The sequence below is a fragment of the Nocardia puris genome (assembly GCF_003315035.1).
Taxonomy (GTDB): domain Bacteria; phylum Actinomycetota; class Actinomycetes; order Mycobacteriales; family Mycobacteriaceae; genus Nocardia; species Nocardia puris.
The window spans coordinates 958,901-1,016,571 of the sequence record NZ_QNRE01000001.1; the positions used below are offsets into that span (position 1 = coordinate 958,901).

Here is a 57,671-nt window from a genome sequence, read left to right on the forward strand (position 1 = left end):
GTCCTCCACGGTGACCACGATGGTCATCCGGGAGATGTCCTTGACCTCGGTGCCGCCGACCGCGAGCGATTCGATATTGAATCCGCGGCGGGAGAACAGGCTGGCGACGCGCGCGAGCACGCCGGGCTTGTCCTCGACCAGGACGCTGAGGGTGTGGGTGCTGCTCATTCTGCTTCGGTCCCCTCGGTCTTGCCGTGCGTCATCGCCTCGTGGATGACGGCGGGCTCGGCGGCCTGCTCGTCCTCGTCGAACAGCGGGCGGATGCCGCGCGCGGCCATGATCTCGTCGTTGCTGGTGCCCGCGGCGACCATCGGCCACACCTGGGCGTCCTTGCCGACGATGAAATCGATCACCACCGGGCGGTCGTTGATCGACTGCGCCTCGCGGATGGCGGCCTCGACCTCCTCCTCCTTCTCCACGCGGATGCCGTGGCAGCCCAGCGCCTCGGCCAGCTTGACGAAGTCGGGGATGCGCAGCGTGTGCGTGCCCAGGTCGGTGTTGGAGTAGCGCTCCTCGTAGAACAGGGTCTGCCACTGGCGGACCATGCCGAGGTTGCCGTTATTGATCAGCGCGACCTTGATCGGCACGCCCTCGACGGCGCAGGTGGCCAGCTCCTGGTTGGTCATCTGGAAGCAGCCGTCACCGTCGACCGCCCACACTTCCTTGTCGGGCGCGCCCATTTTGGCGCCCATGGCGGCCGGGACGGCGTAGCCCATGGTGCCGAGACCGCCGGAGTTCAGCCAGGTGCGCGGCTTCTCGTACTTGATGAACTGGGCGGCCCACATCTGGTGCTGGCCCACGCCCGCGCAGTAGATGGCGTCGGGACCGGCCAGGCGGCCCAGCGCGTCGATGACGTACTCGGGCGAGAGCGACCCGTCCGACGGCGCGGTCCAGCCCAGCGGGTACTGGTCGCGCACACCGGACAGGTAGGTCCACCACTCGGTGAGGTTCAGCAGCGGCCCGTCGCCCACCGCGGGGTCGGACTTCAGCGTCTCGATGAGTTCGGCGATGACCTCGCGGCAGTCGCCGACGATCGGCACGTCGGCGTGGCGGTTCTTGCCGATCTCGGCCGGGTCGATATCGGCGTGGATCACCAAGGCGTCGGGCGCGAACGAGTCCAGCTGGCCGGTGACGCGGTCGTCGAAGCGCGCGCCGAGGGTGATCAGCAGGTCGGAGCGCTGCAGCGCGGCCACCGCGCCGACGGTGCCGTGCATGCCGGGCATGCCCATGTTCAGGGTATGGCTGTCGGGGAACGCGCCGCGCGCCATCAGGGTGGTGACCACCGGGATGCCGGTCAGCTCGGCCAGTTCCAGCAGCTCGGCCGACGCCTCGGCCTTGATCACGCCACCGCCGACATAGAGCACGGGGGCCTTGGACTCCAGGATCATCCTGGCGGCCTCGCGCACCTGCTTGCCGTGCGGCTTGGTGACCGGGCGATAGCCGGGCAGGCGCATCTCCGGCGGCCAGGAGAACGTGGTCTGCGCTTGCAGCACGTCCTTGGGGATGTCGACGAGCACCGCGCCGGGGCGGCCGGAGGCGGCCAGGTAGAACGCCTCGGCGAGGATGCGCGGGATGTCGTGACCGTCGGTGATCAGGAAGTTGTGCTTGGTGATCGGCATGGTGATGCCGGAGATGTCGGCTTCCTGGAACGCGTCGGTGCCGATCAGGCCGCGACCGACCTGGCCGGTGATGGCGACGATCGGAACCGAGTCCATCTGCGCGTCGGCGATCGGGGTCACCAGGTTGGTCGCGCCGGGGCCGGAGGTGGCCATACACACACCGACCTTGCCGGTGGCCTGCGCGTATCCGGTGGCCGCGTGACCCGCGCCCTGCTCGTGACGCACCAGCACGTGGCGCACCTTGGTGGAGTCGAAGAGCGGGTCGTAGACCGGGAGGATCGCGCCGCCCGGAATGCCGAACACGGTGTCGACGCCGAGCTCCTCGAGCGACCGCACGACGGACTGCGCGCCGGTGACCCGCTCGGGCGGGACCTGGCGGCGGTTCGCCGTGGTCGTCGGGGCAGCAGGCGTCGCCTGCTGGTTCGCCGAAGGCGCTGACCTGCGGGCCGAGGGCCCGGGCCGTGCGGTTGGTGCGCTCACCGTCTTCGTTCCTTACTTTTGTCGTTCTCGACTCCGGACAACACTGCTGTGCCTGACACGACCGGTCGGGCGACCCGCCGCGCCGGGCACTGCCCGAACACAAAAAAGCCCTCGATCAGCACAAGGCTGTTCGAGGGTGGCGCGTCGCAACGCGAGCTGACGTATTCGACTCAGGTAGTCAGGCTCAACGCTGGACGCGCCGGCCGATTACGAGCAACTCGTTTCGATTCACGCGCACGACGTTAAGCGGGCGTGAACCGAAGAGTCAAACAGTTGACCCGGTATGTCCCATTATGTGGGACGCCAGTGGTTGCTTGTGTCCGATTACCAGGATGCGAGGATGGTGGTGTGTCATCACCGCATCAGTCCGTGCCACCTACTGAATCGTCCCACACCGCCGCGGCGGGATCGGATACGGGTCGCGGCGACGTGAAGGTCATCCGAGTCACCCGGCTCAACTACCTGGGCGTGGTCGTGCTCGCCCTCGGCGTGTTCATCTTCATCGTCGGCTGGCCCGCCCTGCTCGGCTGGACGGCGATCCTGCCGCTGTTCGCGATCTACTGGATCGAGCGCACCCGCACCGTCGTGTCCGACCGGGGGCTGGATCTGCGCACGGTGACGAGCTCGCGGCACCTGGACTGGGACCGGATCCGCGGCGTGAGCATCCCGCCGCGCGGCTGGGTGCGCGCGCACCTCACCGACGACACCGAGGTGAAGCTGCCCGCGGTCAGCTACGACCAGCTGCGCAAGTTCATCGAGGCGTCGAAGGGACGCATCCCGGACCTGTTCGCGGCGGCCGCCGAGGCCGCGCGCGCCGAACGCGAGGCGCAGAAGCGGGCCGAGTCGGCGGGCGGGTCCGCGGACAGCGATTCGTCGGACAACAGCGGCGCGACCGGTGGCGGCTCGGGCGACAGCGGCTCCGCGAGCGGCGGCTCGGACTAGACACTCGGCGACGACCTTCCGCGGGCACCACGAACGGATCACACCTTCGGTGTTCACGGAATAATCTCCCGACCAAGCGGGTTGCGCCCAGGTACGCGCGGCTGACCTGCCACCAAGTGGGTTCGCCGGCAACCAGCGCAAGGCCAACCCCCAACCAACCGGGTAGCCCAACACGCAACAAGCTCCCCAGCCAAGCGGGACACCCACAGTTCGCGAAGCGGGACCCGGAGCGAACGCGGAAGGACCGCCGATGCGCAGCCCGGAGCGAATGCGGAGGGACCACTCCTCGGCGACATCTCCGGCTACGCGTACTCGATAGCCCGCACGGGCGCTCCGGACGCGCCGAGTCGGGGAGTAACGTAGACAGGCCGCCGAAATCGTTCGGCGCCGTCGCACCACAGCCCCCGCGACCACCCGAGGACCCCCCAAATGCCACCCCTTCGCTCACGCACCACCACCGCCGGACGCAATGCCGCAGGCGCTCGCGCGCTGTGGCGCGCCACCGGCCTCACCGATTCCGATTTCGGCAAGCCGATCGTCGCGATCGCGAACTCCTACACCCAGTTCGTGCCCGGCCACGTGCACCTGAAGGACGTCGGCGAGATCGTGGCCGAAGCGGTCCGGGCCGCGGGCGGCGTGCCCCGCGAGTTCCACACCATCGCCGTGGACGACGGCATCGCCATGGGTCACGGCGGCATGCTCTACTCGCTGCCCTCGCGCGAGATCATCGCCGACTCCGTCGAGTACATGGCCAACGCGCACACCGCCGACGCGCTGGTGTGCATCTCCAACTGCGACAAGATCACCCCCGGCATGCTGAACGCCGCCATGCGGCTCAACATCCCGGCCGTGTTCGTCTCCGGCGGCCCCATGGAAGCGGGCAAGGCGGTGGTGGTCGGCGGTGTCGCGCAGGCGCCCACCGACCTGATCACCGCGATCTCGGCCAGCGCCAATAACGCGGTGTCCGAGGAGGGCCTGAGCGAGGTCGAGCGCAGCGCCTGCCCCACCTGCGGTTCCTGTTCGGGCATGTTCACCGCGAACTCGATGAACTGCCTCACCGAGGCGCTGGGTCTGGCGCTGCCGGGTAACGGCTCCACGCTGGCCACGCACGCCGCGCGCCGTGCCCTGTTCGAGCGGGCGGGCCGGGTGATCGTCGACATCGCCAACCGCTGGTACCGCGACGACGACGCCTCGGTGCTGCCGCGAAACGTGGCCAACGCCAAGGCCTTCCGCAACGCGATGGCCCTGGACGTGGCGATGGGCGGTTCCACCAACACGGTGCTGCACACCCTGGCCGCCGCGCAGGAGGGTGAGATCGACTTCGATCTGCAGACCATCGACGAGATCAGCCGCCGGGTGCCGTGCCTGTCGAAGGTGTCGCCGAACTCGGACTACCACATGGAGGACGTGCACCGCGCCGGCGGCATCCCCGCCATCCTGGGCGAGCTGCGCCGCGCCGGACTGCTCGACCCCGACGTGACCACCGTGCACACCGCGAGCTTCGACGAATGGCTCGACACCTGGGACATCCGATCCGGCAAGGCGTCCGACGAGGCGATCGAGCTGTTCCACGCCGCGCCGGGCGGCGTGCGCACCACGCAGCCGTTCTCCACCGAGAACCGCTGGTCCTCGCTGGACACCGACGCGGCGGGCGGCTGCATCCGCGACAAGGAGCACGCCTACACCGTCGAGGGCGGACTGGTGGTGCTGCGCGGCAATATCGCGCCCGACGGCGCGATCCTGAAGACCGCGGGCATCGACGAGGATCTGTTCTCGTTCCAGGGCCCGGCGGTGGTCGTGGAGTCGCAGGAGGAGGCCGTGTCGGTCATCCTCGGCAAAAAGATCAAGCCCGGCGACGTGGTCGTCGTGCGCTACGAGGGTCCCTCCGGCGGGCCGGGTATGCAGGAGATGTTGCACCCCACCGCGTTCCTGAAGGGCGCGGGCCTGGGCAAGCAGTGCGCGCTCATCACCGACGGCCGCTTCTCCGGCGGCACGTCGGGCCTGTCCATCGGCCACATCTCCCCCGAGGCCGCCAGCGGCGGTGTGATCGGCCTGGTCGAGAACGGTGATCAGATCCGCATCGACGTCGCCACCCGCACGCTCGAGGTGCTGGTCGACGACGCCACGCTGGCCGAGCGCCGCGCCAAGATGGAGGCCCGCGAACGGCCCTGGCAGCCGCTGCACCGCGACCGCCCGGTCACCACGGCCCTGCGCGCCTACGCGGCGCTGGCCACTTCGGCCGACAAGGGCGCTGTCCGCCGCGTCCCCTGATCCGCGAAAACCGAACGGCCCCCGATGTTTCGGGGGCCGTTCGGCATTCTCGGGACGTATCTGCCGTGCGAGCGAGGATCGCCGCTCACATCGCGCCAGTACTGCGGCCCCACGTCGTCAGCGGGGATACGCCCCGGCACAACCCGAGACCGTCTCGCGACGGCTGCCTCGCGCGGTTGTGCCGGGCGCGCTGGTCAGTCGAAGGGCCCGATCCCCGTCAAGGGGTTGCCGCCGTGCAGGTACCAGTAGGTGAGCGCGGCGGCGGCGATCGCCAGCAGCAGGACGGCGAACGACCCCCAGGCGGGGCGGGTGGCCCAGCCGCGGTTGCGGTCCAGGGAGAGCCGGCCGGGGCCGGTGAGGATGAGGACGGCGGCCGCGCCGGCCAGGATGCTGTCGAGTTCCACGCCGGTCGGGGTGCCGCTGTTGTACTGGAAGCCGGGGATCATGCCCTGCTTCCAGGCCCACGCGTTCAGGATCACCGCGAGCACCGAGCCCGCGGCGAGCGGGGTGGCCAGGCCGAGGATCAGCAGGATGCCGCCGCCCACCTCGCCGACGGTGACCAGCACGGTGGACACCGTCGGGTGGTCCCAGCCGCCTTCGGCCATCATGTCGCGGGTGCCGTCCAGGCCGGGGCCGTGGAACCAGCCGGTCAGCTTCTGCAAACCGTGGTAGAGGAAGGTCGCGCCGACCACCACCCGCAGCAGGAGCAGGCCCAGATCCAGTGTGCCGCGCCGGTTCTCGGCCTCGCGCCGCCGCGCCGCCTTGCTCGGCTCGCCCGGCGCGTTGGCGGCGGGCGGGATGCTGGCGTAGGAGTAGGTCGGCGAATCGTCGGCGGGGAAGTCGGCGGCCCCCGGATTCTTGCCCGTGCCCGGCACGTCGGGGTCCAGGCCGAGTTCGTCGTCGGTGCGCGGTAGTTCGCCCGGCGCCGGTTTGGTCAGGTCCGGTTGCGGGAACTGTTCGGTCGGCGAATCGAACGGGCTGGTGACGCCGCGGCCGGTGGTGGTCGCCGAGGGCTGCTCACCCGTCGCGGTGTCGTTCGGCTTGTCGGTCACAGGCGCGCCTCACTGGTTTCCGGCTCCCCCGCGCCGATGGATCGCTCACGCTCGGTCATGGGTGTACACCCTATGTCGCGGCGGGCGTGCGCGGGAGTCCGGCGGTGACGGCGTGTCAACACGCACCCGGGAGCGGCGCGCCTGCGGGTATTTCCGTAACGTCAGGGGCATGAGATTGGTTGTCGTGGGACGTCTCGTCATGAGCGTGGCACTCGGGGTCGCCGCGCTGTCCGGGTGCGCCCGGTTCGATGACTCCGCGTCGAGCCCGTTCACGCCCGAGCCCACGTTCAACCCGGCCAACCCGAGGCCGCCGGAGGACAGCGGACCGTCCACCACCCGCCCCAGCGGTCCGTGCATCGATCAGGACCCGGCCGTGGTCGCCACCTGCCTCGACACCACCGGCGGCCTGGTCGGCATCGGGGAGGGCGCGCTGGTCGCCGAGCGGCGCACCGGGCGCATCCTGAAGGTCGTCGACCCCGACACCCCGCCGGTCGAGGTGGCGCGGGTCGAGGTGGACGGCTCCGGCGACGGCGGCCTCACCGATATCGCGCTCTCACCGAGCTACCGCGAGGACGGCCTGCTCTTCGCCTACATCACCACCGCCTCGGACAACCGGGTGGTGCGCATCGCGGAGGAGGGCGAGCCGAAGCCCATCCTGACGGGAATCCCGAAGGGCGCCACCGGCAATCGTGGCGCGATCGAATGGGCCAACCCCGGCCAGCTGCTGGTGCTCACCGGTGACGCGGGCAATCCCGGCCTGGCCACCTCGCCGTCGTCGCTGGCGGGCAAGGTGCTGCGGCTGAACTCCCCCGCGCCCGGTTCGGCATCGCCGGAGATCGCGGTGTCGGGCATCGGCGTGGCGGGCGATCTGTGCCGCGACGGCGACAGCGGCGTGTGGATCACCGACCGCACCCCGGCCGTCGACCGGTTGCAGCGCCTCGGCAACGACGGCACGGTGATCACCGGGTGGACCTGGCCCGACCGCCCCGGCGTCGCGGGCTGCGCGGCGGGTGGCGACACCGTCGCGGTCGCGCTGACCTTCGCCAACGCGCTCGCCATCGCGACCGCCGACCCCGGCACCCGCACCATCACCACCGCCCCGAGCATGCTCGCCCAGGACCGCTACGGCCGCCTCAGCGGCGCCACCATCGGCCCCGACGGCAACGTGTGGGTCGGCACCGTCAACAAGTCCGACGGACAGCCCGGCCCCAACGACGACCGCGTCGTCCGCATCCCGCCGGATTCCGCGGGCGGCACCGGACCGGACTAGAAGAAGCTCGCCCGCGACCGGATTCGGTCGCGGGCGGTTCCGATGCTCAGGAGCAGGCGGCCAGCACGAGTTCACGGACGCGGGCGGCGTCGGCCTGGCCCTTGGTGGCCTTCATGACGTCGCCCACGATCTTGCCCGCGGCCTGCACCTTGCCGGAGCGGATCTTGTCGGCGATATCGGGGTTGGCGGCCAGCGCCTTCTCCACCTCGGCCTGCAACGCGCTGTCGTCGCTGACCATGCCCAGGCCCTTGGCCTCCACGATGGCGGCGGGCTCACCTTCGCCGGCGAGCACGAAATCGACGACCTGCTTGGCGACCTTGCTGTTCACCGCCTTGGCCTCGACCAGCGCCGCCACCTCGGCGACCTGGGCGGGCGTGATCGGCAGGTCCTCGAGGGCGACCTCGCGCTCCTTCGCCTTCTCGGTGAGGTAGTTGACCCACCAGGAGCGCGCCTCGTTGGCGGGGGCGCCGGCTTCGACGGTGGCGATGATGGCGTCCAGCGCGCCCGCGTTCACCACGTCGCGCATGACCTCGTCGGACCAGCCCCAGTCGGCCTGGATGCGGGCGCGGCGCAGCCACGGGTACTCGGGGATGGTGGCGCGCAGCTCCTCGACCCACGCCGCGTCGGGCGCGACCGGCTCGAGATCGGGCTCGGGGAAGTAGCGGTAGTCCTCGGCGGTCTCCTTGCGACGCCCGGGCGAGGTGGAGCCGTCGGCCTCGTGGAAGTGCCTGGTCTCCTGCACGACGGTGCCGCCGCCGGTGAGCACCGCGGCCTGGCGGCGCATCTCGTAGCGCACGGCGGTCTCGACGCTGCGCAGCGAGTTGACGTTCTTGGTCTCGGTGCGGGTGCCGAACTCGCTCGCGCCGACCGGCATCAGCGAGACGTTCGCGTCGCAGCGCAGCGAGCCCTGCTCCATGCGCACATCGGACACCTCGAGCGCCTTGAGCAGATCGCGCAGCGCGGTGACGTAAGCGCGGGCCACCTCGGGGGCGCGCTCGCCCGCGCCGGTGATGGGCTTGGTGACGATCTCGATGAGCGGCACACCCGCGCGGTTGTAGTCCAGCAGCGAGTGGCTGGCGCCGTGGATGCGGCCCGTCGCGCCGCCGACGTGCACCGACTTGCCGGTGTCCTCCTCCATGTGGGCGCGTTCGATGTCCACGCGGAAGGTGCTGCCGTCGTCGAGCACCACGTCGAGGTAGCCGTCGGTGGCGATCGGCTCGTCGTACTGGCTGATCTGGTAGTTCTTCGGCTGGTCCGGGTAGAAGTAGTTCTTGCGCGCGAACCGGCCCCACGGCGTGATCGAACAGTTCAGCGCCAGGCCGATGCGGATGGCCGAGGCCACCGCCTGCTGGTTCACCACCGGCAGCGAGCCGGGCAGTCCGAGGCACACCGGGCACACCTGCGTGTTGGGCTCCGCGCCGAATTCGGTGGGGCAGCCGCAGAACATCTTGGTCGCGGTGGACAGCTCGACGTGGACCTCCATGCCGAGCACCGGCTCGTAGCGGGCGACGACATCGGCATAGTCCATCAGCTCGACCGTGGGTGCACTCATGGCGACAAGTGTATGTACTTCGCCCTCGGCTTCCGCGCCCGGATCTGGTGCGCGGGAACCAGACCTGGCGGGGGATCACCGGCTTCGGGGCCCGCGATCCCCTCGGCCGCGCCCCTCGGCCGCGATGACTCGTCGGCCGACCCGTCGCCGCAGGAACACCTCGGACCCGCAGTCGCCGTCACGCACCAGCGCTACGGTCGAGGCGTGGGGAAGGCCGCACGACGCGACCACCACGCGCGAAGCCCCGGACGGCAGCCGAGGTCGGGCTTGATCGCCCATTCGCTCTACCCGCAATCGCGGATCCCGTTCGGCGATGCGGCACACGCTCAGCAGGCACCGTATGGCGGACGGATCGGGCAGCTCGGACGATGCCCCGAACGCCCGACGGTGACCACCGACGTGCGACGGGGCGGGCGGACCGGCCGTACTCGGATACGGCCGGTCCGCGTCCACTACGAGATGGGGACGTGCTGGGTGAGCCAGTCGGTGATGAACGTGAGCACCTGCGGGTCGATGGTGGTCTCGATCGTGGGGTACTCGCTCGGCGCGCCGGTCTCGGCGGGCTGCATGAGGTGATTCAGGCCGCCGAAGACGTGCACGGTGGCGTCCGGGTTCTGCGCGAGCGCCGCGCGCGCCGGGCCTTCGTTCTGGGACGACAGCACTTGCAGGTCCCGGTCACCGTAGAAGGCGAGCACCGGAATGCGCAGCGCCGACAGCGCCGGGGCCGGGTCGTAGTTGATCAGCGCGGCGAAGTACGGGGTGATCTGAGCACTCGCGTCGTCTTCCGGCAGGCGCAGTTCCTCGGGCAGCGCGGCGTTGCTGCGCTCGACCGCTCGCTTGGCGCCCTCGATATCGCCCGCCCGGATCAGCGCCACCATCTCGGTGGTGTCGGCGATCTGCCGGTCGATCACCTCGGGGGGTGCGCCCTCGGTCCGCATGATCACCCCGGACTGTTCGATGAGCACGTCACCACCGGACACCGCGGGCCCGGCCATGAGGACGACGAACGCGACCCCGCTGTCGGGCCGCGCGGCAACCATCGGTGCGAGGTAGCCGCCCTCGCTGTGGCCGAACAGTCCGATCCGGGTGGGGTGGATCTCGGAGCGAGCGCGCAGGAAGTCGATCCCCGCGGTGACGTCGTTCGCCAAATCGTCGTAGGTCGCCTGGTTCAGATCGCCGCCGGTGTCGCCGACGCCGCGGTCGTCGGTGCGCAGCACGGCGTACCCCGCGCGGGTGAGCGTGTCGGCGACGAGCAGGAAAGGCTTGTGCGCGTACAGCGTTTCGTTGCGATCCTGCGGTCCGCTGCCCGTGATCAGCACGACGGCCGGGAACGGGCCGTCGCCTTCCGGTGTGGTGAGGGTGCCGCCGACGGTGATGTCACCGCTGGTGAACGTCACGTCCTCGGACTCGTACGGGAACGGCGGCTTCGGCTCCTGCGGGCGGGCCGGCGGTGCCAGCGCGCCGCGCTCGAGCGTCAGCGGGAACGACTGGCCCGACTGGGTGAAATCGCCGGTGATCTTGCCGGTTTCGGAGTCGTACCTGCCCTTGAAGACCGGATCGCCCGGGATGTCGGGAATGGCGAATTCGACCGCCTCGCGATCGGAGCGCACATCCTTCAGGGGCAGATCCTCGGCGCCCTGGTCGGGGATGTCGATGGTCGCGGTGCCGTCGTCGCCGAAGGTGACGCCGACGTTCACCGCCTGGCCGGGGATCTCGATCGCGCCGTGCCAGTCGCCCTTGGTGGGGTCGGGCGGGTCCGCGTCGGATCCACACCCTGCCACCATCGCGGTGACGACGAACAGGGCCAACGCAATCAACCGACCTTTTCGCATGGCACGAACCTACTCAAACACACCTGGTTCGGCGTCCACCGAGAGGCTACGGCCCATACCTCTGGCGGATGATCTTCACCTGAGCTGTCCCGGTGATCCCGTCGATGACGACGCGGACTCGCCGGCCTCCGCGTTCGGCGTCGAGCAGTGGTCAGGCTCCGCGCGCGTAGGCGATGGCCGCAGCCACCTCCGACAGGTCGGCGTCCTCCCCCATCACCTCGCGGAACTCCTCCAGCGAGTCCGCCACGGTGGCCCGGCGGGCCGAGCCGATCAGTTCCTTGCGCGCGAACTCGCCCAGCGGCAGGCCCGCCGCGCGCGCCCGCGCGCCGAACACCGCCAGCGCGTCGGACGGCAGGTCGTAGAGGGTGACCAGCGCCGACGCGTCGGCGTCGATCTCCGGGGTGAGGTCACGCCCCGCCGACCGCAGGAAGTCCACGATCGTGTCCTCCGGCGTGCGCCCCGACGCCCGCGCGACCAGTTCGGCGCGCACGTACGCGGTGATCGGCAGCCCGGCGGCCCGCGCGCGGCGGCGCAGCACGGTGGCGGTGGCGGCGGGCAGATCCTCGATGGCAAGACCCATGGCGGCCAGCGTAGTTCGCCGGCCGCGCCCCGGCCACCGCGTCAGCCGAAGAACGCCTCGGCCTCGCGGTAGCGCTCCGGCGGCACCCGCTTGAGCTGCTTGGTGGCCTCCGACAGCGGCACCAGGCCGACCTGGGTGCCGTGCAGCGCCACCATCTGGCCGAAGTGCCCGGCGTGCACGGCCTCGGCGGCGTGCAGGCCGAAGCGGGTGGCCAGCACCCGGTCGTACGGGGTGGGGCTGCCGCCGCGCTGCACGTGGCCGAGCACGGTGGTGCGCACTTCCTTGCCGATGCGGCGTTCGATCTCCGCGCCCAGCTGCTGGGCGACGCCGGTGAACCGCTCGTGCCCGAACTCGTCGATCCCGCCCTCGCGCAGCGCGAACCCGGAGTCCGGCGCGGGGTGCGAACCCTCGGCCACCACGCAGATGAAGTGCTTGTCGCCGCGCTGGAATCGCTTCTTGATCATCGAGCACACCTCGGCCACGTCGAACGGGACCTCCGGCACCAGCGTGAGGTGCGCGCCCGCGGCCATGCCCGAGTTGATCGCGATCCAGCCCGCGTGCCTGCCCATCACCTCCACCAGCATCACGCGCTGGTGCGATTCGGCGGTGGTGTGCAGGCGGTCGATGGCCTCGGTCGCGATGGAGAGCGCGGTGTCGTGGCCGAAAGTGACGTCCGTGCAGTCGATGTCGTTGTCGATGGTCTTGGGCACGCCGACCACGGGCACGCCCTCGTCGGACAGCCAGCTGGCGGCGGTGAGGGTGCCCTCGCCGCCGATCGGGATGAGCGCTTCGATGCCGTTGTCGTCCAGGGTCTGTTTGATCTTGCCGAGGCCGTCGCGTAGCACGTCGGGGTTGGTGCGGGCGGTGCCCAGCATGGTGCCGCCCTTGGTGAGCAGCCGGTCGGTGCGGTCGTCGTTGTGGATGTGGATCTTGCGGTCCTCCAAGAGGCCGCGCCACCCGTCCTGGAAACCGACGATCGCGTCGCCGTAGCGTCCGTTCGCGGTGCGAACGACGGCACGGATGACCGCGTTCAGCCCTGGACAGTCCCCGCCTCCGGTCAAGACTCCGATGCGCATGGCCGCTATCTTGCCCCTCCCCGGCGCGCGCGGCATCCCCGCCCCCGTGAACCCTGGGTAACGGCGGGACTCAGGGCGGGCAGGAGCCTCCGGTGAGCTCGCCGAGGTGCTGGGACAGCAGCGTCGCCATCCGGTTGAGCGCGTTCATCCCGTCGGCGAACGCGCCCGAATCGGGTTGCGCGGCAAAGGCCACCGCGAGGCGGCCGGTGGGGATGTCGATCACGCCGAACTGGCGCACCAGGTACGCGCCCGAGGCGTCGGGCCCCCAACCGCCCTTGAACTCCGCGGCGCTGAGCTGGCCGAGGCCCCACCGGTGGTTGGGGATGATCTGGCCCATGAGGTTCAGCGCGGTGTCCGACTGCGGCAGGCAGGGCAACCGCGAGGCGAACCGGACCTGTTCGGACAGCGACCATTCCGCCTGCCCGAACGCCGAATGCTCGGCGCGGCTGCGGGTCGCGGGCACCACGGTGGTTTGATCGCCGCCCTCGCGCAGCACGGCCTCGACCGCCTGCGCGGCCTGCTGCCCGGTGCCGAGGCCCTGCCACAGCGCATCGGCGGCGGCGTTGTCGGACGACGTGATCGCCGCCGACATCGACCAGGTGGACGCGCCCGCGTTATCGCGCTGGGCGGCGATCACCAGCGGCACCTTCATGGTCGACCAGGCGGGGCCGGTGGTCCAGTCGCCGAAGGTGACCATGCGCTCGCCGCCGACCGGCATCACGGCCATCCCGAAGGTGCCGCTCAATTGCGCGGTCAATTCCTGGAATCCGTGGGCCAGCGTGCCGGGAACCGTGATCTGGAGGCGTTGCTGCCCCGTGTCCGACGCGGCGCGGGTGGTGGTGGTCGTCTCCTGTGCCGCCGCCCCCTCGGACTCCGTGCCACAGGATGTCAGCAACAGCACGGCGAGCGCACTCGCCCCCAGCGCCTTCGCCAGACGCCCCGGTTCATCACTAGCCATATCGCGAATCAGAATCCCTGCGTACTCACCGGACTACAAGTCAGCACGCCCCCCAAGAGTCCGCGCGCATCCATGCAGGCATAGTAGCGGCCGCCGCCGATCACGGCCGCCCGCAGACCTACACCACCGTAACTTCGCAGCTCCCGGCCTATTTCGCGCCGGCAGCGCGGTCGCGGCCTAGCTCGGCGAGGCCTTGCCGAAGCGCCAGTAGCCGGTGAAAGTGATGTCCGCCTTGGGGACGCCGCGGTCGTTGGCGAGGAAGCGGCGCACGCCGGAAGCGAGCTTCTGTTCCCCGGCGACGAAGGCGTAGACGCCGGAGGACGGCACCTCGGCGGCGCGCACGGTGTCCAGCGCCAGCTTGCCGACCTCGTCGTGCGGGTCCGCGCGCGGCAGCCAGTGCACCCGCACACCCTCGGGCGCCTCCAGCTCCTGGACGTCGTCGGGATGCGGGATCTCGATATAGGCGCCGCCGCGCAGGTCGCGGGGCGCGTCGCGCAGGATGCCCGCGATGGCGGGCAACGCGCTCTCGTCGCCGACGATCAGCGACCAGGTCGCGTGCTCGGGAAGTTGGTACATCAGGCCCTCGTCGAACAGGCCGATCGGCGTGCCGGGCTGCACGTTGTTCGCCCAGCGCGAGGCGGGGCTGTCGTCGCCGTGCGCGACGAAATCGATGTCGATCTCGGGGTGCTCGCCGTATTGTCCTTCGCCGGCCGGACGATACGCGCGCACGGTGTAGTTGCGCACCAGCGGGCGCGAATCCTTGCTCATCAGCAGGTACTGGGCGTACCAGAGGTCATTGGCGACGGTGGGCAGGCGCAGGTCGGTCTGACCGTCGCGGCGCAGGAACAGCCGGAACCACTGGTCGAACCCCATGGCGTCGAAATCGTGCAGGTCCGGGCCGCCCACGGTGACCCGGACGAAGTTGGGACTGATCCGCTTGTTCGCCAGGGTCTGCGCGGAACGGATCCGCCGCTCCGCGGGCTTGACGTACTTCACGCGCTTGGCCATGCCGTTAGGTTAGCAAAACCTAACGTGACCGGGTGATCGTCGTCAGTACACGTACACCAGGGCGTTCTCACCGCCCGAGCAGGCCACCAGCTGGCCCTGCGGCGTGCACGTCATGGTGTAGGTGCGGCCGGTGACCGGGCTGGTCGCCACCACCGTGGCGGACTCGGACGCGGCGTACGCGCGGCGGACCTCCTCGGCGAACGGGCAGCTCGTCACCGAGTTGCCGATGGCCGCCCGCGAGAACTGGCCGGCGGGTGCCGAATCCGCGCCGCAGGCCGTCGCGCCCGCCGGGAGCCGGACCGGGGTGGCCGAGGTCGTGGTGGGTGCGGTGGTGGGCGCGTCCGAGGTCGCGGGACCGGCCGCGGGGGGCGTCGTGCGGGGTGCGGCGGTGGTGCCCACCGCGGCGGGTTCGTCGCCGCCGCCGCGCAGCACCTGCCAGCCGACCACGCCGACCACCGCGATGGCGACGATCGCGAGCAGCGAGACCAGGACAGGCATCACGACCGAGCGGCGCTCGTCGGACCGGTCGTGGTCGTAGCCGCGCCGGTTCGGGTCGGGCGCGCCGTAGCCGGATTGCGGGTCGTAGCCGCTCTGTTGGTCGTAGCCGTGCTGGTCATAACCGCTCTGCTGGTCGTAACCGCCCTGAGCGCCGTACCCACCCGCGGCGCCGTAACCGCCCTGCGCGTCGCCACCGCCCGGCCCGTCGTAACCGCCCGGAGCTCCATACCCGCGTGGCGAGTCGTAACCACCCTGCGGACTGTCGTCGTAGTTCACGGCGCTGTACGCCTGCGCGGGAGCGCCGTAATCGGGATACGTGGGCCGGGGCGCGGGTTCGGCCGTGTGCCTCGGCTGAGCCGGCGGCGGGAACGGCGGTTCGGGATAACGCCTGGTCTCCGGAGCGAGTTGCCCGTCCGGATCCACACCGGGGCCGCCGTATCCGCTGTCGGGAGCTCCGAACGCGCCCTGGTTTCCGGAGGCGCCCTCGGAACTCGCGTACGCCGCATCGGGATTCGCATAGGTACCCTGCGCAGCCCCGTAAGCGCCTTCGGGACTTCCGTATCCGCTGTCCGGAGCGCCGTACCCGGCGTCCGGATTCCCATAGCCTTCCGCCGCGCCGTACGCCCGGGTCTCCGGAGCAGGTTGCGCCACCGACGGATACACGCGGGTCTCGGGAGCTTCGTAGGGCTCGGCGGGATCCGCGTACCGCTGTTCCTCCGGGTACAGGTGGGCGTCGGGGAACGGACGCACCTGCGGGATCGGCCCGGTCGCCGAGGGCGGCGGCGGGGTCACCGCGGGCTGTTCCTGCGTGGGCAGCGGGGTGAACTCGATCTCGGTGGGGTGCACGGCGGTGGGGTCCGACGGGCGGATGACGGCCGGGATGGACATCTCCCCCGTCGACTCCGGCGGCACCACGGGATTCGCCCCGGTCCCGTCGGGATCGGCGAAACGCGCGGGCACGCGCACCACGAACGTCGGCGCGGACACGGCCGGATCCGGCTGCGCGCCGGTGGTCTGGCCCGGGACCACGGGTGGTCGCACCGCGGCACCGGGCGCGAGCGGCTGCGCACCCGTCGTGTGTCCGGTCGGATGCGAACCAGCACTCGGCGGGACCGCTCGCGCAGCAGTCGCGTGCCCACCCGAACGCGCGGCGGCGCCCGGCGGGATCGGATGCGCGCCCGTCGCGTGCCCACCCGAACGCGACGCGGTGCCAGGTGGGACCGCTTGCGCGCCCGTCGTGTGTCCACCCCGACCCGCGGCGGCGCCCGGTGGGACCGGATGCGCACCGCGCGCATATCCGCCCGCGCCCGGATTCGGCCGCACCGCACCCGACAACGCCGCCCGCGCCGCGCGCACGAGTTCCATCGCCGTGGCGAACCGCTCGCCCGGATCCTTCGCCATGCCGCGCGCGATCACGTCGTCCAGCGCGGGCGGGATGCCGGGCACCTGCTCGCTCGCACGCGGCGGCGGCTCCGCCAGATGCGATTTGATCAGCACGCTCATGCTGGCCGCCGGGAACGGCGAAGCCCCCGTGAGGCATTCGTGCAGCACGCAGGCCAGCGAGTAGATATCGGCGCGACCCGTCACCGGCCCCACGTCGAACCGCTCCGGCGCCATATAGATGTAGGAACCGACCGCCATCCCGACCTGGGTGACGGCCGAATCGCCCTCGGTGTGCGCGATGCCGAAGTCCACCAGGTAGGCGAAGTCGGCGTCGGTGACGAGGATGTTGGCGGGCTTGACGTCGCGGTGCACCAACCCGCCCGCGTGCGCGGCGTCCAGGGCCGCGGCGATCTGCTCGACGAGGCCGACAGCGCGTTCCGGGTCCAGCGGACCGGTGGCGCGCAACAGGGTGCGCAGGTCCAGACCGCGCACCAGGCGCATGTCGATGAACAGCACGCCGTCGATGACGCCCCAGTCGTGGATCGGGATGACGTGCGGTTCGGCGAGCCGGGCCGCGGCCTGCGATTCCCGCCGGAACCGCACCTGATACACCGGGTCCTTCGCGAGTTCCTCGGAGAGGAGTTTGACCGCCACCACGCGGTCCTTCACGGTGTCGTAGGCCTCGTAGACCTCGCCCATGCCGCCTTTGCCCAGCAGCGCGCGCAGCTCGTACGGCCCGAACCGACTACCGACCCGCCATCCAGGTCCGTCCACCCCGTGCAACCTCCACATCCGGTGGTGACCCGGATCGCCGGGCTACCGTCAAGGAGTGGATTCTCCGGGGGAGACCACTCCGTGGTCAAACGCAAAGACGATCGCCGCCGAGCGATCCCTCAGATCCAGTTTGCCGAAAATGTGGCCGACGTGACTTTTCACGGTGACCTCGGAGATGCCCAGTTCCCTGGCGATTTCCGCGTTGACGCGGCCGCGGCCGATGAGTTCGAGCACCTCGTACTCGCGGGCGGTGAGCTCGGCCAGCCTGCTGTCGGCGCGTGTGGACACCGGCCGCACGCTGCGGTAGGTGGACAGCACCCGGTCGGTGACCGAGGGGTCCAGCCACGCGCCGCCCGAGGCGACGGTGCGCACGGCGCGGATCAGGTCCTCGGCGGGCGAGTCCTTGAGGATGAAGCCCGCCGCGCCCGCGCGCAGCGCTCCGGACAGCAGCTGGTCATCGTCGAACGTGGTGAGCACCAGCACGGGGGGCGCGCCGTCGAGGCCGCGCAGCATGCGGGTGGCGTCGATGCCACCGACGCGCTTCATGCGCAGGTCCATCAGCACGACGTCGGGACGGTCGGCGCGCACGGCGGCCACCACCTCGTCACCGTCGGAGCACTCCGACACCACGAAGCCGTCCCGCCTGCGCAGAATGCGCCGCACTCCCCCGCGCACCAGTTCCTGATCGTCGACGACGAGAACGTGGACCAGCGCCTCGCCGCCGTTCGGCGCTATCGCTGTCACGCACTCTCCAATCCGGGCATCGCGTTGCGTGGCCGAAGAAGGGCGCTCTCGGTGATCGGGCACGCCGGCCACGACTTGGCCGCGTACAGCGGGAACTCGGCGCGCACCTGCCACCCGTCGTCGTGCGGCCCCGCGCTGAACCGCCCGCCCAGCAGCTCGACGCGCTGGCGCATACCGGTCAATCCCATGCCGTGGCCCGGGTGCGCGGGTGGCCCCTCGGGCAGCGTGTTGCCCACGGTGAGGGCCGCCGAGGTCGTGCCGACCGAGAGCCGCACGGTGGCCGAGGCGCCCGGCGCGTGCTTCACGACGTTGGCCAGCGATTCCTGCCCGATGCGGTAGAGCGCGAGACCGACCGCCGCCGACACCGGGCTCACATCCGGGTCGGGCCGGTAGCGCACGTCGAGTCCGGCGCGCACGAAATCGCCGACCAGGTCCTCGATATCGCCGATGCCGGGTTCGGGCGCCGTGGTGGCGGGCCGCTGATCCAGCAGCCCGACGGTGCGGCGGATATCGGCCATGGCCTGGCGGCCGAGCCGTTCGGCGTCGACCAGCGCGTCGACGGCCTCGTCCACATCGCGGTCGGTCTGCAGTGCACGCCGGGCCGCGGTGAGGTGCAGCAGGGTGACGCTCAGCGAATGCGCTATCACGTCGTGCACCTCGCGCGCGATGCGCCTGCGCTCCTCCTCGGCGGCGCGGGCCGCGCGGATCTCCTGGTAGTCGCGCTCCTGGTAGAGGAAACGTCGCTGGTATTGCAGCATCAGCCCGCACATGAGGCCCAGCAGGACGCCGATCGCGTACATGGACACGGCGTCGAGTTGCCCGGCGGGGGCGCCGATCGAGGGCGCGAACACGTCGAACAGCACCAGCTGGCCGATCGCTCCGGCCGCGATGGCGACGCCGACCCGCGCCGAAGCGATGGCCGACACCTCGCCCACCACCAGGACCAGCACGAACGGCGCGATGTCGTTGTCCACCGGTTGCACCAGGAACAACGCGGTCGCCACCATGCCGCACAAACCCAGCGTCGCCGGGTTCGGCACTACGCCGACCAGGCAGAACAGCGGAATCGAGACCAGCAGCAGCATGATCGCCAGGAACGGCAGCGCGGTGGGGAAATACTCGTGGCGCTGGGCGGTGGCCGCGAGGGCGATCGCGAAGATCGCGACGTCGGCGAACAGGATCACCCGCGGCGGATAGTCGAACGGCAACTCCGCGATATTGCGGAGGAAGACGCCGAGCGGGTCGCGGGCGAACTCGCGCAGCCGGTAGCCGACGGTGCCCCGATCGCGGAAGGGCACCGGCCGCGCACCCGCCTCGGAAGGGATGGCCTGCATCACACCCATTGTGTCAGGCTAGCCCCGTCACGCCGGTGGCCGCATCGTCCCGGAAACGGTCCGGCTCTCCTACCCCGGTAGGAGAAGGATTCGCTGCCGCAGCACGAGGACAGGGTGCGCGGCGCTCCGTAGCGTGGACCGCACCCTCGCCGGACCGCCCGATCGGCAGCCGGCGGACACATCACGAAAGGCCGATGTCATGTCCTGGGACGACGTACACGCTAGGACCGCGATCGTGCACACCGTGCTGGACCGGGCGGCGGTCGACCCGGACCGTCCCGATCTGTTCGACGACCTGCCCGGACTCGAGCGCCTGTTCGGCGGACCCGAGGGGCTGCTGCTCGCGCTGGAGTACCGGTGGCACAACCACCTCGCCGCGCGCTCGGAACTCGGCCTCCTGCTCGGCATGTCCGAGGTCGAGGTCTACCTGCAACTCACGGCGGAACAACCCGCCCTGCGCGCCGTGCTCGATCGGTGGGGCGTGCGCAGCGCCACGCCCGCGCTGGCGCGCTGAAAAGACGAACGAAAGAAGAGGGGGACCGGACCATGCCGGAGCCGGCCATGCTGGAACTGTCGGATGTCGTCAAGCAGTACCGGATCGGAGAGCAGACGGTGCGCGCGCTGGACGGAGTCAGCGTGCGGGTCGAGGCGGGTGAATTCACCTCGATCATCGGCCCTTCCGGTTCCGGGAAGAGCACGTTGCTGCACCTGCTGGGCGCGCTGGACTCCCCCGACGCGGGCTCGATCCGCTTCCAGGGCGAGGAGATCGGCGCGCTCACCGACGAGCAGCAGTCCGAATTCCGCCGCCACCGCGTCGGTTTCGTGTTCCAGTTCTTCAACCTGCTGCCCACCCTCTCGGCGTGGGAGAACGTCGCGGTGCCGAAGTTGCTGGACGGCACCGGCTTACGCAAGGCCAAGCCCCGGGCGCTGGAGCTGCTGGAGCGGGTGGGCCTCGGTGACCGCGCCGAGCACCGTCCCGCCGAGCTGTCCGGCGGGCAGATGCAGCGGGTGGCGGTGGCGCGCGCGCTGATCATGGACCCGCCGCTGATCCTGGCCGACGAGCCCACCGGCAACCTGGATTCCAAGACGGGCGCGGCGATTCTGGCGTTGCTCGGCGAGATCGCAGGCGGCGGCAGCTCCGTCGTCATGGTTACCCACGACATGGGCGCGATCGAATACTGCGACCGCGTGATCACGTTGCGGGACGGGCGGATCGGCTCCACCGACGTGGTGCGCCGCGCCGACCTCGACGGTGACGCGGTGCACGCATGATGCGCGCGGCGTGGGATCGCCTGCGGCTGTTCAATATCGGTGAGCTGCTCACCCACCGCGGCCGCACGCTGATGTCGCTGGCGGTGATGGCGGTGTCGGGCGCGCTACTGGTGGCGGTGCTCAGCATCACCGGCTCGGTCACCGGGTCGGTGGACCGGCTCACCGAATCGCTGGGCGGCACGGCCGTCCTGGAGGTCACCGGAATCACCGACGGCGGTTTCGAGCAGTCGCTGCTCGGGCCCATCGCCGCGACACCCGGTGTGGCGACGGCGGTTCCGATGCTGCGGGCCCCGATCGGCGCCGGCGACGAGCGGGCGTTGCTGATCGGCGCGGACGCGAACGTCGGCGCGCTCGGCAGCGATCTTGCCGGTCCGATGGGCGAGCAGTCCGCCGCGCTGATCAGCACACCGCGCGGGGTGCTGGTGGGCGCGGCCATGGGCTACGAGAAAGGTGAAACCTTCCCGCTGGGCAGCGGAACAGTCACGGTCGCCGGGGTTCTCGACGAGGAGGTCTCCCGCAGGCTCAACGGCGGGCACCTCATCGCCGCGCCACTTCCGTTGGCGCAGTTGCTCACCGGGCGCACGGGGATGCTGGATTCGGTGCAGATCGTCGCCGAGGACGGCGCCGACGTGGGCGCGCTGCGCGCCGCGCTCACCGACGCCGTGGACGGGCGAGCCGTGGTCGCCGACCCGGATCTGCGGACGATGCAGGCCAGTCGCGCGATCCAGATCATGCGGTACTCGACGCTGATGTCGTCGTTCGCGGCGCTGATCGTCTCGGCCTTCCTGATCTACAACGCGATGAGCATGGCGGTGGCGCAGCGCAGGCCCGCGCTCTCGCTGCTGCGGGCCATCGGCGGGCGGCGCGGGCCGATCGTGCGCGACCTGCTGGTGGAAGCCGCGCTGCTCGGACTCCTCGGCGGCGGACTCGGCGCTCTACTCGGCATGGCGATGGGATCGACCGCGCTGGACCGGATTCCGGCGGCGATGGTGCAGTCGGTGGAGGCGCGCACCGAGTACATGGTGCCGGTGTACGCGATCCCGGCGGCGATCGTCGCGTGCGTGCTGGCGAGTGTGATCGCGGCCGGGATCGCCGCGCGGCAGGTGTACAAGGTGCAGCCGATCGAGGCGCTGGCACCGGTCGGGGTGGGGCAGGCCGACACCACGCGACCGCTGCTGCGCTGGACGGCGGTGGCGCTCGGCGTGGGGCTGGCGGTCGCCGCCGTGCTGATCGCCCGGGCGGATCTCGGCAGGTTGTCGCTGGCGTCGATCACGACGGCGTTCACCGCCGCGCTCTTGCTGGCGTTCGCGGCGACCGGGCCGATCGTGCGGGGCGCGGCCGCCATCGCGCGGCTGTTCGGGCCGCCCGGCGCGCTCGGGGCCACCACGCTGGAGCGGGCGCCGCGCCGCGTGTGGGCGACCGCGATGACGGTGATGATCGGGGTGTCGGCGACGGTCGCGATGGGCGGGGCGTCGGCCAATCTCGTTGATTCGGCCACGGATTCGTTCTCGGATATGGCACGCACCGATCTCTACGTCAGCCCGGCGCCCATGGAGCAGTTCCCCACCGGGCCGCTGCTGCCCGCCGGGTTGCCGGAAAAGCTGGCCGCCGTGCCGGGAGTCGAGTTCGCCGAACCCGCGCAGATGGCGTTCGCGACGCTCGGTGGCGGTCGGGTGATGTTGCAGGGGTTCCCGGCCTCCGGCGGCGATATCCGGGAGGGCTCGGTGGACCGGGACCTGTTGCCGCGCATGGCATCCGGTGAGGGCGTGGTGGTGTCGCGCGACGTGGCGCGCTCACTCGGCGTGTCGACCGGGTCCGAGCTGACCTTGCAGACGCCGACCGGCCCGCACACCGTGCTTGTGCTGCAAGTGATTCCGTACATGTCGGCGATATCCGGCGTGGTCATGATGGACGTGGAGTTCCTGCGCCAGTGGTATCAGCGCCCGGGCGAGACCGTCATCGCGATCGACATCGAACCGGGCGCCGACCCCGTGGCGGTGCGCGCCGCCGTCCGGGAGGTCGTGCCCGCCGAATTGACGGTCTCCTCCGGTGACGAGGCGCTGACCGCGGTGTCCGGGAGCGTGCGGCAGGGCTCGTCGATGAGCCGGGCGATCCTGTGGATCGTGGTCCTGGTGGCGACGGTCGCGCTGCTGAACACACTGATGCTCTCGGTGCTGGAACGCCGCCGCGAGCTGGGCGTGCTGCGCGCCATGGGCACCAGCCGCCGCTTCCTGCTCCGGTCCGTGCTGGCGGAGGCGGCGGGCATCGGCCTCATCGGCGCCGCGATCGGCCTGGCTGTCGGCGCGGCCGTCCAGTACCTGGCCACGGTCGCCATCGGCCAGGCCATGACCATCGACATCGTCTACGAGGCCAGCCCCATGCTGATCGTCTACGGCCTCGCCGCCCTCTGCCTCGCCCTCCTCGGCTCCATCCCACCCGCCCTCCGCGCGGCCCGCATGCCGATCGTCGCGGCGCTGGCGGTGGAGTGAGGGGGGTCGTCAACGTCTCCACGCCAAGGAGACTCACACGGATGCGTGACCGGGACTCCGTGCGGACCGACCCGTTCACAGCGGGGCTTCGGCCCACCAGCGGTCGAGTTCGGAGGCGGCGGTGGGGCGGGGAGCGAGGGGATGGGTGGAGGCGCCTCGGTGGCTGACGTGGATCAGGTAGGTGGAGCGGTCGGGGTCGGTGGGGAATCCGATGATCAGGTGGGCGGTGGCGAAGTAGGACGGCACGGGGCCCTGCGGGTCCTCGCGGGTCCAGGTGTAAGCCGTGTACGGGACGTCCTGTTTGCGGCCGGGAGTGGCGTCGGTGATGGGTAGCGCGGCCAGTACCGCCCTCGCGGCGGTCGGGGTTTCGTACTCGAAGACGGTGTAGTTCATGCTGAGCGAGTCGTCGACGTCGCGGCGACACTCCCACGCCAGCACCCAGTCGCTGCCGGTGAGCGCGTCCACCTCGACCCGCAGCCGGTCACCGGGCCGCTCCGCGTAACAGGTGGCGCCCTCGTACCCCTCACCGATGTCGCCGGATTCCCGCGGCAAGAGCGACGGGAACGCATCCCGGCTCGCCTCGAACGGGTCCGGCGCGGCGGGAGCGGGCGCACCGGTGGTGGTCGGAACACTCACGGCCGCTTGCTCCTCCGAGTCCGACCCGAGCAGCACCACGGCGGCCACCCCGACCGCCACCACCAGGATGCCCACGGCCGCCAGCGCCAGCACGACCACGACCCAGGACCCCCTGGGCTTTCGTGGGAACCGGTGCGCCACCTGCCGATTCCCGTACGGCGGATAACCCGGCGGGATCGCGGCCCCCGCACCCGGAACCGGTTGCGCGACAGGCGGAGCCGAGCCCCGCCCCGACGCCTCCACATCCGGCGCATGCGCCTCCGGCCCACTGGAGCCGGCCGCCCCGCGCCCCTTCACGAGATTGACCCGTCCGGCCTCACCCTGTGCAGCATCCCCGACGGTGGCGAGGTGAGGTTCGGCGTCACCCTGCCACGCGTCGTGCGCCGCGGCGCCATGCCCACCGACAACCTCGATCCGACGGGTCGCCTGCTCGCTCGCAGCGCCACCCCCACTCGCATCGTCGGCGGTACCATCGCTCGCATCATCGGCGGCCGTCGCCTGCGTGGAACCGTGTCCGCCCCAGCCGGATTCCGCCGAACCCCGCTGCGGCACAGCGGAATCCCGCGATTCGCTCCGCTCCGCCGAGCTCACCCCATCGGCGTCACCGAGCCGCCCGGAATCCTTCCCCGCAACGGCAGCACCTCGCCCGCTCACCTCGACAGCACGCACGCCGTCCCCGTCCCTGACGTCCTGCTGCGATACAGCAGATCCCGGCGACGCGACCCCCTCCGGCAACCCCGCGCCCGGCCGCTGCGAATCTCGCCCCGACACAGGGGCACCCGGCGGCCCCTCCCCTGCGGTATCCCCCACGCCATTCTGGGCCGAGTCCATCCGCCCCGGACCCTGCTGCGGTGCATCGGAACCCGTCGAGGCACCGTGCTCAGGGGGTCCCCCGGCAGCCTCGTCCCCCGCACCGGCCCGCCACGACGGATCGCCGACAGCAGCGGACTCGCCTACCGCGGCGCCGCCGCCCGGGCCCGCACCGACAACCCCGATCCGCCGGGTTACCTGCTCTCCCGGCCCAGCGGGCGACCCCTGCGCACCGGCCGGGAGCACGGACCCACCGGGCGCCCCACGCGCCTCAGCCCGTTGCTGAGCATCAGCGTACGGCGCACCGGGCGGACCAGGCGGTGCAGACGGATCATATTGTGGCGCAACCGCATCAGGCACAGCCGCGCCATAGGGCGGCGCGGGCGGTGGTGCGGGCATTCCCTGCCGCGCGACCGCACCCGCGTGCGGCACCACACCACCCGGCCCAGCATGGGGAACACCAGCGGAAGGCGCCTGAGAACCGGCGGGCGGTGCAACGGCCCCCGGCGGCGCAGCCGAACCGGGTTGCGGCGCACCGGAACTCGGCACCACAGCACCTGGGTGCGGTGCAGGCGCCCCGGCGTGGGGCGCAACCGCATGCGGCACTCCCGCACCTCCAGGCGGCACCACACCCCCACCGGGTGGCACCACACCGGGCACCACACTCGGCGGCACCGCGCCCCCCGGCGGCACCGGCATCCCACCCCCCGGCGGCAACTGCGACGGATGCCTCGGAACCTGCTGCGGCGGAACGGGTTGCGCGTAACCCGGCGGCCCCGGATATACCGGCGGCGCGTACACGACGGGCGGAGGCGGCGGCAGCGGGGGCGGCCCCACCGCCGTCAACGCCTTGCGCGCGGCGGCGGCGAACTCCGTGCACGTCGCGTACCGGTACTCCGGCCGCTTCGCCATGCCTGCGGCGATCACCAGGTCCAGCGCCGGATTCAGCTTCGGCCTGCGCAACCGCACCGAGGGCGGCGCCAGCTGGAGGTGGCCGTGGATGATGTCGGCGGGGTTGTCGGCGTCGAACGGTCCGATGCCGGCGAGCAGCCAGTACAGCGCGCACGCGAGCGAGTACTGGTCGGAGCGGTTGCCCAGCGGCGCGCCGGTCATCTGTTCCGGCGACGCGTAGGCCAGCGTCGCGGTGAACATGCCGGTCTGGGTGAGGTGGGTGGAGTCCTCCCGCAGGCGGGCGATGCCGAAATCGGTGAGGAAGACCCGCTCCCCCTTCCCCGCGCGCGACCGGGCCAGCATGATGTTGGCCGGTTTCACATCGCGGTGCAGCACACCTTTGCCGTGCGCGTAGTCCAGCGCGTCGGCCACGCCCTCGATGATCTGTACCGCCCGCTCGGGCGGCAGTGTCATCGGGTTCACCGCGGCGGCGTCGACACCGTCCACGTACTGCATCGAGATCCACAGCTGCCCGTCCTCGGACCCGCGGTCGTACACGGTGACGATCCCGGGATGGTCGAGCTGGGCCGCGAGGTCGGCTTCCCGCTCGAAGCGCGCGCGCACCTCGGTATCGAGGAACAGGTCCCGGTTGAGCAGTTTCAGCGCCGTGAGCCGCGCCATCCTGGGGTGGCGGGCCAGGTACACCGACCCCATCCCGCCCTGCCCGAGCAGGCGTTCCACGGTGAATCCCGCGAACACCTCACCGCTGCTGAGCAAGGCGACCCCCTTCCACAGGTCTCACAGCCTACCGGCGACCTCCGGTCCCCGGTTTCCCATCCGCCGGATGATCGGCGAAACTGTCCACAGCACATCATCCCCGCTCCCGATTGCCAAGCGAGGACGGTGGTGCGTCCCGGCCGGCGGTTCGCGGCCGGGCAGAGCTCGAAGGGCGCCGCGAGCGCGGCGCGGGGAGGGTCACCGTGGTGAGGTCGTCACGAGCCGCCGCCTGTCGCCGGGTGGTGGCCGGCGCGCTGGTCGCGGCGTCACTGGTCACGGCGGGGTGCGGGCTCACCGAATCGGAGGGCGATCTCGTCCGCACCGCGGGCGGCTGGACCCCGCACGCGGCGGTGCGCCTGCCGAACTCGCTGGCGGCGGATTTCACCCGCTGGCAGTCCTCGGCGCCGGGTCAGGTGGGCCTGGCGGTGATGCCGTTGGGCGGCAACAGGATCACGGTCTTCGGCGACTGGTCCTCGGGGGCGGCGTGGTCGACGATCAAGGTGCCCTTGGCGCTCGCCGCGCTGCGCGCCGATCCGGAGGGCGCGCTCGACACCGCGGAAGCCTCGATCACGGTGTCGGACAACGACGCCGCCGACGCGCTGTGGAACTCGCTGGGCGGCGGTCTCGCGGCCGCGCGCGCCGTCGAAGACGTGCTCGCCGAGGCGGGCAACCCCACGACCGGCGTGGCCGGCCCGCGCACCGAGCTGGACTATCACGCGTTCGGCGCCACCGAATGGTCGCTGACCGATCAGATCCGGTTCGCCTCGCGCCTGCCGTGCCTGCCCGGCGCGGAGCCGGTGGTACGCATGATGGGCGAGATCACCGCCGAACACACCTGGGGCCTGGGCGCTTTCGCGGACGCGCGGTTCAAGGGCGGGTGGGGCCCCGACGACGGCACCGGCGTGTACCTGGTGCGCCAGTTCGGTGTGGTGCCCGCGCCGGGCGGCCGGCTCGCCGTCGCCTTCGCGGCCGAGGCCGACTCGGGCGGCTTCGAGGACGCGGTCGCCCTGCTCGACGACCTCGCCGCCCTGATCCACCGCCACCTGGACGAATTGCCCGGCGGCACTTGCTGACTCAGCCGGGGGTCACCAAGCCGGTCTCGTAGGCGAGCACCACGGCCTGCGCGCGGTCGCGCAGGTTCAGCTTCGAGAAGACCTTGGACACATGGGTTTTGACGGTCTGCTCGGCGACGAACAGCGACTCCGCGATCTCGGTGTTGGACATCCCCTTGGCGATCAGCTCGAGCACCTCGCGCTCGCGCGGCGTGAGCGTGGACAGCTGCGGCGCGGGTTTGGGGCGCGCGGCGGCGCGGCGGCTGGTCACGTCGGCGATGAGCCTGCGCGTGACGGTCGGCGCCAGCAGCGCCTGTCCGTCGGCGACCACCCGCACCGCGCGCACCAGTTCCTCGGCGGGCGCGTCCTTGAGCAGGAAGCCGCTCGCGCCGATGCTCAGCGCCTCGTACACGTAGTCGTCGATATCGAAGGTGGTGAGCATCAGCACCCGCACCGGCGGATCGAAGCCGGCCGAGAGGATGGCGCGCGCCGCGTCGAGCCCGTTCATCTCGGGCATGCGCACGTCCATCAGCACCACGTCGGGCCGCAACCGCTTGGCCTCGGCCACCGCGACCTTGCCGTCGGGCGCGTCGCCGACCACGCTGATGTCGGCCTGCGCGGCGAGCAGTGCGCCGAACCCTTGGCGCACCATCGCCTGGTCGTCGGCGATCAGAACCGTTATAGCCACGCGCCCACCCTAGTTCGCCCGCCGCGCGCACGGCGCCACCCGTTCCGGAACACGGACTCCACCACCTCCCCTCCATGCTCAGTGCTCGGCGAGCTGCGCCGGATCCGGTGCGACGGTCGGCTGGTTCAGCGGGAGCCGGGCGGTCACCTCGAAGCCGCCGTCGGCACGCGGCCCGGCCGTCACCTCGCCGCCGACCGCCAGCGCGCGGGCCGACATGCCCGCGATGCCGTGGCCCCCGTTGCCGACCGGGCGGGCCGGGGTGACGCCGGGATCGTTGCCCACCACGAGGGTCACCTCGGGGCCCACGGTCACCGTGACCCGCACGGGCGCGCCGGGAGCGTGGCGAGAGGCGTTCGACAGCGACTCCTGCGCGATGCGGTAGAGCGCGAGACCGGTCGTCTCTCCGACCCACGCGAGATCACCCGCCACGGTCCAGTCGATGCTCACCCCGGCCCGGCGGGCGCCGTCGAACAGGGCGAGCACGTCGGCGGCCTTGGGCTGCGGGGCGTGTTCGGGGAGCTGGCCGTCGCTGCGCAGCACGCCGAGCATGCCGCGGATCTCGTTGAGCGCCTCGCGCGCGGTCGCGCCGATCGACTCGAACTCCTCCCGCGCGGCCGGACTCACGTCCGTCACCCGGTACGGCGCGGTCTGCGCCTGCACCACCACCAGGGACATGTGGTGGGCCACCACGTCGTGCAGGTCGCGGGCGATGCGCGCCTTCTCCTCGAGGATGGCGCGCCGGGCCCGCTCGAGCTCGGTCACCTCCTCCTGGCGCACCAGTTCGCGGCGGGAGAGCACCAGCCAGCGCACCATCAGCCCGAACAGCACCACGGCGGCCAACCCGATCGGCCAGCCCCACGCAGCGTTCGCCGACCCGGGCATGGTGGTGCCGAACAGCAGTGAGCTCGCGATCCACGCCACCGCGACGATCTGCATCGGCGCGCGCAGCGCCACCGCGAACAGCAGCACCAGCAGCGTCAGCAGGTGCACCACCTGGAACGGCATCTCGTTGCCCGGCTGGTGCGGGATGGCCAGCGCGATGAGCAGCGCCGATCCGGCCGCGATCGCCCAGCCCAGCTGCGGGTTGAAACGCACCAGCAGGATCGGGAACGCCGCGAACGCCGCGACGAACGGCTGCACGGCCGGCGACACCTCGTGCGTGAGGTGCAGGGTGGGCCAGGCGACCGCGTAGAACACCAGCGCCACGAACACCGTGCCCGCGTCGAACCAGTGCCGCGCGCTCATCCGCTTGGTCAGAGCTCGGCTCTTCTCCTTCATACCCACGACACTAGGAACCCCCGGCCCGCGCGGCGTCATACCCACGGGGGAACTCGCGTCCAGTACCTGAGGGTGAGGAGGGCGCCGCGATCCGCCGCAGGTAGTGCCCGGGAAACGCTCCGCGGCGGGACGCGCGAGAGGGTGCCGGATTTCTAGCGTCGAAGATCATGAGCGAACGCAGTGAGCGAATCGTGTGCCAGCGCGCCGTGCGCATGCCGGAGCCGAGCGCCAGCGAGGTGCTGGCATGAGCACCACGACCACTACCGGCCGCCGGGGCGCCTCCACGCGGGGACGCCGGGCGGCGGCGTTGACGGCCGCGGCCTGCGCGGCCGCCGTCGTCCTCACGCCCACCGCCGGCGCCGCCGAGCCCGCGCTGCCCGTCACGGAGAACCGGGCGGCCGCGTTCGCCGTCGGCCACCTGACCGACGCCGAATCCGTCTCGGCCGCGGGGATTCCGGACGATTTCGCCGAGCTCTTCGGCTACCTCCCCGAGGCCGTGGACGGCCTGCTGGCCAATCCCGGCGGCGACTGCTCGTCCCCCGTCCCGCTGCCCGCCGAGTTCGACACCGCCTGCAAGGCCCACGATCTCGGCTACGACCTGCTCCGCTACGCCGACCTGCGCGGCGAACCGCTCGGCCCCTGGGCGCGCCAGGCGCTGGACGCCACCCTCGACCGCCGGATGCGCGAAGCCTGCGACACCCGCGCCGAACCGGTCAGCCGCGCACGCTGCCACGCCATGGCCGGAATCGCCGACACCGTGGTCGATCTCAACTCCCGCCGCCAGGACTACGGCGCACCGGTCACCGAATCGCTGCGCGACGCGAGCGGATGGGTGCTGGGCAGCGCCGGGGTCGGCCTGCTCGGCCTCGGCTCGCTGTTCGTGCTGGTCCTCGGCCGCACCCGCCGGAAGGTGAACACCGCTGATCCCGTGGAGGTTTCGTCATGACAACGACGCTCACCCGGCCCCACTCCGGAGCGGCCGAACCGGAACGCGAACCGGCCCCGAGGATCTCGCTCCCCGAACGCCTGCTGTCCAAGCTGACCTATCCACGAGTCGGCACCACCCTGGGAGCCGGTGCCGGCGTGCTGATTTCGCTGGCACCCGGACTGCTGCCCCGCACCCCCTCCGCGCAGGGCGTGCTGGCCGGTCTGCTGGTGGCGCTCGCGCTCGGTGTCGTCGGGGTGGTGCGCGTAGCGCTCGGCAGGCGCGGCGTCGCACTCGGACAGCGCGTGCGGCACTGGCGCAAACCGCTCGCCCTCGCCGCGGCGGTCGTGGTGCTCACGGCCGCGTGGCGGGCGGGCATGTGGCAGAACGAACTACGTGCCGCCATGGGAGCCGCCCCGATCGCGGCGAACTACTGGCTGATCGGCGCGCTCGTCGCGTCCGTCGTCGCCGGACTGCTGGTCGGGCTCTCGGCGGCCGTGCGCGCGGGAGCACGCCGACTGGGCCTGCTGCGGTCGGTGGTGGCGGCACTGCTGGTGGCGGCCATGTCGGCCTTCGTGCTCGCGCCCGCGCTCGCCGGGTGGCGGCAGCAGTCCTACGCGGCGTCCAACGCCCTGTTCGACGACGGTGTGGCGCAACCCGTTTCGTTCACGAAGTCGGGGAGCGCCGAGTCGGAGGTGAGCTGGGATTCCCTCGGTGTACAAGGGCGGCGTTTCGTGACGGGCGGGCCGGAGGGACCCGTGCGGGTCTACGTCGGGATGGATTCCGCGCCCGATCTGGATTCCCGTGTCGCGCTGGTGGTCCGGGAATTGGAGCGCTCCGGCGGGCTGACCCGGTCTAACATCGTGGTCGCGATTCCCACTGGTTCCGGCTGGATCGACGCGAACGCCGTCACCGGGTTCGCCGAACGCTTCGCCGGTGACGTGGCCGTCGTCGGCATGCAGTACTCCTACGCGCCGAGCTGGGTGGGTTTCGCGTTCGGCCGCGACGAGGCGGTCGAGGCCGCGCGGGCCCTGTTCACGGCGGTGGAACGCCGCGTCGCGAGCATGGACGCCCCGCCGAAGCTGTTCGTCTACGGGCAGAGCCTCGGTGCGTCGGGCGGGGGCGCGGTGTTCGCCGACGCCGCCGACCAGGACCGCCGCACCTGCGCCGCGCTGTGGGCGGGCCCGCCCGCCAACGACGCGCCGCGCGCCGGCGCCACGATCCTGTCCAACAGCTCCGACCCGGTGGTGCACTGGTCGCCCGCGCTGCTGTGGCGGGCGCCCGACCTCACCGGCGTGCGGCGCGACGCCCCGCTGCCGCCGTGGCTCCCCGGGGTGAGCTTCGTGCAGACCACCGCCGACCTGCTCGCCGCGCTGGACGCGCCGCCCGGCCACGGCCACCGCTACGGCACCGACCAGGGCACCGCGCTCGGCGACTGCTGACCGGATTGACGCCACACTAGAACTTGTTCTAACTTGCTGGCATGGGCTTTGTCATCGACTCGGCCGTGTACATCGACGCACCGGCCGAGCTGGTGTGGCAGGTGATCACGGACCTCCCCCGCTACGGCGAGTGGAACCCCTTCGTCCCCGAGTGCACCAGCACGCTGGAACCCGGCGAGCCCATCGACATGCTGGTGCGCCTCGGCCCCCGCCCGCGCCGCCAGCGCGAGTGGATCCGCACCCACACCCCGGGCCGCGAACTCAGCTACTCGATGAAGCCGGTCCCGCTCGGCGCGCTGAATTCCCTGCGCTCCCACACCGTTACCGCCGTCAGTCCCGAACGCACCAGGTACGAATCGCATTTCGAGCTCAACGGCTGGTTCCACCCGGTCGTCGCGGGGCTGCTGGGCAAGCACCTGCGCAAAGGGTTCGAGGGTATGACCGAGGGCATCCAGCGCCGCGCGGAATCCCTTCGCACCGCCTGACTTTCCCGACGAGCCGGGCCGGGATCACTCCCGGCCCGGCTTTCGCGCGTCTCAGGCGATGGGGCCGCGGGCGGCTTCGTAGGCCGCGCCGACTCGGTACAGGCGGTCGTCGGCCAGGGCCGGGGCCATGATCTGCAAGCCGACGGGCAGGCCGTCGTCCTCGCTGAGCCCCGACGGCACCGACATGGCCGGATGGCCGGCCAGGTTGGTGGGCAGGGTGCACAGGTCGGACAGGTACATGGCCAGCGGGTCGTCGACCTTCTCGCCCAGCTTCCACGGGGTGAACGGGCTGGTCGGCGAGACCAGCACGTCGACCTTCTCGTAGGCGGCGTCGAAGTCGCGGGCGATGAGGGTGCGGACCTTGAGCGCCTGGCCGTAGTAGGCGTCGTAGTAGCCGGCCGAGAGCGCGTAGGTGCCGATCATGATGCGGCGCTTGACTTCCGGGCCGAACCCGGCCGCGCGGGTGAGCGCCATGACCTGCTCGGCGCTGTGGCCGCCGTCGTCGCCGACGCGCAGGCCGTAGCGCATGGCGTCGAAGCGCGCCAGGTTCGACGACACCTCCGAGGGCATCACCAGGTAGTAGGAGGGCAGGCCGTACTCGAAGTGCGGGCACGACACCTCGACCACCTCCGCGCCCAGTTCCTTCAGCACCGCGACGGCCGCGTCGAAGGAGGCCAGCACGCCGGACTGATAGCTGTCGGAGTGCAGTTCCTTCACCACGCCGACCTTCACGCCGCGCAGATCGCCCGACGCGCCCTCGCGGGCGGCGGCGACCACCGGCGGCACCGGCACGTCGCGGGAGGTGGAGTCCTTCGGGTCGTAGCCCGCGATCACCTCGTGCAGCAGCGCGGTGTCGAGCACGGTGCGCCCGCACGGGCCGCCCTGATCCAGCGACGACGCGCACGCCACCAGACCGAACCGCGACACCGTGCCGTAGGTCGGCTTGGTGCCGACGGTGGCCGTGACGGCGGCGGGCTGGCGGATGGAACCGCCGGTGTCGGTGCCGATCGCCAGCGGCGCCTGGTTCGAGGCCAGCGCCGCCGCCGAACCGCCGCCGGACCCGCCCGGGATGCGGGTGGTGTCCCACGGGTTGCGGGTAGGGCCGTAGGCGGAGTTCTCGGTGGAGGAGCCCATCGCGAACTCGTCCATATTGGTCTTGCCGAGGATCGGGATGCCCGCCTCGCGCAGCTTGGTGGTGAGCGTGGCGTCGTAGGGCGAGATCCAGCCCTCGAGGATCTTCGACGCGCAGGTGGTGGGCATGTCCGTGGTGGTGAACACGTCCTTGAGCGCCAACGGAACTCCGGCCAGCGGCGAGGCGACGGTGCCGTCGGCGAGCTGCTTGTCGACCGCGCGCGCGGCGGTGAGCGCGGCGTCGGAGGCGACGTGCAGGAAGGCGTTGTACTCGCCGTCCACCTCGGCGATGCGGTCCAGGTGCGCGCGGGTCACCTCCTCGGAGGAGACCTCGCGGGCGTGGATCTTCGCGGCGAGCTCCGCGGCCGTGGCCTTCGTCAACTCACTCATTCGCCCTCCCCCAGGATCTGCGGAACCATGAACCGCTGTTCTTCCACCGCGGGCGCGGCGGCCAGCGCCTGCTCGGGAGTGAGCCCCGGGGTGATCACGTCGGGCCGGGTCACGTTGACCGCGGGGTTCGGCGAAGCGGTGGCGGGCACGTCCGCGGCGGCGACCTCGGAGATGGTGCGCACGTGGCTCAGGATCGAATCCAGCTGACCGGCGAACTGGTCCAGTTCGGCCTCGGACAGCGCGAGCCGGGACAACCGGGCGAGGTGTGCGACCTCGTCGCGGGAGATGGCGGGCACCGCGGACCCCTTTCGGCGTTGGTGTGTGGTCGGACGTGATCGGTCTCGGTCCGATCGCACCGGGGTGAGATGCGCGGCCTCCCGGCCGAATCGCGTGACCGCATCGGCACCGCGCCGGAATCGCACTGTGCCGTTCCGTCACAACCGCCGATCTGTCACAGGTGCGGTGTTGTCACATGTCACCCGAGCAGACAGTCTACGAGCGCCCCGGTAACCCGTACTCGCGCGGGTTACATCCCGACGACACACCCCCACAACTAGCGCGACACGCCGTATCGTGACGAAAAACCGGCGTGGCATTCCTCACCGGCCGCAGTTCGACTCGATAAGCGCGGCCGGGGGGTGTAAGTATTGCCAGACCCGGGTATCCGACCACCAGGCTCGGCCGGCCAGAGGAAAGGAACGCGCGTGTCATACCTGCTCCGCGTGCAACTTCCGGATCGCCCGGGAAGCCTCGGCGCACTCGCGGTCGCACTCGGCTCCGTGGGCGCCGACATCCTCTCGCTGGATGTGGTCGAACGCGGCGCGGGCTTCGCGGTGGACGATCTCGTCGTGGAGGTTCCACCCAACGCACTGCCCGACACGCTCATCACGGCGGCGGAGTCGATCGGCGACGTGCACGTCGACTCGATCCGCCCGTACTCCGGCGTCCTGGACACCCACCGCGAACTCGAGTTGATCGACCAGGTGGCCAGTGCCCGCGACGATCGCCTCCAGGTGCTGGTGGACGGTGTGCCGCGGGTGCTGCGAGTCGGCTGGAGCACCATCATCGATATGGGCCCGCAAGGCGCCTACCGGGTGGTGGGCAGCCAGAGCGCCCCACAGACGCAGGCCGGTTCGGCGCCGTGGATGCCGCTGGAGAAGCCCTCCACCCTCGACCCCGAGGCCGAGTGGGTGCCGCAGATCTGGCGCGATATGGACACCAAGCTCGCCGCCGCGCCCCTGGGCAGCACCGGCAAGGTGCTGCTGCTCGGCCGCCCCGGCGGACCCGACTTCCGCCCCTCGGAAGTCGCCCGCCTCGGCTACCTCGCCGGCATCGTCGCCACCGTCCTCGGCTGAATCGACTGCCGCACAAGCTTTCTCGCGAGAGTCCGGTCCACCCGCACCTTCCGACGAGTTCGCCACGGGTGTTCGTCGTGTCGAATGCGCGCGCGGCGCGTCGCGTGCCAGTCGTCGCACTGCGCGGCGTGTAGGCCCCGACCCACTGCTCGCGACGAATTCCCGACGACTACGCCCCGAGAGCGAGCCGGTACACCCGTAGCGGAGCACCCATCGGCGTCGCCCAATCCCGTTCGGGCACAGCGACGAAACCAAGTCGTTCATAGATGCGCAGCGCGTCGACCATGGGCAGCATGGTCGTCAGCACGACGGCGTCGTATCCCTCGGCGGCCGCGCGGTCGATCACGGTGCGCACCAACGCCGTTCCCGCGCCGAGGCCGCGCGCCCGCTTGGCGACGGCCAGCATGCGGAACTCGAGTTCGCCGGGGCGGGCCACGTCCGCGAAGGGCGTGCCGGGCGCCGCGACAGTAAGCGATCCGATCACGACGCCCTCGTGTTCGGCGACGAGCACATCGGCGTCCGCCGCCCGGCGCGCGGTATCGGCCAGCTCCGCGGCGTACGGGCTCTCGGCGCGGACGAACCCCTCGCCCACGTACACCTCCACCGTCAGCGCCCCGACCGCGTCGAAGTCGCGCGGCGTGGCGGCACGGACCATCACGTCATCAGCACCCATGCCCGGCATCCTGCCATCGCCGGCGACATCGCCGCGATAGTCCTGGTCACAGGTTCAGGAGCCGAGTCCGGGCCGGGCGCCGGGGTGCGCGATGCGCCAGCGGTCCGGGTTCTTGGGCGGGTACACGACGTCGATGTAGTCGCCGATCGACGGCCACTGGTTCACGTCCCACGCGAACCGCCCGTACACCACCTTGCCCGCGACCGACGGTCCGGTGAGGTTGCCGGTGATCGTCACGTACTGCTCGCCCTCGGCGTCCGGGCGCGGGCTCACCCCGGTCACGTACAGCGACCCCGCCTCGGCCTGCGCCAGCGGGCTGCCGCCGCCCCGCCCGCGCCGGAAGGACACCAGCAACGCCACGAGCACGGCGACCATGATGATGAGCATGGCGAATTCGAGCATGTCTCGATCCTAGGGCCGTGTGGTCACAGGGCCGCGAGTTCGGCGGCTCCGTTCTCGCCCCGCCGCACCTGCCACACCGCGGTGCGGGTGCGCTGCGAGCGCCCGTTGCCGCGGTCGATGAGCTTGCGGTCGCCGGTGGTGAACACCAGTTGCGCGCCGTTGGCGTTGGTCTCCGGGTTCTGGAACAGCTGGATCAGCCGGTCGGCCTGCTCGCCCGACAGGCGTGCGTCGATGTCGTCGACAGCGAGCACCCGTCCGTTGTCGAGCGCGTCCAGCATGGTGGGCAGCAGCCGCAGCAGCGCCAGCGTCGAGGTGGACTCGTCGGCGATGTCGAACGGCGCGTCGATGCCCCGGTGCACCAGTTTCAGCCCGACGCCGCGGCGCGCCACCATCCTGGCGTAGAGCGCGTCGCGGGCGGCGCGCAGATTGGAGAGTTCGCGCTCGAGCAGCAAGGGGGTGAGTCCGCTCTGTTCCAGCAGCTGGTCGGCGTGGCCGGGCGAGGTGGCGCACAGTTCCAGCTGTTTGGCGCCCGCCTCGATATCGCCGTCGAGTTCGCGCAGGTAGTCGGCGTACAGCGGGTCGTGCTCGGCGATCAGCAGATCGGTGATGCCCAGTTCGGCGGCGCGCAGGAGCAGCAGCAGGCGGGCGGCGTTCTCCCCGGAGCGCGACAGGTGCGCGCCCAGCCGGTGCGCGATCGCGTCGGGCTCGGCCTCCCCGCGCTGCACCTCGAGCATGGCCGAGAACCAGCGGAAGGCGGGCACCAACGCCTCGGCGTACATCTGCCCGGCCAGGCTCAGCAGCAGCGCGTTCGGGCGCACCAGCGGCACCAGCGCCGCGATGCCGTAGCGCGCCGCCTCGAACATCGGGCCGATCTTGATCTGCTCACCGGTGCGCTCGAACACGATGCGCTTGCGCGAGCGCGGATGGCTGTGCAACCACTCGGCGACCACCTCGGCGTTGTCGATGCGGAATCCGTAGGTGTAGGGGCAGCCCTCCGCGACGAACGACGCCACGAACTCGGTGGGCTGGTCGGGCGCGCCCAGGTGCGGACTGCGCACCGGGCCCGCGTACGGGTCCCACCCGGTGACCGACTCCAGCACGGCCTCGCGCATCCGCCCGAGCGCGTCGATCAGGCTCGTCTTGCCCGCCGCGGTGCCGCCGTGGATTGCGGTCACCGGCACCGCCACCGGCCCGCTCCCCTTCGTGAGCCGCAACTCCTGCCGGTCGGCCAGCGCTCTGTGGTTGGTCACCTGAAAACTCCGCAGCATGCCGCAATCCTTCCGGTTCGGGCGCGGGGCCGCGACACCCACCCCGCCGACGTGCTCGCCGGGTGGGCGCGTCGGTGGGAGGGTTTCCGGCGTGTGTCTCGCGGGCCGAGGACCGAGCGCCCCCGGTCGGAGCGGGTGCGGGGCGGCTCGGGCGGACGGGGGCGGGGATCGGCGTTAGCATGCTGGGCAATCGCGGCCGGTCGGGGCAAGGTGGGTCGTGCCTGATGGATGACGCTGAAGAAGATGAGGTGGACGATGGTGCCGACGAAACTGACGCGGCTGACGGTTCGGGCCGCGGTGATCGGCGCGCTGGCGGCGGGCGCGGTGGTGGCCGTGCCGAAGGTGGCGATGGCCGACGCGAAGTGTCCGAACGGGACGGCGCGGGTGTTCCTCTACGCCTCGACGAACCACTGCCAGGGCGGCACGCAGACCTACACCAACCCCACCGTGGTGAAGGTCTGCTCGATGAGCCGCACCAAGGTCGTCATCGAGACCAAGGGCGAGCGGCGGATCAATAACCGCACCGTCGAACTCGGCCCCGGCCATTGCGCGGCGTTCGAACCGCGCGGTCAGGAGAGCGCGACCGTCGCCGTCAGCGCGACCTGAGCGTCCGGTCCGGCGCGAACAGCAGCGCGCTGTCGCCGAATTCGTGCCACAGGTAGCCGGCGTCGAGCGCTTCGGCGTAGGCGCGGCGCACCGTGTCCTCCCCCGCCACCGCGACCAGCAGGTCCAGATGCGAGGCCCCGGGCGCGTGCCATCCGGTGATCAGGCCGTCCACCACGCGGGCGGGGCGCGCGGGGCCGAGCACGAGATCGGTCCATCCCGACGCGGCGTGCACGAAACCGTCGGGGGCCGTGGCCGATTCGAGCGCCCTGGTGACGGTGGTGCCGACGGCGACGATCCGGCCGCCCGCCGCCCGCGCGTCGTTCACCAGGTGCGCGGTGGCGGCGGGGACGTCGAATCGCTCGGGGCTCGGCGGTTCGCCCGCCTCCGGTGAGGAGACGCCGGTGTGCAAGGTGATCGGTGCCAGCCACACGCCGGAGGCGACCAGATCGAGCACCAGTTCGTGCGTGAACGGTCTTGCGGCGCTGGGCATTTCAGCGCTTCCCCGCTCGCGTCCGAACACGGTGGAGTAGTACGTGGGTAGCCAGCGTTCCGGTACGTACGCGTAGGTGATCGGATTCCCGTACTGCCACAGCAGGGCTCGCACATCCGTGGACACCTCGGCGATCCAGAGTCGCCGCCCGCCCGGTAGCCACGGGGCGCGCAGCGTCATCCGGGCATCGCCGGGAAGGTCGACGGCATCGCCCGGCTCGAAGCTCCGATCGGCCAGCGGCAGGCGGTCTTTCGTGCGCAGCTCGATCACCCACGTCCCGTCGTCCAGCCAGGTCGAGAAGTGCACGACCACCGGCGCGCCGGCGACCTCGCCCTCGACGGCGGCCGTCACCATCGCGGAGTTGTTCACCACGAGGACGTCGCCGGGCGCGAGATGTTCGGGCAGCCGGTGGAATCGAGTGTGCGTCAAGCCGCCGTCGGCGACGAGCAGGCGCACATCGTCGCGCGACAATCCCCGCGCCTCGGGCGGGGCTGTCGCGTTGAGCCGCTCCGGCAGGACGAAATTCGCGTCGAAAGGCCGGTATACACGACCGGGGCCTCCCTCGCGCGCACCCCCGATTCGACCGCTGTCGACGTGCCGGTCCGGACTCCCGGCGCGTCCACTCTCGCGAAATCTCCTGCCCTCCACCTTCATCGCGCCGCCGCGAAGTCGGACACCGCGTACCGCGCGCTCTTGGGTCGTTCGTCGACCAGCCGCAGGAGTGCGGGCACCACGGATTCCGGAGTGGGACGGTCGGAGATGTCCGCACCCGGGAACGCGTCCTGATGCATGGCGGTGCGCATGTCGCCGGGGTCGAAGGTGTAGACGTCGAGGTCGGGATGCTCGGCGGCCAGCACCGCGCTGAGCTGATCCAACGCCGCCTTCGTCGCGCCGTACCCGCCCCACTCGGGATACGGTTCGACGCTCGCGTCCGAACTGATACTCACCACCGCGGCACCGGGCGCGAGGACGGGCAACACCATCTGGATGATCCCCAGCGGCGCGACGACATTCGTCCGGAACAGCGCCTCGAGCGCGTCGAGCGGAAACGCGGCCAAGCGCGGCAACGGACTCGGCCCCAACCACCCCGCGTTGTTCACCACCAACAGCAGATCCCCCGCCCCACCGGCCACCTCGGCCACCCGCGCCCGGTGCGCGGCATCGGTCACATCGCCGACGACCGGCACGAACGCTTCCCCCAACTCCTCCCGCATCCGCTCCAGCGGTTCGGCGCGCCGCCCGGTCCCGACCACCCGCCACCCTCGCTCGACCAACCCACGCGCCAACGCCGCCCCCAGCCCCGCCGACACACCCGTGACCAGCGCTGTCCGATGAAATCCCATGACACTCTCCTCACATCCAGGTACGACACCGATCGTCATACCTGAAGGTAGGTTAAGGTCAAGGGTGTGTGCTCAGCCCAGTTGCGCGGCGATGTCGGTGTGCAGCGCCAGCAGTTCGCCGATCGGCACCGGGCGGCGATCGGCCGCCGCGATACCGGCCCGCCCTTCGGCGCTCCACAGCGGCGGCACCACCGACAACCCCTGATCGAGCCGCAGCCGGCCCACCTCCCCGGCCCACCCCGGCCACCGCATGCCCTCGTAGAAATCAGCATGTCCACCGGAGAGCACCCAGGAGAGGAACGCCGAATGGCCGCCGCCGATCGGCTCCCACCGCAAGGTCTCCGGCCCGAAATAGCAGATCTCGCCGGGCTCACCCGGCAACGCGCCCCCGTTGACGGCGAAGCGCCCGCCCAGTGCGTCGACCGCGACGGTCAGCGCACCCGGCGCACCGCCACCGGGCTCCCCCATCCCGTTCGCGGTCGCCAGATCCGGCAGCCCGTCGTAGCCGCCGCCGAGGATGCGCAACCACCCGTGCTCGGCGACGATCCCACCGGTGTGCAGCGCCAGGGCGCCGAGGGTCGACCACGCCGTCACCTGGAGCCGGAACAACACCGACTGGCCCTGCGCCGGCTCGATCGGGAGCACCGTGATCGGGATTGCGGCGGAAGCGATCTCGCTGCGCAGCCCCGGCCACGCCGGATCGTCTACATGAATCAAGTCCTCTACGGGACGTACTGTCGACACCTGCGCCATCCTGCCCGAATCCGGCGCGCCCCGTTCTGCTCATTCTCGGCGGACGTCAAGGCGCTCCAGGTCCACTCCCACGGACCGGCGTCCGGATTTTCGGGCACAGCCGCTCAGCTTTCGGCGCATTGGGACGCATCGTGGGGCACAGCCCTGGGCGGACTTTCGCCCTTGGGCCCTACCGCTCAGCCCTCGGACTCTTCGTCGGCGGGCGCGGGCGTGACCGCCTCCGGTCCTTGCGCCAGCAACCGCACGAACCCTTCCTCATCCAAAATCGGGACACCGAGTTCTTCGGCCTTCGCCGCCTTCGAACCGGGCGCGTCACCGATCACGACGAACGCGGTCTTCTTCGACACCGAACCCGCCGCCTTCCCGCCGCGCATCAGGATCGCCTCTTTGGCGCCGTCGCGTGAAAAGCCTTGCAGGGAGCCGGTTACGACGATGGACAACCCTTCGAGGGTGCGTGCGATGGACTCGTCGCGCTCGTCGCGCATCCGCACACCGGCGGCACGCCACTTCTCCACGATGGCGCGATGCCAGTCGACGGTGAACCACTCGACCACGGCCGCGGCGATGGTGGGGCCGACGCCGTCGGTGGCGGCGAGTTCCTCGGCGGTGGCGGACTCGATGCGCGCCATCTCCCCGAACTCGGCGGCCAGCGCACGCGCCGCGGTGGGGCCGACGTGCCGGATCGACAGGCCGACAAGCACCCGCCACAGCGGGCGGTCCTTGGCCGAATTCAGGTTCTCCAGCAGGCGTTTGCCGTTCGCGGAGAGGCTGCCGTCCTTGTTCACGAACAGCGTGGTGGTGAGCAGGCGCGGCTCGTCGAGGTCGAACAGGTCGCCCTCGTCGGCGATCGCGCCGGACTTCAGCAGGTCGATCGCGGCCTCGTAGCCGAGCGCTTCGATATCGAAGGCGTTGCGGCTGGCGACGTGGAATACGCGCTCGCGCAATTGCGCCGGGCACGCCCGCTGATTCGGGCAGCGGATATCGGCGTCGCCCTCCTTCTCGGGCGCGAGTTCGGTGCCGCACTCGGGACAGTGTGTGGGCATGACGAATTCGCGTTCCGCCCCGGTGCGCGCGTCCACCACCGGACCCAGCACCTCGGGAATCACGTCGCCCGCCTTGCGGATGGTGACGGTGTCGCCGATCAGCACACCCTTGCGCTTGACCTCGGAGGCGTTGTGCAGTGTGGCCATCGCGACCGTCGATCCCGCGATCGACACCGGCTCCATCACCGCGAACGGCGTGACCCGCCCGGTGCGGCCGACATTGACCTGGATGTCGAGCAGCGTGGTGGTGGCCTCCTCCGGCGGGTACTTGTAGGCGATCGCCCAGCGCGGTGCGCGGGAGGTGGCGCCCAGGCGGCGTTGCAGCGCGACCTCGTCGACCTTGATCACCTGGCCGTCGATCTCGTGTTCGATGTCGTGCCGGTGCTCACCCCAGTACTCGACCCGCTCGATCACCGCGTCGATGCCCTGCACCCGCTTTGTGTGCGCCGACACCGGCAACCCCCACGCCGCCAACGCCGAGTACGCCTCGTGCAGCGACGACGGCGTGTAGCCCTCGGTGCGGCCGACGCCGTGACAGATCATGCGCAGCCTGCGCCGCGCGGTGACCGCCGGGTCCTTCTGCCGCAGCGAGCCGGCGGCGGTGTTGCGCGGATTCGCGTACGGCGGTTTGCCTTCCGCGACGATGGACGCGTTGAGGGTTTCGAAATCCTCCAGCCGCATATAGACCTCACCGCGCACCTCGAGCAGCTCGGGCACCGGGAACTCGTCGGTGCCGGTGAGCTCGGTGGGCACGTCCTCGACGGTGCGGGCGTTGAGCGTGACGTCCTCACCCGTGCGGCCGTCGCCGCGCGTGGCGGCGCGCACCAGCTTGCCGCGTTCGTACACCAGGTTCAGCGCGACACCGTCGATCTTCACCTCGCACAGGTAGTGCAGATCGGAACCGGTCTCGGCCTCCACACGCGCCGCCCAGGCGCTCAGCTCGTCGTAGTTGAAGACGTTGTCGAGCGAGAGCATCCGCTCGAGGTGGTCGACAGGCGAGAAATCGGTCGCGAAACCGCCGCCGACCAGCTGGGTCGGCGAATCGGGCGTCAGCAGATCGGGATGCTCCTCCTCCATCGCCTGCAACCGCCGCAGCAGCTCGTCGAACTCGCCGTCGGAGATGACCGGCGCGTCGCGCACGTAGTAGCGGAACTGGTGCTCGCGCACCTCGTCCGCCAACCGCTGCCACGCCACCCGCTGCTCCGCCGTCGCCGGAACCGCCACACTCTCGCTCTCACTCACGAACAGCACATTAGCGCAGGCCACCGACATATTCCGGCACGTCGGCGGGGTGGTGGAAGCGGGTTCGGGAAGCCTCTGCCGGGGGTCCCGAGGGCTCGGATCGCGGCGACCAACCCTCGGCAACTCGTACCACATTCCGGTACCGTCGACCGTGTAGCCGGAGAGGTACAGCGATGACCAGCATGTCTGCCAGCGAAGCACGAGCCAGCCTTTACCCACTCATCGAACGAGTCAATGACGATGCCATCGCCATCCACATCACCAGCCGCAAAGGAAACGCCGTCCTCATCTCCGAGGACGAGTACAACTCCTTGTGCGAAACCCTCTACCTGATGCGTTCTCCGGCCAACGCCGCCCGGCTTGCCCAGGGGGTCGCGCAACTGGAAGCCGGCGATACTGTCGAAGTCGACCTGGATCGCCTCGCGCAGGAACTCGGGTGAAGGTCACGTTCGCGAAGGTCGCATTCGAAGACCTCGCTCACCGGATCTCCACCGACCGCAAACTGGCGCTCCGGATCCTCCGCTTGATCAACGACATAGAACGCGATCCGTTCACCGGGCTCGGGAAGCCCGAGCCGTTGAAAGGTGACAAGTCCGGGTACTGGTCACGCCGCATCAACGACGAACATCGCCTGGTCTACGCCATCTCGGGGGACAACATCCTCATCGCCCAAGCTCGCTACCATTACTGACCGCGTCGGCGACGGTTCGGCCGTGGGCGGACGATACCGGCGTGAGCCTCCCTCCGTGAACCAACAGGCAGCGGTTGTCGCCCGCACCTGCGACGGTGATCAGAAGTCCAACGACTCCGGGTCCTCGGCGAAGGCGCGGGAGACCTCGGTCGCCAGCTCCAATGCTTTTCGCGCCCACCCCAGGGGCGCACCCCCCAACCCGCAAGCCGGCGAAACGAGTACGTCGCGCAGCGCGGAACGGGGGAAGCCGAGGCGGTCGATCAGGCGGACGCCGGGTTCGGCGAGGTCGCGCCAGGTGGGTGAGGTGGTGGGGGCGGTGGTGGGGACGAGTCCGAGGACGAGGCGTTTGCCCGCGTCGAGGGATTCGCCGAGGGCGTCCAGATCGCGGGTGGCGATGGTGGAGAGGTCGAAACCTATTGCGGCGGCCTGACTTCCGCGCAGGAAGTGCACGGGCGGCCGAGCGGCGCAGGTGTGCACCAGCACCGGAACGGATTGCGCTTCGATCACCGAATCGAGAATCGCCAGCGCTTCCGGCGCGGGTACGGCGCGCACGGTGTCGAGCACGCTCACGCCGCGCAATGATCCTTCGAGTACGTCGCCGAGCGAGGGTTCGTCGAGTTGCAGCACCACCCGCGCGTTCAAGCGCTTGGCGACTTCGGCGACGTGCTGGTTCAGTCCTTCGGCCAGGGATTCCGAAAGATCGCGCACCGCACCGGAATCGGTGAGCACGCGGTGCCCGACGGGCAGCTCCGCTTCGGCGGCGAGGGTGAGCGGGCCGGTGGCCTGGAGTTTGATCACGCGGCCGGTCCCCGCGGAACCCGTTGTCTCCCACACCTCTTCGAGGGCGTCGAGATCACCGCGCAGCAGGTCGTGCGCGCGCCGCGACACCGCTCCCGGACGGGCCGCGAGCCGGTAACCGCGTGTGCTGGTATCGAACCGCAGGTCCACGAGCAGCGCCGAGGAGCGGCCTATCATATCGGCGCCGACCCCGCGCGCGGGCAGTTCCGCCAGATGCGCCAAGTCGGTGAGCTCACCGACGACGGTCGCGGCCGCCTCGCGCGCGTCGGTGCCGGGCCAGGACCCGACACCGGTCGCGACACCGCCCCGCAGTACCTCGGAAATCGTGCTCTCCGTTACGGTTTCGCTCACGTCGCCCATTCCACTCCGCTACACCCGGGCCGTCCCGCCTGCTGACGGAAAGACATCGACCAGCCACACCGCTCAGGAAACCGGCGCCAGCTCCCGCGACGTACCGGAGATCGTCCCACTGCCGAGGACCTCGTCGCCCGCCGGATCGGGCCGGTACAGCACCACGGCCTGCCCCTTCGCCACACCGGTCAACGGCTCGCGCAACCGCACCACGAGCCCCGCGCCGGAGGGCTCTGCGACGGCGGGCGCCGTGCCGCCGTGCGCGCGCACCTGCGCCACGCACTCGACGGGCCCGTCCGGCACCTCACCCGAGGTCCAGATCGCCCGGTCGGCGAGCACGGTCCACACGTGCAGATCCTCCACCGAACCCACGCGCACGGTCCCGGACTCGGGATCGATCCCGGTGACGTACCGCGGCTTGCCGTCGGCGGCCGGGCCCGGCAGGCCCAGACCCTTGCGCTGTCCGATGGTGAACCCGTGCACGCCGTCGTGCTTGCCCAGCTCACGGCCGTCGGCGTCCACCACCGCGCCCGGCCGCACGCCGATCTTCGCGCCGAGGAAGGCGCGGGTGTCGCCGGAGGGGATGAAGCAGATGTCGTGACTGTCGGGCTTGTTCGCCACGGCCAGTCCGCGCTCGGCCGCCTCGGCCCGGATGTCGGGCTTCGGCGTGTCCCCCACCGGGAACATCGCGCGGGAGAGCTGGTCGGCGGTGAGCACGGCGAGCACGTAGGACTGGTCCTTGTCGGCGTCGACCGCGCGGCGCAGCACGCCGCCGTCGAGCCGCGCGTAGTGCCCGGTGACGACGGCGTCGAAGCCCAGCGCCACCGCCCGGTCGGCGAGGGCGGAGAACTTGATCTTCTCGTTGCAGCGCAGGCACGGATTCGGCGTCTCACCGGCGGCGTAGGAGGCGACGAAATCGTCGATCACGTCCTCCTTGAACCGGTCCGCGAAATCCCAGACGTAGAACGGGATGCCGAGCACGTCGGCGGCGCGGCGCGCGTCGCCCGCGTCCTCCTTGGAGCAGCAGCCGCGCGAGCCGGTGCGCAGTGTGCCGGGTGTGGCCGACAGCGCCAGGTGCACCCCCACCACGTCGTGTCCGGCGTCGACGGCGCGCGCCGCCGCAACGGCCGAGTCCACACCACCGCTCATCGCCGCGAGAACCCGCATCACACACCACCTTTCGCACCGGCGAGACCCGCCACGCGGGCCCGCTCCACCACCTGGGGCAAGACATCGAGGAGGGCGTCCACGTCGGCGCGGGTCGACGTGTGCCCGAGGGAGAAACGCAGGGAGCCGCGCGCGACGCGGGGCTCGACGCCCATCGCGATCAGCACGTGGCTCGGGCTCGCCACGCCCGCGTTGCAGGCCGAGCCGGTGGAGCATTCGATGCCGGCGGCGTCCAGCAGCATGAGCAGCGAGTCGCCCTCGCAGCCCGGGAACGTGAAATGCGCGTTGCCGGGCAGGCGGCGCTCGTCGACCGGGCCGTTGAACACGGCGTCGGGGATCGTGGCGAGCACGCCGTCCACGAGCGCGTCGCGCAGCGCGGCGAGTTCGGGGGTGCGGATCGGCAGCTCGGCCGCCGTGATCCGCAGCGCGGTGGCCAGGCCGACCGCGGCGGGCGTGTCGGAGGTGCCCGACCGCAGGTCGCGCTCGTGACCGCCGCCGTGCAGCAGCGGCACCACCTCGACCTGCCTGCCGAGCAGCAGCACGCCGGCGCCGTGCGGGCCGCCGACCTTGTGCCCGGCGAAGCTCGCCGCCGACAGGCCGCTGGCGGCGAAGTCGATGGGCAGCTGCGCGGCCGCCTGGATCGCGTCGCTGTGCATCGGCACGCCGAATTCCTGGGCGACCGTGGCGAGTTCGCGGATCGGCTGGATCGCGCCGACCTCGTTATTGGCCCACATGATGGTGACCAGCGCGACCTCGTCGGAGTGCGCGGCCAGCGCCTCGCGCAGGGTGGCGGGCGAAACCATGCCCTCGGCGTCGACCGGCAGCCAGGTCGCGCGCGCGCCCTCGTGCCGCTCGAGCCACTCGATGGCGTCGATCACCGCGTGGTGCTCGACCGAGCTGGCGATGATGCGGGTGCGGCGCGGATCGGCGTCGCGGCGCGCCCAGTAGATGCCCTTGACGGCCAGGTTGTCGCTCTCGGTGCCGCCCGAGGTGAAGATCACCTCCGACGGCCGCGCCCCCAGGCTCTCGGCGATCGACTCGCGCGCCTCTTCCAGCAACCGCCGCGCCGCGCGCCCCGACCCGTGCACCGACGACGCGTTGCCCGGCCGCGTCATGGCAGCCGTCATCGCCTCGACAGCGGCGGGCAGCATCGGTGTGGTGGCCGCGTGATCGAGGTAGACCGTCCTGGGCGCAGCACCGGTGACCGGACCCGAAAAAGCCGACTTCATGACCGACAAAGCCTATACCACCGCTGACCTGGGCATCTTGCGGGTCCACCCCTGCTTTCTACGATTTACCCAGGATTCTCAACACGAGTATCACTAATCGGTATTCCCGCGACTCGCTCGGCGCCTCATCCCTCTGTCCGTGACCAGCTGAGACGTATGCGTCGAATGTCATGGTGTCGTTCTTGCGCGGCATGCATCGCGTCTCATCCGCCAAGCCGTACACGTCAGCGGCGACCCTGTATGGACTCCTGGCACGCCGCAGCGCCCCGCTGCCAATGGGGACGCGAAACGGGGTACCGCATGGCTAGTTTCTTCCGCGTCTGGCCAAGCCACGGCCTAGTTTGCGGCGTTGCACGCCGGGCGGGTGACACCTCCCGGAGGCACGCCAAGGACGGGCAAGCAAGCCCGGCCCCCTCTGACCGCCCACCAATTGTGAGCCGTCCCGCAGTCGAATCCGCCTGACATTCCGCGACGCGAGTCAGCTGGCGACGGACCAGCCACCCGTCGTCGGATCAGACGACGCCGTCTTTGAGTTCGTCGAGGTCTACCTCGTCGTCGAGGTCGATGGTGCGGCGATAGTCGGGGTGGTCTTTATCCATTTTGGCCGCGAGGTGGATGGGCGCCGGGTAGCTGGTGCGGCCATCCCATGAGACGGCGTGGTCGCAGAGCCGTGCGGCGGCGATGGCGTAGCGGATCGGGTCTGTGTCTGCGCCGACGACGACGATCTCGGTGGTTGTGTGGGCATACCAGGTGTGTTGGCCAGCTTCGTTGTCGGCGGTCCAACGGGTGCCGTGCTCTCCCGCCCGGCTGTACCGGCGCCCGCCTGTGAACTGGCGCGGGATGTTGGACAGGATCCATGTGTTCTGGGCTCCGTCGAGCTGGTAGAGACCCTCGGTGGTCTTCTTGATGTGAGGCTCCTTCTGGACGGTTCCTTCCGTCTGTCTCTCGTCTACGCCAACGTGCAACTCGACCGGCCGGGGGAGGTCACGGGAGCCGGAGGTCACGCGAACGATGGCCCGCGGGCGATGACCACTGGAGGGGCTGCACCCTGGGAGCGCAGGCCGGTCGTTGATCCGGCCTGCTGAGTCCGGACGCAGGTCAAGGTTTTTGTTGGCGAGGAGCGGCCACAGCGCGCGGGAGCTGTCTCCAGAAACCAGCAGGACGTAGCCGGTGGCGGTATCGAGGTGGTCTTGGAGTTGGCCGAGTGCGGTGTCAATGCTGTCGACGAGCGAGAGGTCTTGGCGTTTACCTTCGGGCAGCGAGTGCGAGCGAAAGGCAGTGTTGGCGGCGAAGTAGTCCTGCCACCCAGTTGTTCCCCCGCGCGGGTGTCGTTTGGGTTGATATGCCTTGGTGTGCCAGTGGTCGCCCTCGGGGATGAGCGCCACCAGCGACCAGCTCAGGCGCGGTCCCGCCGAAGTCCAACGCGCCCCGCGCTGTTCGCGGATGTGAAGGCCGACGAACGCGACGGGTTCCTTCAAACCGTAGCGGCCGTAGGCCAGCGCTCGGCTGAGTCGAGGATGGATCAGACCAGCGGCTCGGAGCATGTCGGCGACTGCGTTGTGACCCGGATGATCTTTCTTCAGGCTGAGTCCCAGCTTGGTCAGCGGGTCATTCTCCTCACTGGGAGCGGTCTCGTTGTTGCCGGACTCGGTACCGTCGGTGGCGTTCCCGTTGCTCGTCTTCGTCGCCGGTTCGGTGTCTGATTTGGGCGAGGGCTTGGTGGTGATGAACTGGGCAAGTACGTGGTGCTGGGCAAGCATTCGGTTGAGGGGGTGCTTGGCGTCGGTCAGATCAGGGTCGTCCACCGTACTGTCGGGTCGACGGGACTGCTTGCGTTGCGCGGCCCATGCGCGCGCGTCGTACTCGGTCTCGCACAGCGCCACGATCCGTGTGTCGTCGGGTACGTCGAGGTGAGGCACCGCAGCCAAGAGCTCAGCTCGGCCGGAGTGGTCGCCGTGGGCCAGCAATGCGGCGGCCCGGTGGAAGATGATTTCGACGTGGTCGCCGATCAGTGTCGGTTCGTCCTCTGGCATGCCGATGTCGGCGAGGTCGGGGCGGTTGAAGTGGTAGGCCAGCAGGCGCTGGAGCCGGGTCCGGGTGTGCTGGTGGCGGTAGAGGACAAGGATCCGTAGGCGTCGGCAGCCTGATGCTTCGATGATTGTGGGCAGGGCGGATTCGTCGAGCAGGTCGGTGTCCCGGCCCGCTGTCACTTGTCGGCGCGTGCCCTTGGGGAACCTGTGGCCAGCTACGTTGCGGGCGATGATGTTGGGGGTATCCAGGACCGTGGACAGGTGACTGCTGAGTTCACGGATGGTGTGCATGCCGACGCCGCGGCCGATCGGGAAGCGTACGGACTTCGGGACCAGCGCACGCAGTCTGCCGGGTTCGCCGGTCATGTCGCGATCTTCTGGCCGGATCAGGGTCTCGCCACCCAGGCGTGCCCACACTGTGAGGGCGATGTCGCTGGTGCGTTCGATCCGGGTCGCTCGGCCGCGGCCTTCGACGGCGAGCGTGAGCAGTGGATCCTGTGTCGAGCGCTGGGCCAGCCAGGCAGTGCGGGATGAGTTGAGCCAGCGACTGAGCCTGGACACCGAGGGGTCGACGACAACGACCGGGTCGCGCATCCAGGGCAACGTCTTCATCGTTAGTTGCACGCGAAGCGCGGCATAGGACGGGTTGTTCTCGTCGTTGTCCCACTGGCCGGTCCACAGCAGGTCCTTGTCCCAGACCAGCAGGTTTCCCTGGGTGTCGGCCCGCAGGGCGATTTCACGGTCGTCGATCTTCCACGTACGGTCGGCCAGTTGTTGGGCCACTTCCCAGGTGGCCGCGTCGTACACCCAATAGGCCGCATCGGGCTGGTCACCCACCCGCTTGATCTCGTTGCCCAACATGACCTCATCGGGCTCGATGCTGGCGAGGAGTTCCGCCAGTTCGCTGGCGTAGGAAAAACTCATCTCGTCCTCGGGCACCTTGAGCAGAGCCTGTTCCCACAGGACCACGGCGTCGTGGATGTCGCGGCTGTCCAGGCTGCGGCGACTGATCATTTGCCGGGGTGGATTGTTGCGGCTGGTCGGAAACAGGTTGACGCTGGTGCGGCCGATGGCGCGTAGCGCGGTGGCCAGGCCGGCGTAGGGCAAGTTTCCGTGGGAGCCGGTGATGTCGCGGTAGCGATCGAGCAAGTCGCTCCACACGTCGCGGGCTCGTTCTGGGAAGCGGTAGACACGCACCACCCCGTGCAGTTCTGCGGTCAGCGGGTAGGCCAGCAAGTGCAGCTTGTCATCGCCCATGGTCATCGGTTGTCGTCCTCGGAAGTGTGGTCGATCCCGGCGAAGTCGAGCCAGGACACCAGTGTGGAGCCGTAGATGCGGCTCAGTGCACGCTGGCTGGCTGGGGTGAGGTTGTCGTAGTAGAAGCGCAGCAGGCCCGGCAGGTCGCTGCCGAACTTGGCGTCGTGGAAAGCACCGTCGACAAGGTAGAGCTCGACCGGAGTGCCGCCGCGGCGAGCGCGTCCGGCGAGCTGGATTAGGTCGACAAGCATCCCCGCTACGGCTTCGGCTTTGAGCACGCGGCTGAGCCTGCTGAATCTGGGATCGCTGGCCAGGATGTGGTAGAGCCGTGAGAACGCGGCCTGACGTTGCTTGTTCAGTACGGCTGCGGGGCCCGGACCAGGGATGCCGATGTCGAGCGCATGGGAGTTGACGCTGGCGAACATCTCGGCCGAGTCGGTCAGTTGAGTCGGTGGACGCACGCACACCCAGACCGATGCCAGCGCGGAGCGCTGGTCACCGGGTACCAGGATGTTGAGACCACGCGCCACCAAACTCAACGGCGCGATGCAGACCTTGACATTCGGATATTCCCGCGGCAGTGCCTCCAGATCCTCCACCGTCACACGCACTACCCCGGACGGCAACGCCACGGCAGACGAGCGATGGTCTTTCGGCACGACAACGGCAACCCAGCTCGGGTCGCCGATGTGTGAGGCGATCCCGGCACCGAGCAGCGCGGCATGTTTGTAGGAGTTGCCGACCAGCATGCACAGTTCCCGATCGGGCGCGGTCTCGGCAAGCTTGCGTAGGTGCCTGTCCAGGTGCTGGTCCCACAGGGTCTTGCCGAGTTCCCGGATCGCGTCAGGCTTGTGGGACTCGGAGCGGCCACCGATGTGGATGGCCTGAAACTCCTCGTCGAGCGCCTTGCCCGCTCGGGTGGTGAACGCCCCGGGCGCTGCGTCGGTCATGGCGTAGGTGACCTCGGCCTTGATGTGCTCACGGGCGGCGCCGGGGAAAAACGCCGTGGCCGACAAGCCCAAGACGATCCGTTGCACACCCGCGGTGGACAGGGCCACAGTGCCGCCCAGCTGCGCAATGGTGGTGTGCGGGTCACCGGCGATGGCCTGCACCGACAGCTTGCCCTGCGGGTAGGGGTCGGACACCTTGTCCACGCGGAATCCGAACAGCAGGTACCCGAGCGGGCCGTAGGGGATCGTGGCGTGCTGGACGAAGTTGCCGAGCTTGTCTGCGAGCACGCGTGCCGCGGGAAGCTCAGTGCCTGGTGAGCTGACCGCAAAGGTCAGCCGAGTCAGCGATTGGTGCAGCGCGCCAAGCCATGTCCGCACGAGCAGGGCATTGACCACGGCGCGGCGCAGGTCCTTATCCCGCACTCGTCGGGCCAGCGTGCGGTGCAGGCTGTGCGTGACCTCACGAATCCGGTCCTGGCCGGTGTCGTTGCTGACGACCGAGCGCAGCAGAGTGGCGACCTTGCGCATCTTGCGCGGCGGCGTTCCGCCGTTGACCTCGCGAGTATCTGGGAACAAGGCATTGAACTGCTCGTAGATTTCCGGTGCGATCCCGTCGATATCGTCCTCGACACCGAACAGGGCTTGGAGCAGCATGCGGTCGTTGGCGCCGGGAACATGCCAGCCGGAGCCTGGGCGGTCCAGGTCTGCCTCCAACCAAAGGTCCTGTTCCAGTATGTAGTTGAGGAACTGGTCAGCCAGGAATCGGGTGCGAGACAGGGCTGGAAAAACTTCACGGTCCTCAGCGGGCATCAGCATCGTGCGTTGGGTGTCGAGCTGGGCCAGGGGCAGCTCTTGTCGCCCACCGCTGGCGGCGAGCACCAGTTGCCGGGCACCGGCGTCGAACATGTTGCTCTGCAACAGGTCGATCTCGTCGATGATCAGCACCGGACAGCGACGCATCAAGAACTCCAGCACCGGCATACGGCTGTGGTCGATGCCGTCGACTCGTACAGGTATCGGCACCGTGCCGTGGATCAGGTTGTGGTGGTTGGTAACGATGATGTCGGCCGCGGCGGCATTGTGGAACCCTCGATGTCGCCCGCACGCGCTCAGCATGGGACAGGCGTACCGCTGGTCTGCATCAGACTTGGCCTGCCTACCCTTCTTGTCAGAGCTGGTCTCTTCCTGGTCGGGCTCAGGCAGAGCACGCAGGGAGGTGCAAGGCTCGTCCGGTGCGGCAGGCGGCGGGCCGTCGACGGTGAGGGCGGGCAGAACGCAGCCATAACCCAGCTGGTCGAAGCGATCCCACTCACCGCGTTCGGCCGCCTGAGTGGCCTTTTCCTCCAGCCGCCGCGGAGACACGAGAGCTACACACCGAGCGGGGGTGCCCAGGACGGCGAGGTCGTGCTCGATACTCGTGGTCAGGCGCCGCGCGGTGTTCTCCTCGTCAGCGATCTGCTCGGCGGTGCTAAGGGCGTCGTGGATAGTGCCCACCACGATCGCCACGGGAACGCCCTGCCGTGCCAAATGGACTGCCAGCAACCGGGTCAGCACGCTCTTACCGACTCCGGTCGGCGCGTTGAGCAACCGGATGCCCCCAGCTCGCAGCAGCAACTCGGTCACAGGCAAGTCATCGACGTCGCGCAGCTTGTCGAACAGCTCCTCGATAATGCCGCTCTGCCAGGGTGAGGATCCCGAAACCTGAGCCAGATGGTTTGCCAGTGCCTTGAGCTCGGCCGGGCTGACTTTGACGTCATCCACCTTCCCGGCTGTGTCCAGCACAACGGGGGCGACCGTGGCCCCGTGCACGGTGATCGGCAGCTTGACTGTGGACTCGCCGTGCCAGCCGAAGCGGTACTTGCCGGGTCCGGCCACCGGTAGCGGACGCCGGCCCTGTAGATACTTGGTTTCGGCCTCCTCGAGCAGACGCTGCGCGAGTTCGAGTGGGCGTTGGCCGTGCCGGGCGATCACGTAGGTGACCGCGTTGTCGGGAATCTCGTCGGGCACCTGGTAAGGGCTGTTCTGATCGTGGCGCAGCTTGCGGGCTGCTTCGAGGAACCGCCGGGGCGAGCCGAGCTCGTTGTGGCGGAGTCGCAGGAACTGTCCCACCAGCCGCTGGGTGTCCTCGGGCTGGTCGGGCCAGTCCGACCACAGATCCATCCTGCCCGAGGCGATCAGACCCGCCTGGTCCAGTGGGACGACGGTGCGGCCGTCGGCGCCAGGGAACCCGAAGAACTCCTCAGAGAACGCACATGCGATCTGCGTGGCCAACTGGCGCAGACTGGTCACCGCTGCACCCCCGCGGACCTGTCGACATCGTTCTTCAGGTCGGTCGCCGTCATGACCCGGTAGCCGGTACCGCGCAACATGGCGGCCAGGAGGTCGCGGCTACTGCGTTGGTGGTCCGGAATCACGATGATCAATCCGGGCTCGGCCGGTTCCGTCTCGCGTAGCGCCTCGCCGAGTGCGACTGGGGACGCCCACGCCTTGGCATCAACCCTCCACACCTTCCCCTTCAGTGTGATTCGCAGATCGTAGCGATCTTTGTGAGGCCACATATCAACTTTCGCGCCAGCCGCACGGGCGTGGTCACGCAAGTCGCACTCCAAGATCCCCGGCAGGGTCACATAACGCCAGATCACCCGTGACACCGCGCGCGACTCTGGGGTAGCCGGTCGAGCCTTGACCTCACTCGCGTGTGGGCCTGCGGGTTGAAGGACGGGAGCGCGGTCGGTAGGTCCGTCGGTGTGGCAGGTGTAGGTGATGCCGTTGCGCGCGTGTGCCTCACAACGCACCTCCACAACCGCACCTGCGCCGACCACGCGCATCGGCCAACGGCAAGTCGGACACGCGAACCACCATCCGCGAATCTGGCACCATGCCCATTCCACGATGTGCTCGTAGTGCTCGAACCGTCCCCACATCGCGTCCCAGGTACGGCGCAAATCGCGCAGGTCTCCGGAAGGCTCATCGACAAGCAGCTCGCGGGCTCGGGTGTAGTCCTTTGCGGGCAACCGTCGCAGCACCTCGTAGATGCGCCGCTCCTCCTGTTCCGTGGCGACCTTTGCCCATGGCCAGTGCTCGTCCAACGCTGCTGACGGAACTAGATGCTCGACACACAGGTCGCGGGCCTCGTCACTGAACTGCCCCATCCCGTCGAGCAGCACCAGATCACCGACTCCCCCCGAGTCGACCCCATTGGGTAGCAACTGCCGCAACGGGCGAGAGAGGCCGCTGCGGAACTGCGCCATGGTCGGAGCTTGCCCCACCGGATATATCGAGGCCAGAACCCCCAGGCAACTCATCAACGCACGCCCCTGCCTGCGGGGCGCCAGATCAGGATCTCCAAGGGCAGCGGCAGCCAGGCAGCAGGCAGTGATCGCCTGATCGCGGCGGCGGCGATCAACCTCGGTCACGGTCGAAGACATACCGGGCACCATAGAGACGACCACCGACAATCTCGTCAGCGCTCAACCATGGGCAATTGCCTTACGTGGTGCTTTCGGCGCAAACGGCACCTTCACGCCAAGGCTGACGGCGGGTCGACCGGCAGAAGTACCAGGTCCAGTCATGTTGGGGCACTTCGTGCTCGGTGGTTGTTAGTTAGCCGCAACGAGTGCTTGGGCCTTGCCCCCGGGTGATGGACACGCTTGAGCTTGGTCTCAGACCAGGGAAAGCGAGAAGATCTACCCGATGTCCAACAAGAACTACACCGAGGAGTTCCGCCGCGACGCGGTCGCGCTCTACCGCGACACCGACGGCGCGACCATCGCCGGGATCGCCACCGACCTCGGCATATCCCACGGCTCACTGACCGCGTGGCTCAAAAAAGCCGGCGTCCCGGTCCGTAAACCCCGAACAACTCCGATACCTGGACCCACTCGCGAGGAAACCCCCGAGCAAGAAGCCGCCCGCCTGCGCGCAGAGCTCGCCCAGGTCAAGGCCGAGAAGACCAAGCTCGAGACCGAGCGCGACATCCTGCGATCGGCGGCCAAATATTTCGCCGGGGAGACGAACTGGTGACCCGCTTCCAGTTTGTCGCCGACCACTCCGACACCTACCCCGGTGAAGCGGTTATGCCAGGTCATCGACATCGCCCGCTCGTCGTACTACACATGGATCAACGCCGCCGACAAACGGGCAGCCCGCGCTGACGCCGACGCTGATCTCGCCGCCAAGATCCGCGCGGTCCACGACGCCGACAACACCTGCGGGCGACCCAGGATCACCGCTGAACTCAATGACGGTGCATCCGCCGGGCAGAGGATCAACCACAAACGGATCGCAAGGATCATGCGCGAGAACAACATCGAGGGTTTGCGGCTTCGCCGCCGGCACCGCACCACCGTGCCCGAGCCTGCCGACACCCCGCCTGTTGACCTGGTGCGCCGGGATTTCACCGCGACCGCACCGAACACCAAATACGCCGGTGACATCACCTACCTGCCCTGCGGAGACGGCGAGTTCTTGTACTTGGCCACGGTGATCGACCGCTTCTCCCGCCGCCTGGTCGGGTGGTCGATCGCTGACCACATGCGCACCGAACTCGTCGAAAACGCCCTGGCAGCCGCCGCTGCGACCCGCGGCAGCCTCGCTGGGTCGATCTTTCATGCCGATCACGGAAGTCAGTACACCGCAAAGGCTTTCGCGACACTCTGCACGAAACTGGGTGTCACCCAATCGACAGGCTCGGTGGGCACAAGCGCGGATAATGCCCTCGCGGAATCGTTCAACGCGACCCTGAAACGCGAGACGCTGCAAGGCGCGGCCCGGTGGGAATCACCGCGAGCGGCGCGGTTGGCGGTGTTCCGGTGGATCACCCGCTACAACACCCTGCGAAGGCATTCCTACTGCGGCTACCTCAGCCCCGTCGACTACGAAACCGCCCACGCACTCGATAGCATGGCTCACGCCGCGTAAACACAAACCCCGTGTCCAGATTCCGGGGTCAAGGCCCGGGAGATTATCGGAACTCGGGATTCGTACCACAGCCATTCGATATTGTGCTGCGCTCGCGCCAGCCCCGGAACGGTACGCAACAGCCATTTCATCCGTGCGTTCGTGCGATGATTCCACTTGTTGCCCACCCAGTTCGGAGAGCGCTGGATCACGTGCAGCCGGGCGACTCCATCGACGATCGCGGGAACCAATTGCACGGCGCTGGCACCACTGCCGATCACCGCGACGGTCTTGCCGACGAGATCCACACCGTGGTCCCATTGCGCCGAATGGAATTGCGGACCGGTGAACGATTCGATGCCCTCGACACGCGGAATCTGCGGCCGGGACAGCTGTCCCGGGGCCATGATCACGACATCGAACCACTGTTTCTCCCCATCGGCGAGCTCCACCAGCCAACTGCCGGACCGCTCGTCGAAGGTTGCCGCGGCCACCTCGGTGTTGAACCGGATGTTGCCGAGTACGCCGTACTTCTCGGCGCACCGCTCCAAGTAAGCCTTGATTTCCGCCTGCGTCCCGAATCGCTGTGACCATTCCGATTCGAGTTCGAAGGAGTAGGAGTAGGTGGGGGACGGAACATCACACGCCGCACCGGGATAGGTGTTCGCGCGCCAGACGCCACCGACGCCGTCGCCGCGTTCGAAGACGACATAGTCCCGAATACCGTTACGTTCCAGCTCGATTGCCGCGCCAAGGCCGCCGAATCCGCAGCCGATGATCGCTATCGAGAGCCTCGTTGCTCGCATGGTCCAGAAGTTATCCGCAGGACGCCCGGGCAGGACATGTCCTGCCCGGGCAACAAATAGCCATAAGCGGACAGTCACCGGTTCCCGGGTTCGGGCGCCGGCGTCGCACTGTGACGATTGCGGAGGCCGATTCAACGGGTGGGTGGCAGGTCGTGCCGCCCGGCAAAGGGGTTGTTCATGTCGTCACCAGTGACCGGGCGCGTCGTCGCTGTCACCGGAGGTTCACGAGGGATCGGATTCGCCATTGCCAGGGCGTTCGTCCAGCGTGGCGCGCACGTCGCCATCGGCGCCGTGCGCGAGGACCGGTTGCACACTGCCGCAGGAGAACTGGGCTTGTCGTGCTACTGCTCGGTGAATGTTTCCGATCCGGAATCGTTCCGCGCGTTCCTCGCGCGGGTCACACGCGAACTGGGACCGGTGGATGTGCTGGTCAACAACGCGGGCATCATGCCTGTCGGATCGCTGCTGGACGAGGACGACGCGATGACCAAGCGCGCCGTGGAGATCGACGCCTTCGGGATGATGGTCGGGACCAAGCAGGCACTCGAGCTGATGATTCCGCGCGGCCGCGGGCACATCGTGAACATCTGCTCCACGATGGGCGAGGTCGCGCTGCCCGGCATGGCCACCTACAACGCGAGCAAAGCGGCCGCCATCACCTTCAGCGACGCTGCCCGCC

At 70.0% G+C, this 57,671-nt stretch carries 46 protein-coding genes and 1 pseudogene (2 of these 47 running past the window's edge); 16 read left to right on the top strand and 31 right to left on the bottom strand.

The features are described 5' to 3' along the window. Together ilvN and DFR74_RS04420 are read right to left on the bottom strand one after the other, a co-directional pair. A protein-coding gene (gene ilvN / locus DFR74_RS04415) for an acetolactate synthase small subunit (RefSeq protein WP_067508841.1) crosses the window boundary here: on the bottom strand, window positions 1–168 show its 5' end (the start). It extends 336 nt beyond the left edge of the window; only the first 168 of its 504 coding nucleotides appear in the window; it begins with the start codon at window positions 166–168; its stop codon lies beyond the left edge, outside the window. Continuing rightward, window positions 165–2,099 carry an acetolactate synthase large subunit gene (locus DFR74_RS04420; RefSeq protein WP_067508839.1) on the bottom strand — a complete coding sequence of 645 codons (1,935 nt, stop codon included), beginning with the start codon at window positions 2,097–2,099 and terminating at the stop codon, window positions 165–167. The genes ilvN and DFR74_RS04420 overlap by 4 nt, the downstream gene beginning before the upstream one ends. A gap of 429 nt (window positions 2,100–2,528) precedes the next feature. Here DFR74_RS04420 and DFR74_RS04425 point away from each other — a divergent pair, with 429 nt between their 5' ends. Next, on the top strand, window positions 2,529–3,041 hold the full coding sequence (locus DFR74_RS04425) for a PH domain-containing protein (protein WP_232331734.1): 513 nt from the start codon (window positions 2,529–2,531) through the stop codon (window positions 3,039–3,041). Between the two features lie 429 nt (window positions 3,042–3,470). Next, window positions 3,471–5,312, top strand: coding sequence for a dihydroxy-acid dehydratase (gene ilvD, locus DFR74_RS04430; RefSeq protein ID WP_067508835.1), 1,842 nt, complete (start codon window positions 3,471–3,473; stop codon window positions 5,310–5,312). Between the two features lie 194 nt (window positions 5,313–5,506). Here the strand turns inward: ilvD and DFR74_RS04435 are convergent, their stop codons facing one another. Further along, on the bottom strand, window positions 5,507–6,364 hold the full coding sequence (locus DFR74_RS04435) for a DoxX family protein (RefSeq protein ID WP_067508833.1): 858 nt from the start codon (window positions 6,362–6,364) through the stop codon (window positions 5,507–5,509). Window positions 6,365–6,533: 169 nt separating this feature from the next. On the opposite strand from DFR74_RS04435, the gene DFR74_RS04440 reads away from it, so the two are divergent. Further along, complete coding sequence (locus DFR74_RS04440; protein WP_067508831.1) at window positions 6,534–7,634, top strand: PQQ-dependent sugar dehydrogenase; 1,101 nt, start codon at window positions 6,534–6,536, stop codon at window positions 7,632–7,634. A 46-nt stretch (window positions 7,635–7,680) separates the two neighbouring features. Here the strand turns inward: DFR74_RS04440 and gatB are convergent, their stop codons facing one another. The 9 genes from gatB to DFR74_RS04485 all read right to left on the bottom strand — a co-directional run bounded on the left by gatB (window position 7,681) and on the right by DFR74_RS04485 (window position 19,382). Next, window positions 7,681–9,186: an Asp-tRNA(Asn)/Glu-tRNA(Gln) amidotransferase subunit GatB gene (gene gatB / locus DFR74_RS04445; RefSeq protein WP_067508828.1), complete on the bottom strand. Its 1,506-nt coding sequence runs from the start codon at window positions 9,184–9,186 to the stop codon at window positions 7,681–7,683. A gap of 452 nt (window positions 9,187–9,638) precedes the next feature. Next, window positions 9,639–11,018 (bottom strand): alpha/beta hydrolase family protein, encoded by a 1,380-nt coding sequence (locus DFR74_RS04450; RefSeq protein ID WP_067508826.1) that lies wholly within the window; start codon window positions 11,016–11,018, stop codon window positions 9,639–9,641. Window positions 11,019–11,169: 151 nt separating this feature from the next. Next, complete coding sequence (locus DFR74_RS04455) at window positions 11,170–11,598, bottom strand: hypothetical protein (protein WP_067508824.1); 429 nt, start codon at window positions 11,596–11,598, stop codon at window positions 11,170–11,172. 41 nt (window positions 11,599–11,639) lie between these two features. Continuing rightward, a complete protein-coding gene (locus tag DFR74_RS04460; protein WP_067508821.1) occupies window positions 11,640–12,674 on the bottom strand; it encodes an ATP-dependent 6-phosphofructokinase in 1,035 nt (344 codons plus the stop codon). Window positions 12,675–12,744: 70 nt separating this feature from the next. Further along, entirely contained in the window at window positions 12,745–13,632 is an 888-nt protein-coding gene (locus DFR74_RS04465) for a serine hydrolase family protein (protein WP_067508819.1), read from the bottom strand. Between the two features lie 177 nt (window positions 13,633–13,809). Then, on the bottom strand, window positions 13,810–14,640 hold the full coding sequence (locus DFR74_RS04470; RefSeq protein ID WP_067508817.1) for a siderophore-interacting protein: 831 nt from the start codon (window positions 14,638–14,640) through the stop codon (window positions 13,810–13,812). A 42-nt stretch (window positions 14,641–14,682) separates the two neighbouring features. Further along, window positions 14,683–17,295, bottom strand: a complete 2,613-nt coding sequence (locus tag DFR74_RS37920) for a serine/threonine-protein kinase (RefSeq protein ID WP_411719589.1) — start codon at window positions 17,293–17,295, stop codon at window positions 14,683–14,685. A 48-nt stretch (window positions 17,296–17,343) separates the two neighbouring features. Further along, on the bottom strand, window positions 17,344–18,039 hold the full coding sequence (locus tag DFR74_RS04480; protein ID WP_067508815.1) for a response regulator transcription factor: 696 nt from the start codon (window positions 18,037–18,039) through the stop codon (window positions 17,344–17,346). Beyond that, complete coding sequence (locus DFR74_RS04485; protein WP_067508813.1) at window positions 18,036–19,382, bottom strand: sensor histidine kinase; 1,347 nt, start codon at window positions 19,380–19,382, stop codon at window positions 18,036–18,038. The genes DFR74_RS04480 and DFR74_RS04485 overlap by 4 nt, the downstream gene beginning before the upstream one ends. Before the next feature lie 190 nt (window positions 19,383–19,572). Here DFR74_RS04485 and DFR74_RS04490 point away from each other — a divergent pair, with 190 nt between their 5' ends. The 3 genes from DFR74_RS04490 to DFR74_RS04500 are packed head-to-tail and all read left to right on the top strand — an operon-like array spanning window position 19,573 to window position 23,134. Then, a complete protein-coding gene (locus tag DFR74_RS04490; protein ID WP_067508810.1) occupies window positions 19,573–19,887 on the top strand; it encodes a hypothetical protein in 315 nt (104 codons plus the stop codon). A 32-nt stretch (window positions 19,888–19,919) separates the two neighbouring features. Next, window positions 19,920–20,645, top strand: coding sequence for an ABC transporter ATP-binding protein (locus DFR74_RS04495; RefSeq protein ID WP_084537568.1), 726 nt, complete (start codon window positions 19,920–19,922; stop codon window positions 20,643–20,645). Continuing rightward, window positions 20,642–23,134 carry an FtsX-like permease family protein gene (locus DFR74_RS04500; protein WP_067508808.1) on the top strand — a complete coding sequence of 831 codons (2,493 nt, stop codon included), beginning with the start codon at window positions 20,642–20,644 and terminating at the stop codon, window positions 23,132–23,134. The genes DFR74_RS04495 and DFR74_RS04500 overlap by 4 nt, the downstream gene beginning before the upstream one ends. A gap of 75 nt (window positions 23,135–23,209) precedes the next feature. Here the strand turns inward: DFR74_RS04500 and DFR74_RS37755 are convergent, their stop codons facing one another. Further along, on the bottom strand, window positions 23,210–26,248 hold the full coding sequence (locus DFR74_RS37755) for a serine/threonine-protein kinase (RefSeq protein WP_325050970.1): 3,039 nt from the start codon (window positions 26,246–26,248) through the stop codon (window positions 23,210–23,212). A gap of 206 nt (window positions 26,249–26,454) precedes the next feature. Between DFR74_RS37755 and DFR74_RS04510 the strand changes: the two genes are divergently transcribed. After that, a complete protein-coding gene (locus DFR74_RS04510; RefSeq protein WP_084537571.1) occupies window positions 26,455–27,321 on the top strand; it encodes a serine hydrolase in 867 nt (288 codons plus the stop codon). A 1-nt stretch (window position 27,322) separates the two neighbouring features. On the opposite strand, the gene DFR74_RS04515 is transcribed toward DFR74_RS04510, so the two are convergent. Together DFR74_RS04515 and DFR74_RS04520 are read right to left on the bottom strand one after the other, a co-directional pair. Further along, entirely contained in the window at window positions 27,323–27,988 is a 666-nt protein-coding gene (locus tag DFR74_RS04515; RefSeq protein WP_067508806.1) for a response regulator, read from the bottom strand. A gap of 78 nt (window positions 27,989–28,066) precedes the next feature. After that, window positions 28,067–29,266 (bottom strand): sensor histidine kinase, encoded by a 1,200-nt coding sequence (locus tag DFR74_RS04520; protein WP_407675095.1) that lies wholly within the window; start codon window positions 29,264–29,266, stop codon window positions 28,067–28,069. Between the two features lie 244 nt (window positions 29,267–29,510). Here DFR74_RS04520 and DFR74_RS04525 point away from each other — a divergent pair, with 244 nt between their 5' ends. From DFR74_RS04525 to DFR74_RS04535, 3 genes are read left to right on the top strand one after another with little or no spacing between them, the layout of a single operon-like run. Further along, on the top strand, window positions 29,511–30,212 hold the full coding sequence (locus DFR74_RS04525) for a hypothetical protein (protein ID WP_228791814.1): 702 nt from the start codon (window positions 29,511–29,513) through the stop codon (window positions 30,210–30,212). After that, window positions 30,209–31,633, top strand: coding sequence for an alpha/beta-hydrolase family protein (locus tag DFR74_RS04530; RefSeq protein ID WP_113974947.1), 1,425 nt, complete (start codon window positions 30,209–30,211; stop codon window positions 31,631–31,633). Before DFR74_RS04525 ends, DFR74_RS04530 begins: the two co-directional genes overlap by 4 nt. Window positions 31,634–31,674: 41 nt before the next feature. Further along, window positions 31,675–32,118, top strand: a complete 444-nt coding sequence (locus DFR74_RS04535; protein WP_067510443.1) for an SRPBCC domain-containing protein — start codon at window positions 31,675–31,677, stop codon at window positions 32,116–32,118. 51 nt (window positions 32,119–32,169) lie between these two features. On the opposite strand, the gene gatA is transcribed toward DFR74_RS04535, so the two are convergent. Both gatA and gatC read right to left on the bottom strand, forming a co-directional pair. Then, window positions 32,170–33,639 carry an Asp-tRNA(Asn)/Glu-tRNA(Gln) amidotransferase subunit GatA gene (gatA, locus tag DFR74_RS04540; protein ID WP_067510440.1) on the bottom strand — a complete coding sequence of 490 codons (1,470 nt, stop codon included), beginning with the start codon at window positions 33,637–33,639 and terminating at the stop codon, window positions 32,170–32,172. Further along, complete coding sequence (gatC, locus tag DFR74_RS04545) at window positions 33,636–33,935, bottom strand: Asp-tRNA(Asn)/Glu-tRNA(Gln) amidotransferase subunit GatC (RefSeq protein ID WP_067510437.1); 300 nt, start codon at window positions 33,933–33,935, stop codon at window positions 33,636–33,638. The genes gatA and gatC overlap by 4 nt, the downstream gene beginning before the upstream one ends. A gap of 408 nt (window positions 33,936–34,343) precedes the next feature. Between gatC and DFR74_RS04550 the strand changes: the two genes are divergently transcribed. After that, window positions 34,344–34,994: an ACT domain-containing protein gene (locus DFR74_RS04550; protein WP_067510435.1), complete on the top strand. Its 651-nt coding sequence runs from the start codon at window positions 34,344–34,346 to the stop codon at window positions 34,992–34,994. A gap of 169 nt (window positions 34,995–35,163) precedes the next feature. Here DFR74_RS04550 and DFR74_RS04555 read toward each other — a convergent pair whose 3' ends face one another. Genes DFR74_RS04555 through DFR74_RS04565 form a run of 3 tightly spaced genes read right to left on the bottom strand, consistent with a single transcriptional unit; the run spans window position 35,164 to window position 37,337 of the window. Continuing rightward, the gene (locus DFR74_RS04555) at window positions 35,164–35,667 is read right to left on the bottom strand and encodes a GNAT family N-acetyltransferase (RefSeq protein ID WP_067510433.1); all 504 of its coding nucleotides are present in this window, start codon (window positions 35,665–35,667) and stop codon (window positions 35,164–35,166) included. A gap of 54 nt (window positions 35,668–35,721) precedes the next feature. Next, window positions 35,722–36,069 (bottom strand): hypothetical protein, encoded by a 348-nt coding sequence (locus DFR74_RS04560; protein WP_067510431.1) that lies wholly within the window; start codon window positions 36,067–36,069, stop codon window positions 35,722–35,724. A 23-nt stretch (window positions 36,070–36,092) separates the two neighbouring features. After that, complete coding sequence (locus DFR74_RS04565; RefSeq protein ID WP_067510488.1) at window positions 36,093–37,337, bottom strand: AAA family ATPase; 1,245 nt, start codon at window positions 37,335–37,337, stop codon at window positions 36,093–36,095. Between the two features lie 243 nt (window positions 37,338–37,580). Here DFR74_RS04565 and DFR74_RS04570 point away from each other — a divergent pair, with 243 nt between their 5' ends. Next, entirely contained in the window at window positions 37,581–37,943 is a 363-nt protein-coding gene (locus DFR74_RS04570; protein WP_147265734.1) for a hypothetical protein, read from the top strand. Here DFR74_RS04570 and DFR74_RS04575 read toward each other — a convergent pair. The 4 genes from DFR74_RS04575 to ligA all read right to left on the bottom strand — a co-directional run bounded on the left by DFR74_RS04575 (window position 37,930) and on the right by ligA (window position 42,814). Continuing rightward, entirely contained in the window at window positions 37,930–38,949 is a 1,020-nt protein-coding gene (locus DFR74_RS04575) for an S-adenosylmethionine:tRNA ribosyltransferase-isomerase (protein WP_267898896.1), read from the bottom strand. The genes DFR74_RS04570 and DFR74_RS04575 overlap by 14 nt on opposite strands. Before the next feature lie 134 nt (window positions 38,950–39,083). Next, entirely contained in the window at window positions 39,084–39,776 is a 693-nt protein-coding gene (locus tag DFR74_RS04580; RefSeq protein ID WP_067510427.1) for an SDR family NAD(P)-dependent oxidoreductase, read from the bottom strand. A 72-nt stretch (window positions 39,777–39,848) separates the two neighbouring features. Beyond that, on the bottom strand, window positions 39,849–40,520 hold the full coding sequence (locus DFR74_RS04585; protein ID WP_198161762.1) for a DUF2625 family protein: 672 nt from the start codon (window positions 40,518–40,520) through the stop codon (window positions 39,849–39,851). 185 nt (window positions 40,521–40,705) lie between these two features. After that, entirely contained in the window at window positions 40,706–42,814 is a 2,109-nt protein-coding gene (gene ligA, locus DFR74_RS04590) for an NAD-dependent DNA ligase LigA (RefSeq protein WP_407675096.1), read from the bottom strand. Window positions 42,815–42,987: 173 nt separating this feature from the next. Between ligA and DFR74_RS04595 the strand changes: the two genes are divergently transcribed. Together DFR74_RS04595 and DFR74_RS04600 are read left to right on the top strand one after the other, a co-directional pair. Beyond that, on the top strand, window positions 42,988–43,254 hold the full coding sequence (locus tag DFR74_RS04595) for a type II toxin-antitoxin system Phd/YefM family antitoxin (protein ID WP_067510423.1): 267 nt from the start codon (window positions 42,988–42,990) through the stop codon (window positions 43,252–43,254). Further along, window positions 43,251–43,505, top strand: a complete 255-nt coding sequence (locus DFR74_RS04600) for a Txe/YoeB family addiction module toxin (RefSeq protein ID WP_067510421.1) — start codon at window positions 43,251–43,253, stop codon at window positions 43,503–43,505. Before DFR74_RS04595 ends, DFR74_RS04600 begins: the two co-directional genes overlap by 4 nt. A 99-nt stretch (window positions 43,506–43,604) precedes the next feature. Here the strand turns inward: DFR74_RS04600 and DFR74_RS04605 are convergent, their stop codons facing one another. The 6 genes from DFR74_RS04605 to DFR74_RS04630 all read right to left on the bottom strand — a co-directional run bounded on the left by DFR74_RS04605 (window position 43,605) and on the right by DFR74_RS04630 (window position 54,715). Continuing rightward, a complete protein-coding gene (locus DFR74_RS04605) occupies window positions 43,605–44,663 on the bottom strand; it encodes a methionine synthase (protein ID WP_067510419.1) in 1,059 nt (352 codons plus the stop codon). Window positions 44,664–44,726: 63 nt separating this feature from the next. Beyond that, window positions 44,727–45,821: a tRNA 2-thiouridine(34) synthase MnmA gene (gene mnmA / locus DFR74_RS04610; RefSeq protein WP_067510417.1), complete on the bottom strand. Its 1,095-nt coding sequence runs from the start codon at window positions 45,819–45,821 to the stop codon at window positions 44,727–44,729. Continuing rightward, window positions 45,821–47,050: a cysteine desulfurase family protein gene (locus tag DFR74_RS04615; RefSeq protein WP_067510415.1), complete on the bottom strand. Its 1,230-nt coding sequence runs from the start codon at window positions 47,048–47,050 to the stop codon at window positions 45,821–45,823. Before DFR74_RS04615 ends, mnmA begins: the two co-directional genes overlap by 1 nt. A 512-nt stretch (window positions 47,051–47,562) precedes the next feature. Next, entirely contained in the window at window positions 47,563–50,343 is a 2,781-nt protein-coding gene (locus DFR74_RS04620; RefSeq protein ID WP_067510413.1) for an RNaseH domain-containing protein, read from the bottom strand. Then, window positions 50,340–53,576 (bottom strand): ATP-dependent DNA helicase, encoded by a 3,237-nt coding sequence (locus tag DFR74_RS04625; protein ID WP_198161761.1) that lies wholly within the window; start codon window positions 53,574–53,576, stop codon window positions 50,340–50,342. Before DFR74_RS04625 ends, DFR74_RS04620 begins: the two co-directional genes overlap by 4 nt. After that, window positions 53,573–54,715 carry a restriction endonuclease-related protein gene (locus tag DFR74_RS04630; RefSeq protein WP_198161760.1) on the bottom strand — a complete coding sequence of 381 codons (1,143 nt, stop codon included), beginning with the start codon at window positions 54,713–54,715 and terminating at the stop codon, window positions 53,573–53,575. Before DFR74_RS04630 ends, DFR74_RS04625 begins: the two co-directional genes overlap by 4 nt. Before the next feature lie 265 nt (window positions 54,716–54,980). Here DFR74_RS04630 and DFR74_RS04635 point away from each other — a divergent pair. After that, window positions 54,981–56,207, top strand: a pseudogene (locus DFR74_RS04635) (IS3 family transposase). Here the strand turns inward: DFR74_RS04635 and DFR74_RS04640 are convergent. Next, entirely contained in the window at window positions 56,195–56,992 is a 798-nt protein-coding gene (locus tag DFR74_RS04640; protein WP_067510409.1) for a flavin-containing monooxygenase, read from the bottom strand. The pseudogene DFR74_RS04635 and the gene DFR74_RS04640 overlap by 13 nt on opposite strands. 177 nt (window positions 56,993–57,169) lie before the next feature. Between DFR74_RS04640 and DFR74_RS04645 the strand changes: the two genes are divergently transcribed. Further along, window positions 57,170–57,671: the 5' portion of an SDR family oxidoreductase gene (locus DFR74_RS04645; protein WP_067510407.1), read on the top strand. Its footprint extends 368 nt past the window's final position; only the first 502 of its 870 coding nucleotides appear in the window; the start codon lies at window positions 57,170–57,172; the stop codon falls past the right edge of the window.

Excerpts from the sequence above, each read along its gene's own strand:
- ilvD (WP_067508835.1), top strand. The coding sequence starts at position 3,471 with ATGCCACCCCTTCGCTCACGCACCACCACCGCCGGACGCAATGCCGCA.
- DFR74_RS04440 (WP_067508831.1), top strand. The coding sequence starts at position 6,534 with ATGAGATTGGTTGTCGTGGGACGTCTCGTCATGAGCGTGGCACTCGGG.
- gatB (WP_067508828.1), bottom strand. The coding sequence starts at position 9,186 with ATGAGTGCACCCACGGTCGAGCTGATGGACTATGCCGATGTCGTCGCC.
- DFR74_RS04450 (WP_067508826.1), bottom strand. The coding sequence starts at position 11,018 with ATGCGAAAAGGTCGGTTGATTGCGTTGGCCCTGTTCGTCGTCACCGCG.
- DFR74_RS04455 (WP_067508824.1), bottom strand. The coding sequence starts at position 11,598 with ATGGGTCTTGCCATCGAGGATCTGCCCGCCGCCACCGCCACCGTGCTG.
- DFR74_RS04460 (WP_067508821.1), bottom strand. The coding sequence starts at position 12,674 with ATGCGCATCGGAGTCTTGACCGGAGGCGGGGACTGTCCAGGGCTGAAC.
- DFR74_RS04465 (WP_067508819.1), bottom strand. The coding sequence starts at position 13,632 with ATGGCTAGTGATGAACCGGGGCGTCTGGCGAAGGCGCTGGGGGCGAGT.
- DFR74_RS04470 (WP_067508817.1), bottom strand. The coding sequence starts at position 14,640 with ATGGCCAAGCGCGTGAAGTACGTCAAGCCCGCGGAGCGGCGGATCCGT.
- DFR74_RS04485 (WP_067508813.1), bottom strand. The coding sequence starts at position 19,382 with ATGGGTGTGATGCAGGCCATCCCTTCCGAGGCGGGTGCGCGGCCGGTG.
- DFR74_RS04490 (WP_067508810.1), top strand. The coding sequence starts at position 19,573 with ATGTCCTGGGACGACGTACACGCTAGGACCGCGATCGTGCACACCGTG.
- DFR74_RS04495 (WP_084537568.1), top strand. The coding sequence starts at position 19,920 with ATGCCGGAGCCGGCCATGCTGGAACTGTCGGATGTCGTCAAGCAGTAC.
- DFR74_RS04500 (WP_067508808.1), top strand. The coding sequence starts at position 20,642 with ATGATGCGCGCGGCGTGGGATCGCCTGCGGCTGTTCAATATCGGTGAG.
- DFR74_RS04520 (WP_407675095.1), bottom strand. The coding sequence starts at position 29,266 with ATGAAGGAGAAGAGCCGAGCTCTGACCAAGCGGATGAGCGCGCGGCAC.
- DFR74_RS04525 (WP_228791814.1), top strand. The coding sequence starts at position 29,511 with ATGAGCACCACGACCACTACCGGCCGCCGGGGCGCCTCCACGCGGGGA.
- DFR74_RS04530 (WP_113974947.1), top strand. The coding sequence starts at position 30,209 with ATGACAACGACGCTCACCCGGCCCCACTCCGGAGCGGCCGAACCGGAA.
- DFR74_RS04535 (WP_067510443.1), top strand. The coding sequence starts at position 31,675 with ATGGGCTTTGTCATCGACTCGGCCGTGTACATCGACGCACCGGCCGAG.
- gatA (WP_067510440.1), bottom strand. The coding sequence starts at position 33,639 with ATGAGTGAGTTGACGAAGGCCACGGCCGCGGAGCTCGCCGCGAAGATC.
- DFR74_RS04555 (WP_067510433.1), bottom strand. The coding sequence starts at position 35,667 with ATGGGTGCTGATGACGTGATGGTCCGTGCCGCCACGCCGCGCGACTTC.
- DFR74_RS04560 (WP_067510431.1), bottom strand. The coding sequence starts at position 36,069 with ATGCTCGAATTCGCCATGCTCATCATCATGGTCGCCGTGCTCGTGGCG.
- DFR74_RS04565 (WP_067510488.1), bottom strand. The coding sequence starts at position 37,337 with ATGCTGCGGAGTTTTCAGGTGACCAACCACAGAGCGCTGGCCGACCGG.
- DFR74_RS04570 (WP_147265734.1), top strand. The coding sequence starts at position 37,581 with ATGAGGTGGACGATGGTGCCGACGAAACTGACGCGGCTGACGGTTCGG.
- DFR74_RS04580 (WP_067510427.1), bottom strand. The coding sequence starts at position 39,776 with ATGGGATTTCATCGGACAGCGCTGGTCACGGGTGTGTCGGCGGGGCTG.
- DFR74_RS04595 (WP_067510423.1), top strand. The coding sequence starts at position 42,988 with ATGACCAGCATGTCTGCCAGCGAAGCACGAGCCAGCCTTTACCCACTC.
- DFR74_RS04605 (WP_067510419.1), bottom strand. The coding sequence starts at position 44,663 with ATGGGCGACGTGAGCGAAACCGTAACGGAGAGCACGATTTCCGAGGTA.
- mnmA (WP_067510417.1), bottom strand. The coding sequence starts at position 45,821 with ATGCGGGTTCTCGCGGCGATGAGCGGTGGTGTGGACTCGGCCGTTGCG.
- DFR74_RS04615 (WP_067510415.1), bottom strand. The coding sequence starts at position 47,050 with ATGAAGTCGGCTTTTTCGGGTCCGGTCACCGGTGCTGCGCCCAGGACG.
- DFR74_RS04620 (WP_067510413.1), bottom strand. The coding sequence starts at position 50,343 with ATGACCATGGGCGATGACAAGCTGCACTTGCTGGCCTACCCGCTGACC.
- DFR74_RS04630 (WP_198161760.1), bottom strand. The coding sequence starts at position 54,715 with ATGTCTTCGACCGTGACCGAGGTTGATCGCCGCCGCCGCGATCAGGCG.
- DFR74_RS04640 (WP_067510409.1), bottom strand. The coding sequence starts at position 56,992 with ATGCGAGCAACGAGGCTCTCGATAGCGATCATCGGCTGCGGATTCGGC.